Annotated in this window: 52 protein-coding genes and 1 riboswitch (2 of these 53 running past the window's edge); of the genes, 31 read left to right on the forward strand and 21 right to left on the reverse strand. The window is 54.2% G+C overall.

What is annotated here, in order from left to right:
• A protein-coding gene (gene bacA, locus AC0LWE_RS08865) for an undecaprenyl-diphosphate phosphatase (protein ID WP_202693978.1) crosses the window boundary here: on the forward strand, window positions 1-324 show its end. Its footprint begins 498 nt before the window's first position; only the last 324 of its 822 coding nucleotides appear in the window; its start codon lies beyond the left edge, outside the window; its stop codon occupies window positions 322-324.
• 10 nt (window positions 325-334) lie between these two features.
• Here the strand turns inward: bacA and AC0LWE_RS08870 are convergent, their stop codons facing one another.
• A complete protein-coding gene (locus AC0LWE_RS08870) occupies window positions 335-1,576 on the reverse strand; it encodes a multifunctional CCA addition/repair protein (protein WP_202666382.1) in 1,242 nt (413 codons plus the stop codon).
• A gap of 61 nt (window positions 1,577-1,637) precedes the next feature.
• A complete protein-coding gene (locus tag AC0LWE_RS08875) occupies window positions 1,638-2,258 on the reverse strand; it encodes a TIGR04211 family SH3 domain-containing protein (protein ID WP_059178022.1) in 621 nt (206 codons plus the stop codon).
• Between the two features lie 229 nt (window positions 2,259-2,487).
• On the opposite strand from AC0LWE_RS08875, the gene AC0LWE_RS08880 reads away from it, so the two are divergent.
• The 3 genes from AC0LWE_RS08880 to hldE all read left to right on the forward strand — a co-directional run bounded on the left by AC0LWE_RS08880 (window position 2,488) and on the right by hldE (window position 8,258).
• Window positions 2,488-3,789 (forward strand): CYTH domain-containing protein, encoded by a 1,302-nt coding sequence (locus AC0LWE_RS08880; RefSeq protein WP_219347364.1) that lies wholly within the window; start codon window positions 2,488-2,490, stop codon window positions 3,787-3,789.
• A gap of 21 nt (window positions 3,790-3,810) precedes the next feature.
• Window positions 3,811-6,651 (forward strand): bifunctional [glutamate--ammonia ligase]-adenylyl-L-tyrosine phosphorylase/[glutamate--ammonia-ligase] adenylyltransferase, encoded by a 2,841-nt coding sequence (gene glnE, locus AC0LWE_RS08885; RefSeq protein ID WP_202667746.1) that lies wholly within the window; start codon window positions 3,811-3,813, stop codon window positions 6,649-6,651.
• Between the two features lie 176 nt (window positions 6,652-6,827).
• Window positions 6,828-8,258: a bifunctional D-glycero-beta-D-manno-heptose-7-phosphate kinase/D-glycero-beta-D-manno-heptose 1-phosphate adenylyltransferase HldE gene (gene hldE, locus AC0LWE_RS08890; protein WP_219347365.1), complete on the forward strand. Its 1,431-nt coding sequence runs from the start codon at window positions 6,828-6,830 to the stop codon at window positions 8,256-8,258.
• A 122-nt stretch (window positions 8,259-8,380) separates the two neighbouring features.
• Here the strand turns inward: hldE and ubiK are convergent, their stop codons facing one another.
• Window positions 8,381-8,677 (reverse strand): ubiquinone biosynthesis accessory factor UbiK, encoded by a 297-nt coding sequence (gene ubiK, locus AC0LWE_RS08895; RefSeq protein WP_059177479.1) that lies wholly within the window; start codon window positions 8,675-8,677, stop codon window positions 8,381-8,383.
• Window positions 8,678-8,856: 179 nt separating this feature from the next.
• Window positions 8,857-9,007: riboswitch (FMN riboswitch) on the forward strand.
• 105 nt (window positions 9,008-9,112) lie between these two features.
• On the opposite strand from ubiK, the gene ribB reads away from it, so the two are divergent.
• Window positions 9,113-9,766 carry a 3,4-dihydroxy-2-butanone-4-phosphate synthase gene (ribB, locus tag AC0LWE_RS08900; RefSeq protein WP_059177480.1) on the forward strand — a complete coding sequence of 218 codons (654 nt, stop codon included), beginning with the start codon at window positions 9,113-9,115 and terminating at the stop codon, window positions 9,764-9,766.
• 30 nt (window positions 9,767-9,796) lie between these two features.
• Here ribB and zupT read toward each other — a convergent pair whose 3' ends face one another.
• Entirely contained in the window at window positions 9,797-10,570 is a 774-nt protein-coding gene (gene zupT, locus AC0LWE_RS08905; protein ID WP_131486337.1) for a zinc transporter ZupT, read from the reverse strand.
• Between the two features lie 196 nt (window positions 10,571-10,766).
• Here zupT and ygiD point away from each other — a divergent pair, with 196 nt between their 5' ends.
• The gene (gene ygiD, locus AC0LWE_RS08910; RefSeq protein WP_202666379.1) at window positions 10,767-11,555 is read left to right on the forward strand and encodes a 4,5-DOPA-extradiol-dioxygenase; all 789 of its coding nucleotides are present in this window, start codon (window positions 10,767-10,769) and stop codon (window positions 11,553-11,555) included.
• A 35-nt stretch (window positions 11,556-11,590) separates the two neighbouring features.
• Here the strand turns inward: ygiD and AC0LWE_RS08915 are convergent, their stop codons facing one another.
• From AC0LWE_RS08915 to tolC, 3 genes are all read right to left on the reverse strand, one after another.
• The gene (locus tag AC0LWE_RS08915) at window positions 11,591-12,751 is read right to left on the reverse strand and encodes a glutathionylspermidine synthase family protein (RefSeq protein ID WP_202667744.1); all 1,161 of its coding nucleotides are present in this window, start codon (window positions 12,749-12,751) and stop codon (window positions 11,591-11,593) included.
• 2 nt (window positions 12,752-12,753) lie between these two features.
• Window positions 12,754-13,419 (reverse strand): DUF1190 family protein, encoded by a 666-nt coding sequence (locus AC0LWE_RS08920; RefSeq protein WP_174342883.1) that lies wholly within the window; start codon window positions 13,417-13,419, stop codon window positions 12,754-12,756.
• 176 nt (window positions 13,420-13,595) lie between these two features.
• A complete protein-coding gene (gene tolC, locus AC0LWE_RS08925) occupies window positions 13,596-15,080 on the reverse strand; it encodes an outer membrane channel protein TolC (protein ID WP_131486335.1) in 1,485 nt (494 codons plus the stop codon).
• A 202-nt stretch (window positions 15,081-15,282) separates the two neighbouring features.
• Between tolC and nudF the strand changes: the two genes are divergently transcribed.
• The 5 genes from nudF to parE are packed head-to-tail and all read left to right on the forward strand — an operon-like array spanning window position 15,283 to window position 19,690.
• Complete coding sequence (gene nudF, locus AC0LWE_RS08930; protein ID WP_219347366.1) at window positions 15,283-15,915, forward strand: ADP-ribose diphosphatase; 633 nt, start codon at window positions 15,283-15,285, stop codon at window positions 15,913-15,915.
• Entirely contained in the window at window positions 15,912-16,334 is a 423-nt protein-coding gene (locus tag AC0LWE_RS08935) for a DUF1249 family protein (RefSeq protein ID WP_131486333.1), read from the forward strand. Before nudF ends, AC0LWE_RS08935 begins: the two co-directional genes overlap by 4 nt.
• A gap of 27 nt (window positions 16,335-16,361) precedes the next feature.
• Complete coding sequence (gene cpdA, locus AC0LWE_RS08940) at window positions 16,362-17,189, forward strand: 3',5'-cyclic-AMP phosphodiesterase (RefSeq protein ID WP_219347367.1); 828 nt, start codon at window positions 16,362-16,364, stop codon at window positions 17,187-17,189.
• On the forward strand, window positions 17,189-17,770 hold the full coding sequence (gene yqiA / locus AC0LWE_RS08945; RefSeq protein WP_059177488.1) for an esterase YqiA: 582 nt from the start codon (window positions 17,189-17,191) through the stop codon (window positions 17,768-17,770). Before cpdA ends, yqiA begins: the two co-directional genes overlap by 1 nt.
• 27 nt (window positions 17,771-17,797) lie before the next feature.
• The gene (parE, locus tag AC0LWE_RS08950) at window positions 17,798-19,690 is read left to right on the forward strand and encodes a DNA topoisomerase IV subunit B (RefSeq protein WP_059177489.1); all 1,893 of its coding nucleotides are present in this window, start codon (window positions 17,798-17,800) and stop codon (window positions 19,688-19,690) included.
• A 76-nt stretch (window positions 19,691-19,766) separates the two neighbouring features.
• Here parE and AC0LWE_RS08955 read toward each other — a convergent pair whose 3' ends face one another.
• Window positions 19,767-21,908, reverse strand: coding sequence for a TonB-dependent siderophore receptor (locus AC0LWE_RS08955; protein WP_219347368.1), 2,142 nt, complete (start codon window positions 21,906-21,908; stop codon window positions 19,767-19,769).
• A 376-nt stretch (window positions 21,909-22,284) separates the two neighbouring features.
• On the opposite strand from AC0LWE_RS08955, the gene AC0LWE_RS08960 reads away from it, so the two are divergent.
• Genes AC0LWE_RS08960 through AC0LWE_RS08980 form a run of 5 tightly spaced genes read left to right on the forward strand, consistent with a single transcriptional unit; the run spans window position 22,285 to window position 26,967 of the window.
• Window positions 22,285-23,094 carry an ABC transporter ATP-binding protein gene (locus tag AC0LWE_RS08960; RefSeq protein ID WP_219347369.1) on the forward strand — a complete coding sequence of 270 codons (810 nt, stop codon included), beginning with the start codon at window positions 22,285-22,287 and terminating at the stop codon, window positions 23,092-23,094.
• Window positions 23,091-24,074 (forward strand): FecCD family ABC transporter permease, encoded by a 984-nt coding sequence (locus AC0LWE_RS08965; protein WP_219347370.1) that lies wholly within the window; start codon window positions 23,091-23,093, stop codon window positions 24,072-24,074. Before AC0LWE_RS08960 ends, AC0LWE_RS08965 begins: the two co-directional genes overlap by 4 nt.
• Window positions 24,071-25,123 carry a FecCD family ABC transporter permease gene (locus AC0LWE_RS08970; protein ID WP_219347371.1) on the forward strand — a complete coding sequence of 351 codons (1,053 nt, stop codon included), beginning with the start codon at window positions 24,071-24,073 and terminating at the stop codon, window positions 25,121-25,123. The genes AC0LWE_RS08965 and AC0LWE_RS08970 overlap by 4 nt, the downstream gene beginning before the upstream one ends.
• Before the next feature lie 12 nt (window positions 25,124-25,135).
• On the forward strand, window positions 25,136-26,083 hold the full coding sequence (locus AC0LWE_RS08975; protein ID WP_219347372.1) for an iron-siderophore ABC transporter substrate-binding protein: 948 nt from the start codon (window positions 25,136-25,138) through the stop codon (window positions 26,081-26,083).
• A complete protein-coding gene (locus tag AC0LWE_RS08980) occupies window positions 26,080-26,967 on the forward strand; it encodes a MurR/RpiR family transcriptional regulator (RefSeq protein ID WP_174342891.1) in 888 nt (295 codons plus the stop codon). The genes AC0LWE_RS08975 and AC0LWE_RS08980 overlap by 4 nt, the downstream gene beginning before the upstream one ends.
• Here the strand turns inward: AC0LWE_RS08980 and AC0LWE_RS08985 are convergent, their stop codons facing one another.
• On the reverse strand, window positions 26,968-27,807 hold the full coding sequence (locus AC0LWE_RS08985) for an AraC family transcriptional regulator (RefSeq protein WP_219347373.1): 840 nt from the start codon (window positions 27,805-27,807) through the stop codon (window positions 26,968-26,970).
• A gap of 166 nt (window positions 27,808-27,973) precedes the next feature.
• Here AC0LWE_RS08985 and AC0LWE_RS08990 point away from each other — a divergent pair, with 166 nt between their 5' ends.
• The 3 genes from AC0LWE_RS08990 to AC0LWE_RS09000 are packed head-to-tail and all read left to right on the forward strand — an operon-like array spanning window position 27,974 to window position 32,308.
• The gene (locus AC0LWE_RS08990) at window positions 27,974-29,791 is read left to right on the forward strand and encodes a DUF2264 domain-containing protein (RefSeq protein ID WP_219347374.1); all 1,818 of its coding nucleotides are present in this window, start codon (window positions 27,974-27,976) and stop codon (window positions 29,789-29,791) included.
• A gap of 33 nt (window positions 29,792-29,824) precedes the next feature.
• A complete protein-coding gene (locus tag AC0LWE_RS08995; RefSeq protein ID WP_059177497.1) occupies window positions 29,825-31,093 on the forward strand; it encodes an oligosaccharide MFS transporter in 1,269 nt (422 codons plus the stop codon).
• Window positions 31,094-31,120: 27 nt separating this feature from the next.
• Window positions 31,121-32,308, forward strand: coding sequence for a glycoside hydrolase family 88 protein (locus AC0LWE_RS09000; RefSeq protein WP_202667737.1), 1,188 nt, complete (start codon window positions 31,121-31,123; stop codon window positions 32,306-32,308).
• Window positions 32,309-32,397: 89 nt separating this feature from the next.
• Here AC0LWE_RS09000 and AC0LWE_RS09005 read toward each other — a convergent pair whose 3' ends face one another.
• The 4 genes from AC0LWE_RS09005 to qseB all read right to left on the reverse strand — a co-directional run bounded on the left by AC0LWE_RS09005 (window position 32,398) and on the right by qseB (window position 35,437).
• On the reverse strand, window positions 32,398-32,712 hold the full coding sequence (locus AC0LWE_RS09005) for a putative quinol monooxygenase (RefSeq protein WP_059177499.1): 315 nt from the start codon (window positions 32,710-32,712) through the stop codon (window positions 32,398-32,400).
• Between the two features lie 29 nt (window positions 32,713-32,741).
• Complete coding sequence (locus tag AC0LWE_RS09010) at window positions 32,742-33,323, reverse strand: NAD(P)H-dependent oxidoreductase (protein ID WP_059177500.1); 582 nt, start codon at window positions 33,321-33,323, stop codon at window positions 32,742-32,744.
• A 111-nt stretch (window positions 33,324-33,434) separates the two neighbouring features.
• A complete protein-coding gene (gene qseC / locus AC0LWE_RS09015) occupies window positions 33,435-34,781 on the reverse strand; it encodes a quorum sensing histidine kinase QseC (RefSeq protein ID WP_219347375.1) in 1,347 nt (448 codons plus the stop codon).
• On the reverse strand, window positions 34,778-35,437 hold the full coding sequence (gene qseB, locus AC0LWE_RS09020; RefSeq protein ID WP_131486321.1) for a quorum sensing response regulator transcription factor QseB: 660 nt from the start codon (window positions 35,435-35,437) through the stop codon (window positions 34,778-34,780). Before qseB ends, qseC begins: the two co-directional genes overlap by 4 nt.
• Before the next feature lie 149 nt (window positions 35,438-35,586).
• On the opposite strand from qseB, the gene AC0LWE_RS09025 reads away from it, so the two are divergent.
• From AC0LWE_RS09025 to AC0LWE_RS09045, 5 genes are all read left to right on the forward strand, one after another.
• Window positions 35,587-35,994 (forward strand): YgiW/YdeI family stress tolerance OB fold protein, encoded by a 408-nt coding sequence (locus tag AC0LWE_RS09025; RefSeq protein ID WP_059177503.1) that lies wholly within the window; start codon window positions 35,587-35,589, stop codon window positions 35,992-35,994.
• A 119-nt stretch (window positions 35,995-36,113) separates the two neighbouring features.
• Window positions 36,114-38,372: a DNA topoisomerase IV subunit A gene (parC, locus tag AC0LWE_RS09030; protein WP_059177504.1), complete on the forward strand. Its 2,259-nt coding sequence runs from the start codon at window positions 36,114-36,116 to the stop codon at window positions 38,370-38,372.
• A 124-nt stretch (window positions 38,373-38,496) separates the two neighbouring features.
• The gene (gene plsC, locus AC0LWE_RS09035) at window positions 38,497-39,234 is read left to right on the forward strand and encodes a 1-acylglycerol-3-phosphate O-acyltransferase (protein WP_059177505.1); all 738 of its coding nucleotides are present in this window, start codon (window positions 38,497-38,499) and stop codon (window positions 39,232-39,234) included.
• A 182-nt stretch (window positions 39,235-39,416) separates the two neighbouring features.
• Window positions 39,417-40,829, forward strand: a complete 1,413-nt coding sequence (gene ftsP / locus AC0LWE_RS09040) for a cell division protein FtsP (protein WP_059177506.1) — start codon at window positions 39,417-39,419, stop codon at window positions 40,827-40,829.
• A gap of 118 nt (window positions 40,830-40,947) precedes the next feature.
• Window positions 40,948-43,122, forward strand: a complete 2,175-nt coding sequence (locus AC0LWE_RS09045) for a YgiQ family radical SAM protein (RefSeq protein ID WP_059177507.1) — start codon at window positions 40,948-40,950, stop codon at window positions 43,120-43,122.
• Between the two features lie 199 nt (window positions 43,123-43,321).
• Here the strand turns inward: AC0LWE_RS09045 and dkgA are convergent, their stop codons facing one another.
• Together dkgA and yqhD are read right to left on the reverse strand one after the other, a co-directional pair.
• A complete protein-coding gene (gene dkgA, locus AC0LWE_RS09050; RefSeq protein ID WP_131486318.1) occupies window positions 43,322-44,149 on the reverse strand; it encodes a 2,5-didehydrogluconate reductase DkgA in 828 nt (275 codons plus the stop codon).
• Between the two features lie 103 nt (window positions 44,150-44,252).
• A complete protein-coding gene (yqhD, locus tag AC0LWE_RS09055) occupies window positions 44,253-45,416 on the reverse strand; it encodes an alcohol dehydrogenase (RefSeq protein ID WP_202666371.1) in 1,164 nt (387 codons plus the stop codon).
• Between the two features lie 195 nt (window positions 45,417-45,611).
• On the opposite strand from yqhD, the gene AC0LWE_RS09060 reads away from it, so the two are divergent.
• Complete coding sequence (locus tag AC0LWE_RS09060) at window positions 45,612-46,511, forward strand: AraC family transcriptional regulator (protein ID WP_059177510.1); 900 nt, start codon at window positions 45,612-45,614, stop codon at window positions 46,509-46,511.
• A gap of 31 nt (window positions 46,512-46,542) precedes the next feature.
• Here the strand turns inward: AC0LWE_RS09060 and yghB are convergent, their stop codons facing one another.
• Window positions 46,543-47,202, reverse strand: coding sequence for a DedA family general envelope maintenance protein YghB (gene yghB / locus AC0LWE_RS09065; RefSeq protein WP_059177511.1), 660 nt, complete (start codon window positions 47,200-47,202; stop codon window positions 46,543-46,545).
• Window positions 47,203-47,344: 142 nt separating this feature from the next.
• Window positions 47,345-48,532 carry a cystathionine beta-lyase gene (metC, locus tag AC0LWE_RS09070; RefSeq protein ID WP_059177512.1) on the reverse strand — a complete coding sequence of 396 codons (1,188 nt, stop codon included), beginning with the start codon at window positions 48,530-48,532 and terminating at the stop codon, window positions 47,345-47,347.
• Window positions 48,533-48,782: 250 nt separating this feature from the next.
• Here metC and exbB point away from each other — a divergent pair, with 250 nt between their 5' ends.
• Together exbB and exbD are read left to right on the forward strand one after the other, a co-directional pair.
• Window positions 48,783-49,514: a tol-pal system-associated acyl-CoA thioesterase gene (gene exbB / locus AC0LWE_RS09075; protein ID WP_131486314.1), complete on the forward strand. Its 732-nt coding sequence runs from the start codon at window positions 48,783-48,785 to the stop codon at window positions 49,512-49,514.
• A gap of 6 nt (window positions 49,515-49,520) precedes the next feature.
• Window positions 49,521-49,946: a TonB system transport protein ExbD gene (gene exbD, locus AC0LWE_RS09080; protein ID WP_059177514.1), complete on the forward strand. Its 426-nt coding sequence runs from the start codon at window positions 49,521-49,523 to the stop codon at window positions 49,944-49,946.
• Window positions 49,947-49,989: 43 nt separating this feature from the next.
• Here the strand turns inward: exbD and AC0LWE_RS09085 are convergent, their stop codons facing one another.
• From AC0LWE_RS09085 to AC0LWE_RS09095, 3 genes are all read right to left on the reverse strand, one after another.
• Window positions 49,990-50,886 (reverse strand): SDR family oxidoreductase, encoded by an 897-nt coding sequence (locus AC0LWE_RS09085; RefSeq protein ID WP_219347376.1) that lies wholly within the window; start codon window positions 50,884-50,886, stop codon window positions 49,990-49,992.
• Window positions 50,887-51,027: 141 nt separating this feature from the next.
• Window positions 51,028-51,480 (reverse strand): cytoplasmic protein, encoded by a 453-nt coding sequence (locus tag AC0LWE_RS09090; protein WP_219347377.1) that lies wholly within the window; start codon window positions 51,478-51,480, stop codon window positions 51,028-51,030.
• Window positions 51,473-51,877 carry a hypothetical protein gene (locus AC0LWE_RS09095; protein ID WP_059177517.1) on the reverse strand — a complete coding sequence of 135 codons (405 nt, stop codon included), beginning with the start codon at window positions 51,875-51,877 and terminating at the stop codon, window positions 51,473-51,475. Before AC0LWE_RS09095 ends, AC0LWE_RS09090 begins: the two co-directional genes overlap by 8 nt.
• Window positions 51,878-51,978: 101 nt before the next feature.
• On the opposite strand from AC0LWE_RS09095, the gene AC0LWE_RS09100 reads away from it, so the two are divergent.
• Both AC0LWE_RS09100 and AC0LWE_RS09105 read left to right on the forward strand, forming a co-directional pair.
• Window positions 51,979-52,482 carry an ESA_00282 family adhesion-associated protein gene (locus AC0LWE_RS09100; RefSeq protein ID WP_059177518.1) on the forward strand — a complete coding sequence of 168 codons (504 nt, stop codon included), beginning with the start codon at window positions 51,979-51,981 and terminating at the stop codon, window positions 52,480-52,482.
• 81 nt (window positions 52,483-52,563) lie between these two features.
• Window positions 52,564-53,061, forward strand: coding sequence for a TIGR00645 family protein (locus tag AC0LWE_RS09105; RefSeq protein WP_474265285.1), 498 nt, complete (start codon window positions 52,564-52,566; stop codon window positions 53,059-53,061).
• A gap of 47 nt (window positions 53,062-53,108) precedes the next feature.
• Here AC0LWE_RS09105 and AC0LWE_RS09110 read toward each other — a convergent pair whose 3' ends face one another.
• On the reverse strand, window positions 53,109-54,149 hold the full coding sequence (locus AC0LWE_RS09110; RefSeq protein WP_219347378.1) for an aldo/keto reductase: 1,041 nt from the start codon (window positions 54,147-54,149) through the stop codon (window positions 53,109-53,111).
• A gap of 82 nt (window positions 54,150-54,231) precedes the next feature.
• On the opposite strand from AC0LWE_RS09110, the gene yghX reads away from it, so the two are divergent.
• A complete protein-coding gene (gene yghX / locus AC0LWE_RS09115) occupies window positions 54,232-55,119 on the forward strand; it encodes a YghX family hydrolase (RefSeq protein WP_202667734.1) in 888 nt (295 codons plus the stop codon).
• A gap of 1,007 nt (window positions 55,120-56,126) precedes the next feature.
• Window positions 56,127-57,426, forward strand: partial view of a methyl-accepting chemotaxis protein gene (locus tag AC0LWE_RS09120; protein ID WP_219347379.1) — the 5' portion only. It continues 338 nt past the right edge of the window; only the first 1,300 of its 1,638 coding nucleotides appear in the window; its start codon is at window positions 56,127-56,129; the stop codon falls past the right edge of the window.

Raw genomic sequence — 57,426 nt, forward strand, 5'->3', positions numbered from 1 at the left:
GCGCTGTGGCCGGGCTTTTCGCGTTCAGGTGCAACCATTTCCGGCGGTATGCTGATGGGCGTGAGCCGCTATGCGGCCTCGGAATTCTCATTCCTGCTGGCGGTGCCAATGATGATAGGTGCCACCGCGCTGGATCTCTATAAGAGCTATCACTTCCTGACGGCGGCGGATTTCCCTATGTTTGCCGTAGGTTTTGTGACCGCGTTCCTCGTGGCGCTGGTGGCGATCAAAACCTTCCTGCAGCTCATCAAACGTATCTCTTTCATTCCGTTTGCTATCTACCGCTTTATCGTCGCGGCAGCCGTGTACGTGGTCTTCTTCTGACCCACTGCCCTCAGTCTTTCGGCTGAGGGCAACGCTTTTCCTTCCAGTCTGCGACGGCCTGAACGCGTCTTTTCGTTAACTCTTCCCGAATCTCTGGCCCTTTAAACCCGGCTTCAACCACGTCTTTCGTCGGCACGGCTTTGGCGATTTCCCACGCTTCACGCAGTAAACGCCCTTGTGAATAATCGCAGGCTTCAAAGCCGGTGCGTCCGCGCACGTCGGCTTCACTGGTCAGTGCAATTTGCTCCACGCGCTGCGGCTTGCGCCAGGCGTCGATGTTGTCGAACAGCTTCACGATAGTGGCGGGTTTCAGAATCGGGAAGGTATGAATTAAGTCGTGGAACTCAGCGACCAGCTTAGCCAGATCGCGAATGTCATTTGGCACACGCAGGCGCTGGCAAATCCCTTCAACCAGTTTTACACCCGCTGGACCGTGTCCGTGGTGGCGCGGCCAGAACGCTTTTGGCGTTAAGCCTTTCCCTAAATCGTGACACAGCGTCGCAAAGCGCACGTCCACATCGGGGCTAAGCATCGCAGCCATGCTCAGCGTCATCAGCGTATGAATGCCGGTGTCAATTTCCGGATGCCATTTCGCTGGAGCCGGTACGCCAAACAGCGCGTCAATTTCCGGGAACAGCACTTTCAACGCGCCACAGTCGCGAAGCACCTGGAAAAAGACCTGCGGATTACGCGTCGTCAGGGCATTTTCCGTCTCTTTCCACACGCGTTCAGGCGTGAGGTGTTCCAGCTCGCCCGCCGCAGTCATCGCGGTCATCAGCGCCAGGGTTTCATCGGCAATGCGGAAGCTAAGATGGGCGTAACGTGCAGCAAATCGCGCGACGCGCAGAACGCGTAGCGGATCTTCAGAAAAAGCCGGGGAGACGTGACGCAGAAGGCGGTTTTGCAGATCGCGTTTACCGTCGAACACATCGATGATATGACCGTCATCATCTTGCGCCAGCGCGTTGATCGTGAGATCGCGGCGCAGCAGATCTTGCTCAAGCGTGACGTCCGGCGCGGCGTAGCATGTGAAACCGGTATAACCCAAACCGGCTTTGCGTTCCGTGCGCGCCAGGGCGTATTCTTCGCGCGTTTTTGGGTGAAGAAACACAGGGAAATCACGGCCTACCTGCTGATAGCCCGCGTTAAGCATCTCTTCTGGTGTGGCACCAACCACAACCCAGTCTTTATCTTTGACCGGCAGACCCAACAACGCATCACGTACCGCACCACCGACCAGATAAATCTTCACGCCTCAAACTCCCGTATTCATTTTTCACACGATGATACGTAAGTCTGGCAGAGAAGACGAATTAGTTCATCCAGCGGTCTTTGCGTTTACGGCTTGGGATCAGATGCGGCAGAACCAGACCCAGCACCAGACCGACGCCCAGCACGCCGCCGCCATACATAAACCACTGCATGATGATGGTGCGTTGTTTGTCATCGAGCTGCAGATTGGCTGCACTCACCTTTTTCTGGGCGACGATCAGCTCGTTTTTCAACTTCTGGTTCTCGTCTTTCAGGCCGTTGATCACGCTGTCGCTTTGCGCCACTTTCTGCTGCATTTCAGCGGTGCGCTGGTTCCAGGTGGTGTCGATATTGTTCAGCTTGTCGGTCAGGGTTTTCACCTGATTTTCCAGGTCCGGCACGCGGGTGCGCAGGCTGGGCACGTTGCTCAGTTCTTTCAGTGGGATCCAGGAGGTGCGGCCGGTGCTATCGCGGACCTGACCGTAGCTGGTGTCTTGATTTGTCTGTAACAAAACCACTTCCTCGCCGGCATTTACCGTACCCACGAGGCGATAATTGTCTCCAGGACCGCTACGGACCCAGGTATTCAGTTCGTCAGAAACGTAACGTTTCTCTTCTGCATGGACCGCAGTCGCGGCGCTCAATGTCAGTAAAGTGAGTCCAATCAGGCGAAATTTAAGCATCATCAGTCGTTATTTTCGTAAAAAGTGGAACGATAGTAGAGGCAACAGTGTCTCCACGCAAAGCATTCATCAGCAATCGGAATCATCTGTGTCGCCCCTGCAAACTTTTACGCCCGTCAAATTGCTCATTGCGTGGCAATTTGGCGCAAAATACTATGTACTGACACATATATGGCGAGGAAGTTCGCCTTCATTGATGCGGCTGTGACGCAACCCAAAGTAGAAATCTATGGCTCAAGAAATTGAATTAAAATTTATCGTCGAAAATGACAGCGTTGATGCGCTGCGCACTCACCTTCATCAGCTCTCCGGCGAACATCACGACCCGGTACAGCTGCTCAACATCTATTACGAAACGCCCGACAACTGGCTACGCAGCCATGATATGGGGCTGCGTATTCGCGGTGCGAACGGCCATTACGAGATGACGATGAAAATCGCCGGACGCGTAGTCGGCGGCCTGCATCAGCGTCCTGAATACAATATCGACATTGCAAAGCCAGAACTTGAACTGGATCGCTTCCCGGCAGAAGTCTGGCCGAACGGCGAGCTGCCAGAGAGCCTGGCGGCGCAGGCAGCACCGCTGTTTAGCACCGATTTCTTACGCGAAAAGTGGCTGGTCAATGAAGGCAAAAGCCGTATTGAAATCGCCCTCGATTTAGGCGAAGTGAAAGCCGGTGAGTTCCAGGAGCCGATTTGCGAACTGGAACTTGAGCTACTGGAAGGCGATGCGGATGATGTGCTGAAGCTGGCGCGTAAGCTGGTGGGCCAGTCAGGTCTGCGTCAGGGTAGCCTGAGTAAAGCCGCGCGCGGTTATCATCTTGCCGCCGGAAATGCACCGCGCGAGCTCAAGCCAACGACTATTCTGCGCGTTCCTGCAAAAGTCAGCGTCGAGCAAGGCCTTGAAGCCGCGTTGGAACTGGCGCTGAGCCAGTGGCAGTACCATGAAGAGCTGTGGGTTCGTGGCGTGAAAGAGGCAAAAGCCAACGTGCTGTCCGCCATGGGGCTGGTGCGCAGCACGCTGACGCTTTTCGGCGGCGTGGTTCCGCGTAAAGCGAGCGCTCACTTACGCGATTTCCTGACGCAGACGGAAGCCCTCATGGCGACCGATATCTCCGCGCAAACGGCGGTCTACAGCCCGCAAACCGCTGCGGCAAAACTGGCGTTAACCGAATTTCTGGTAACACGCGGCTGGCAGCCATTCCTCGATGATAAAGCGCAGAAAAAAATCGCGGATTCATTCAAACGCTTCGCGGATACGCATATGTCCCGCAGTGCTGCGGAGCTGAAAACGATTTTTGACCGTCCGCTTGGCGATCAATACCGCGATCAGCTGATTCGTCTGACGCGCGATATCGACAGCATTCTGCTGCTGGCAGGCTCCTACGACGGCGTGAAAGCGCAGGCGTGGCTGGAGAACTGGCAGGGGCTGCGACACGCCATCGAAACGCGTCAACGTATTGAAATTGAACATTTCCGTAATGAGGCTATTTCGCAAGAGCCGTTCTGGCTGCACAGCGGAAAACGTTAACTCAGGCAAGGAACCCCCAGCATGCCGCTTTCTTCACTGTTACAGCAGCACTGGCAGACGGTTTGTGACCGTCTGCCAGAATCGTTACCCGCGTCCTCCCTAAGCGAGCAGGCGCAGCAAGTGCTTACCTTTAGCGATTTTGTTCAGGAGAGTATTACCGCCAATCCTGAATGGCTGGCTGAACTTGAGACGGCGCCGCCGCAGGCGGATGAGTGGCAGCATTATGCCCAGTGGCTAAATGAGGCGTTAGCCGATGTGGCCGATGAACCGACGCTGATGCGCGTGCTGCGCCAGTTCCGTCGTCGGGTGATGGTTCGCATCGCCTGGGCACAATCGCTGGAACTGATAAGTGAAGAAAGCACATTGCAGCAGTTGAGCTGTCTGGCGGAGACGCTGATCGTGACGGCGCGCGACTGGCTGTACGACGCCTGCTGTAAAGAATGGGGCACGCCGTGCAGTGAAGAGGGCACGCCGCAGCCGCTGATGATTTTAGGCATGGGCAAGCTGGGCGGTGGCGAGCTGAATTTTTCGTCGGATATCGATTTGATTTTTGCCTGGCCGGAAAAGGGCGCAACGCGCGGTGGTCGCCGCGAGCTGGATAACGCCCAGTTCTTTACGCGTCTGGGGCAGCGCTTAATCAAAGCGCTGGACCAGCCCACTCAGGACGGTTTTGTCTATCGCGTGGATATGCGTTTACGTCCGTTTGGTGACAGCGGTCCGCTGGTGTTGAGCTTTGCGGCGCTGGAAGATTATTACCAGGAGCAGGGCCGCGACTGGGAACGCTATGCGATGGTCAAAGCGCGCATCATGGGCGATAACGGCGATGTGTACGCCAGCGAGCTGCGCGCCATGCTGCGCCCGTTCGTGTTCCGTCGTTACATCGACTTCAGCGTGATTCAGTCGCTGCGCAACATGAAAGGGATGATTGCGCGAGAAGTACGTCGTCGGGGTTTGAAGGACAATATCAAACTCGGTGCGGGCGGCATTCGCGAAATCGAATTTATCGTTCAGGTGTTCCAGCTGATTCGCGGTGGACGCGAGCCGTCGCTTCAATCGCGCTCGTTGCTACCGACGTTAGAGGCCATTGATCAGCTGCATCTGCTGCCGGAAGGCAACGCGCAAACCCTGCGCGACGCGTATCTTTATTTACGCCGCCTGGAAAACCTGCTGCAAAGCATTAACGATGAGCAAACCCAAACGCTGCCGGGCGACGACCTGAATCGTGCACGTCTGGCCTGGGGGATGCGCGTCGATGACTGGCAGGCGCTGACCGAAAAACTGGATGCGCATATGGCCGGTGTGCGGCGCATTTTTAACGATTTGATTGGTGATGACGAGAGCGACACGCAGGATGATACGTTGTCCGAGCATTGGCGCGAGCTGTGGCAGGATGCGCTGCAGGAAGACGACACCACGCCGGTGCTGGCGCATCTCAGTGACGATGACCGCCATCGCGTGGTCGCGCTGATCGCCGATTTCCGTATGGAGATGAACAAGCGCGCCATTGGACCGCGTGGACGCCAGGTGCTTGATCACCTGATGCCGCATTTATTGAGCGACGTCTGCTCGCGCGCCGATGCGCCTGTCCCGCTGTCTCGCGTGACGCCGCTCCTCACGGGGATCATCACGCGGACAACCTATCTTGAGCTGCTCAGCGAGTTCCCCGGGGCGCTCAAACATCTGATTTCCCTCTGTGCGGCATCGCCGATGGTGGCGAGCAAGCTGGCGCGTTATCCGCTGCTGCTTGATGAGTTGCTCGATCCCAATACGCTGTACCAGCCGACCGCGATGGATGCCTATCGCGATGAGCTACGCCAATATCTGCTGCGCGTTCCGGAAGACGATGAAGAGCAGCAGCTCGAAGCGTTGCGCCAGTTCAAGCAGGCGCAAATGCTGCGCGTGGCGGCCGCGGATATCGCTGGCACGCTGCCGGTAATGAAAGTCAGCGATCATTTAACCTGGCTTGCCGAGGCGATGATCGACGCAGTGGTGCAGCAGGCCTGGGGGCAGATGGTGGCGCGTTACGGTCAGCCAACGCACTTGTCGGATCGCGAGGGGCGTGGTTTTGCCGTGGTGGGCTATGGCAAATTGGGCGGCTGGGAGCTGGGTTACAGCTCCGATCTGGATTTGATCTTCCTTCACGATTGCCCGGTTGACGTTATGACCGATGGCGAGCGCGAAATCGACGGGCGTCAGTTCTATTTGCGTCTTGCCCAGCGCGTGATGCATCTGTTCAGCACTCGTACGTCGTCCGGGATTTTGTACGAAGTCGACGCGCGTCTGCGCCCGTCCGGTGCGGCGGGCATGCTGGTTACCTCTACCGAATCTTTTGCGGAATATCAGCAACACGAGGCATGGACCTGGGAGCATCAGGCGCTGGTGCGCGCCCGCGTGGTATACGGCGATCCGCAGCTTAAAACGCAGTTTGACGCCATTCGCCGCGATGTACTGATCGCGACGCGTGAAGGCGAAACGCTGCAAACTGAAGTGCGTGAAATGCGCGAGAAAATGCGTGCGCATCTCGGCAATAAACATCGCGATCGCTTTGATATCAAAGCCGATGAAGGGGGAATTACGGATATTGAGTTTATTACGCAATATCTGGTGCTCCGCCATGCGCACGCCAAACCGAAGCTGACACGCTGGTCTGATAATGTGCGCATTCTGGAGCTGCTGGCGCAAAACGACATTATGGATGAGCAGGAAGCGCAGGCGCTCACCCACGCGTACACCACGCTTCGTGACGAGCTGCATCATCTGGCGTTACAGGAACAACCGGGCCATGTGGCGCTGGACTGTTTTACCGCTGAACGCGCTCAGGTGTCTGCAAGCTGGCAGAAGTGGCTGGTGGACCGTGCTTAACGTTTCCCCGTCATCCTTCGAGCGACAGATGCGTTGGCATTCCTCGCTTATCCCAGTCACATACTGGAGTAAGTTCCTGGGGATTCGCGGCGTTGCCGCCTGCCTGTCGCTCGAATGATTTAGAGGATAATTGTGATATTATCGCGCGCAAATTGTGAATCTTTCTGGAGTCAGGAATGAAAGTAACACTGCCAGAGTTCGAACGTGCTGGAGTTATGGTAGTCGGTGATGTGATGCTGGACCGCTACTGGTACGGGCCGACCAGCCGCATTTCCCCTGAGGCACCGGTCCCGGTTGTCAAAGTGGACACCATTGAGGAGCGTCCTGGCGGCGCGGCAAACGTGGCGATGAATATTGCCTCTCTGGGCGCGCATTCGCGTCTGGTTGGCTTGACGGGCATTGACGACGCGGCGCGTGCGCTTAGCAAAACGCTGGCCGACGTTAACGTGAAGTGTGATTTCGTTTCTGTGCCAACGCATCCGACAATCACTAAGCTGCGCGTGCTTTCGCGTAACCAGCAGCTGATCCGCCTCGACTTTGAAGAAGGTTTTGAAGGCGTCGATCCCGAGCCGATGCACGAGCGCATTGCGCAGGCATTGGGCAGCATTGGCGCGCTGGTACTGTCTGACTACGCCAAGGGCGCGTTGGCCAGCGTGCAGCAGATGATCCAGCTGGCGCGAAAAGCGGGCGTTCCGGTTTTAATCGACCCAAAAGGCACGGAATTTGAGCGCTATCGCGGTGCGACGCTCCTTACGCCAAACTTGTCCGAATTTGAAGCGGTTGCCGGCAAGTGCAAAAACGAAGAAGAGATCGTTGAGCGCGGGATGAAAATCATCGCTGATTTCGACTTCTCCGCGCTGTTGGTCACCCGTTCCGAACAAGGCATGACGCTGTTACAGCCGGGTAAACCGCCGCTGCATATGCCAACGCAGGCACAGGAAGTTTATGATGTGACCGGCGCGGGCGATACGGTGATTGGCGTCCTGGCGGCAACGCTGGCGGCGGGCAACTCTCTGGAAGAGGCGTGCTATTTCGCTAACGCGGCCGCCGGTGTGGTCGTGGGTAAACTCGGTACATCAACCGTTTCTCCGATTGAGCTGGAAAACGCGGTGCGCGGTCGGGCTGATACCGGCTTTGGCGTGATGAGTGAAGACGAGCTGAAAGTGGCCGTCGCAGCGGCGCGTAAGCGCGGCGAGAAAGTCGTCATGACCAACGGCGTATTCGACATTCTGCACGCAGGCCATGTTTCCTACCTGGCGAACGCGCGCAAGCTTGGCGATCGTCTGATTGTCGCGGTGAATAGCGATGCATCCACAAAACGTCTCAAAGGTGAAACGCGTCCGGTGAATCCGATGGAGCAGCGCATGATCGTCCTCGGCGCGCTGGAAGCCGTAGACTGGGTGGTCTCATTTGAAGAAGACACCCCGCAGCGCCTGATTGCCGGTATTCTGCCCGATCTGCTGGTGAAGGGCGGAGATTATAAGCCGGAGCAAATCGCGGGCAGCGAAGAGGTGTGGGCAAACGGCGGCGAAGTGATGGTGCTGAATTTTGAAGACGGGTGTTCAACCACTAACATCATTAAGAAGATCCAGAAAGACAGCCAGTAAGTCGGGCATGCATTCAGGATATTAAAAACGGGCCGCGCGGCCCGTTCGTTTTTTTCTCCCTCTCCCTGTGGAAGAGCGCGGGGTGAGGGCATCAGGCCTTACATCCCCATGACGTGCGCAGATTATTCCGCTTCGTCTACCGGTGGGATCGCCGGAGCCGGTTTCACTTCAGCTGTCGTACCGCGATTTTCAAGCTCGGTCAGACGCTGTTCCAGCAGCGCGATTTTTTCGCGGGTGCGTAACAGGACTTGAGTCTGCACATCAAACTCTTCGCGGCTCACCAGATCAAGACGCGTCAGCTGTGACTGCAACACCTGGCGAATTTTCTTTTCGACGTCATCACCAAACTCACGAATGCCTTTTGGCATGGACTCATGAACCTGACGGGCAATTTGTTCAATTTTTTTCGGGTCAATCATTGTCGTTTCCCTTGATCAGAAGGCGTTAGCGACCATTGTAGCGTGTAATTTCTTCTCAGATACACAAAATCATTCAGGTCGTAGATAACTCAGCGCAGGCTGCTGAAGGAATTATATAAACCAGAATTGTTTGAAGCTTATGCATTGCCCGGGTTAATCAATAGCGTTATAGTTATCTCGCTTATTCTCAGGGCGGGGCGAAATTCCCCACCGGCGGTAAATCAGCCTTGCGCTGAAAGCCCGCGAGCGCTTTAGGTGAAAACGTAAAGGTCAGCAGATCCGGTGTAATTCCGGAGCCGACGGTTAGAGTCCGGATGGGAGAGAGTAACGATCAAGTCGGGCATGGCCCGCTCACGTTATCTTTTTGCCGCTTATACGGCGCTCCTAAGACTGCCCTGATTCTGGTAACCATAAAGTTAATGAGGTTTTTTTACCATGAATCAGACGCTACTTTCCTCTTTTGGCACTTCTATTGAACGTGTTGAACACGCACTTGATGCACTGCGCGAAGGCCGCGGTGTGATGGTGCTCGACGATGAACATCGTGAAAACGAAGGTGACATGATCTTCGCCGCAGAAAATATGACCGTTGAGCAGATGGCGTTGACCATCCGTCACGGCAGCGGCATTGTGTGCCTGTGTATCAACGAAGAACGCCGCAAACAACTCGACCTGCCAATGATGGTTGAGAACAACACCAGCGCTTTCGGCACCGGTTTTACCGTGACGATTGAAGCTGCACACGGCGTGACAACCGGTGTTTCTGCTGCTGACCGTCTGACGACCGTTCGCGCCGCTATTGCGGATGGCGCGAAACCGTCTGACCTGCATCGCCCGGGCCACGTGTTCCCGCTGCGCGCGCAGGCGGGTGGCGTGTTAACGCGCGGTGGTCACACTGAAGCGACTATCGATCTGGTGACGCTGGCCGGCTTTAAGCCCGCAGGCGTTTTGTGTGAACTGACCAATGATGACGGTACGATGGCGCGCGCGCCGGAGTGTGTCACTTTTGCTCGTCTGCACAATATGCCGGTGGTGACGATCGAAGATCTGGTGGAGTATCGCCAGGCGCACGAGCGTAAAGCCAGCTAAAGAAAAACGCCGGGTTTGCCCGGCGTTTTTTTATCCGAATCCTGCCGTTTGCAACAGCACCAGACTTAATCCCATCACCGACATTCCGCACAGCACGCCGTAGCTCGGGTTGTTGTTAGGATCGATCTCTTTTGCCAGCGGCATCAGTTCATCCACCGATAATGCGACCATAATTCCTGCCACAGCTGCCATAATCGCAGCCATCACTACCGGCGAGATCATGCTGCCCAGAATCAGCCAGGCCAGCACGCCGCCTAAAATTTCTGCCAGACCTGAAATTCCAGCCCACAGAATCGCCGTACGTTTTGAGCCTGTCGCGGCATAAACCGGCCCCGCAACCGCCAGTCCTTCAGGAATATTGTGTAAAGCAACGGCCAGCGCGATACCAAAGCCCAGTTCAAGGTTATTACTGGCCGTCACGTAAGTCGCAACCCCTTCCGGGAAGTTATGCAGGCTGATGCCCAGCGTCAGTAAAATGGCGGTACGTTTGATATTACCGCGAGCGGGCTTAGCGTTTTTCTGCATCAAATCTTGTGGATGCGCGTGCGGGAGCATTTTGTCGAGAGCAAAATAACCCAGCAGCCCCACGACAAACATGCCGTAACCCATGACGGGCGACATACCGTCGGTCCGAAGCGCCGCAGGCAACATTTCCATTAGGGAAATCAACAGCATAATCCCCGCCGCGAAACCCAGAGAAAACGCCAGCACGCGGTTAGACGGTTTCTGACCGATTACGCCAAGAATCGCACCAATAAAGGTCGCGCCCCCCGCAAGTAGGGTCAGAATCAGCGGTACTGACATTCACGTCTCCTTATGAAAATGCGTCTTACCCATGCTAATAATGAATCCGCAGCAAAGCGAGAGGGCATTCTCTGCTTTACAGACTCCTTACATTCAAAATTTCTGAAGATCATCATCATGCTTATCTGAGTTCATCTTCGGACGATAGCGCGTAATGTAGCGTTATTAAATCGACACCTTATGTAAGGATATCACCATGACTTCTTCTCGTATGCCAGCACTGTTTTTGGGCCACGGTAGCCCGATGAACGTCCTGGAGGATAACGTTTATACGCGTGCCTGGCGTGAACTGGGTGAGACGTTGCCGCGTCCAAAAGCGATCGTGGTGGTGTCTGCACACTGGTTTACGCGAGGTACTGGCGTGACGGCAATGGAAGCGCCTAAAACCATTCATGATTTTGGCGGTTTCCCTCAGGCGCTGTATGACACGCATTATCCCGCGCCAGGATCGCCTGAGCTTGCACAGCAGCTGGTGGATCTTCTGGCTCCCGTTCCGGTCACGTTGGATAAAGAAGCCTGGGGCTTTGACCATGGTTCGTGGGGCGTGCTGATCAAAATGTATCCGGATGCTGATATCCCGATGGTGCAGTTGAGTATCGACAGCACCAAACCGGCAGCGTGGCATTTAGAGATGGGGCGCAAACTGGCGAAGCTGCGCGATGAAGGCATCATGCTGGTCGCCAGTGGTAACGTGGTTCATAACCTGCGCACGGCGCGCTGGCACGGTGAAAATACCCCGTATCCGTGGGCCACATCGTTCAATGATTTTGTCAAAGCGAATTTGACCTGGCAGGGCCCGGTGGAAGAGCATCCGCTGGTGAATTACCTGGATCATGAAGGCGGTTCACTGTCTAACCCGACGGCGGAACACTTTTTACCGCTGCTGTATGTTCTGGGTGCGTGGGATGGTCAGGAGCCAGTGAGCATACCGGTGGACGGCATTGAGATGGGCAGTCTCAGCATGTTGTCAGTGCAGGTGGGGTAATGATCTCTCTCCCGCAGGGGAGAGAGAATCAGATATTACTCGACAAAAATGTGCGGATAGAAGCGCGACAGATCCTGTGTGATCAGCGCGCGATCTTCACGAATGCCAATCCCGGCTGGCTGATCGTTGATGAGCCAGCTTCCAATCAGGACGTAGCTGTCACCAAATTTCGGCAGCGGGTAAAATTCCTGAACGATCATGCCTTCTTCGCCATACGGCCCTTCGGCAGCTTCCAGGGTTTTGCCGTTTTCGATAATCGAAACGTTGGCCCCTTCGCGTGAGAAGATCGGCTTGATGACGTATTTGTCCATCGGTGGATGATCGTCTTCAGCGAAGTACGCTTGCAGCAGATTGGGGTGATTGGGGAACATCTCCCACAGCATCGGCAGCAGCGCTTTATTGGAGATAATGCTTTTCCAGGCAGGTTCCAGCCAGCGTACGCCTGCGTCCTCCAGTTTGGTGGAAAACACTTCGCGCAGCATGAATTCCCACGGATAGAGTTTGAACAGGTTGCTAATCACCTGATCTTGCGTATCCGTGAACTGTCCGCGCTCGCCTAAACCGATATCTTCGATGTACAAAAATTCAGTGGCGACTTCCGCTTCTGCCGCGCAATCCTGCAAATACTGCACTGTTCCACGATCTTCAACCGTGTCACGACAGCACGCAAGATGCAGCAGATTGAACCCGTGCTGCTCGCGCAGCTCGGCGAAGCGTTCGATCAGCTTTTCCTGCAAACTGTTGAACTGATCGCTGCCTTCCGGCAAGTTGCCCGCGGCGACCTGATCTTCGAGCCAGATGTACTGAAAGAACGCCGCTTCATACAATGAGGTCGGGGTATCTGCGTTATTTTCCAGCATTTTAGGATCGCCCACGCCATCCCACGCCAGGTCGAGGCGGGAATAGAGAGAAGGCTGATTGGTCTGCCAGGCATGACGCACAAAGCCCCAGGTATGCTTAGGGATGCGGAATTTGGTCATCAGCTCATCGCTGGCAATCACTTTTTCCACAACCTTGAGGCACATCTGATGCAGTTCGGCGGTGACGTCTTCGAGTTTCTCAACCTGAGCGAGCGTCAATTTGTAGTAAGCATCCTCACACCAGTACGGTTCGCCGTACATGGTGTGGAAATTAAAGCCGTATTCGGTCGCTTTTTCGCGCCAGTCCGGGCGCTCAACAATACTGACTCGTTCCATTATCAGCCGCCCATTGAGCGCGTGGAAGAACCCGTCGCGCTACGCTGCATGGTGGACTGTTTTGCAACCGAGTCGCCAAACCCGCCACGCGTCACGGTGCTGGTGGTTGCCGGTTTTGGTGCCATGGCAGTTTTTGGAACGGTCGCAGTGCGGCCTGGCTGTGCAGCACCGTAGCCTTTGCCGCTGGCGTCGGTGTATTTACCGTAAGCCGGGCTATTTGGATTTTTAGAGCTGAACAGAGGCTGCTGCTGGAAGCCCGCGCCGCCGCCCATCATACGGCCCATCATGTAGCCCGCCATCAGTGGCATCCAGAAGCTGCCGCTGGATTGTGCTTGCGCCTGGTTTTCTGGCGCCATGCCTGCCTGGGCAGGCGCTTGCTGACACTGACCTTCACCGAATTCGGCGATACAGTCTTCACGCGTCGCATATTTTGGCGCAGTGCGTTCGGCTTCTTTCAGCGCATTGTTGTACGCAGTGGTACATTCTGCGCTTTTACCGGTGGCGCTTGAGCAGTCATCGGCATTCTGATACATCGATACCGTTTCGTCGGATTGCTCACATCCCGCCAGCAAAAATACGGCGGTGATCGCCAGAGCGACCGGAGTGAGATGGCGTGCGTTCCAGTTTTTGCGGAACGAGGCGTGATTAATCGTTTTTGTCCGTTTCATTTTTGTCTTCCAGGACCCAGTGGTATTACATAGGAAATAAGGCTTAGGATAGAGGATGAGTGGTTGAAAATGAAGCGCAGAGGGAGCGTCAGGGGGATCTTTACGTTGGCTTACGTTTATATGTCGACTGGAGCAGAGCTAACCCGGCCTATGGAGCCATAGACCGGGTTTTAACATCAGTTACGGAACGGGTTACCGGCTGAGTTTTTGGTGGTCGTGCGAGCCGCTGCGGGCTGTGCAACAGGGGCGGCACCGTTGGCGTTATAGCCATCAGCGCTGGCATCCTGCTGTGGGTTTTCCGGCGCGACGTTTTCAGGCGTTGTCGGAATTGGCTTGCCCAGCGTACTGTTCAGCATCTGCAGATCCTGCTCGTTCAGCGTACCCAGAGCTGATTTAATATTCAGCTGGTTAATCAGGTAGTTGTAACGTGCGTTGGAGAGCTGTTGTTTGGCGTTAAACAGCGTGGTGGTCGCATCCAGCACGTCAACAATGGTACGCGTACCGACCGAATAACCGGCTTCTGATGCGTCCAATGAACTCTGCGCCGACACAACAGCCTGTTTGTAGGCGTTGATGCTGCTGATAGAGGCATTCACGTTGTTGAACGAAGAGCGCACGGTCTGCACCACGTTGCGGTGTGCGCTTTCCAGCTGTTCGCTTGCGCCAACAAAGTTGTACTGAGCTTGTTTAACCTGAGAGTTAACCATACCGCCCTGATACAGCGGCATGGAGAAGCTCAGGCCCACTTTATTTTGGCCCACATTGCTGTCGTCAAACTGCGAAGCATTGGCACCGCCGGTTTTAGAACCGCTATAAGAGGTGTCCGTGACGGCACTGGACGCCGTAAGACTCAGGGTTGGCAGGTGACCATCCTGTGCCTGACGGATTTGCTCGCGTGCCAGATCCTGGCTCAGACGTGCCTGTAACAGCGCCAGGTTGCGGTTTTCTGCTTCTTTCAGCAGGGCGTTAACGGCCTGCGGTTTATCCGTTTTGAAGTTGTCGACGTTCAACGAAGCCAGTTCAGGATAGTAATTGCCCGTCACCTGACGCAGAGATTCCAGCGCGTTATCAAGGTTATTACGCGCGGTCACTTCGTTCGCCAGTACGGTGTCGTATTGGGAGCGGGCGTTCTGCACGTCAGTGATTGCGACCAGGCCTACGTTAAAACGCTGCGTGGTTTGATCCAACTGACGATAAACTGCTTGTTTCTGCGCTTCGGTGTAGGAGAGCGAATCGATCGCGCTCAACACGTTGAAGTACGCCGTTGCGGTGTTCAGAATCAGTGATTGCTGATCCGTCTGGTAGGTGACGTCCTGAATGCCCGCGCTTTTCTCTTGAAGACTCAGCGCACGCCACTTGGACATATCAAACAAGGTTTGCGTTAATTGCAGAGATGCGCCGGTGGTGTTGGAGTTAACACCGTTGCTGTCACGGAATCCATTGCCGTAGGTATAATCTGCACCTAAGCCCAACTGCGGCAGCAACGGGCTGCGTGCTTCGTTAATTTTTTCGAACGCAGCATCACGATCGGCAGCCGACTTACGCAGCTCAGGGTTGCCCAGACGTGCTTGCTGATAAACCTGTAACAGGTTTTCTGCCTGGCTCATCGCGCTGAAGCCCGTCAGGCTCAGGCCGATAAGGATGGGGAGCAATTTCTTCATTTGCATTCCTTGTTGTGAAGCAGTATTAGCGCTGATCTCGTTAAAAATATTTGCCGATTCTAACAGAATCATCCACACCAAAAGGTTGGCGTTACGTGCCATCCGGCTGTAATTTGCATCAATCTATCATATAGCCTTTGAAACGGCAGCCAAACAGCCTTGAAATTCATAATTTCATCATGATTATGACCAGGAAACCGTTATGCAAAAACCAGATGAATTGCCAGTGACGTTCACCAAAAACGATGTAGAAATTATTGCACGGGAAAAGTTATATAGCGGATTTTTTTCACTGGAACTTTACCGTTTTAGGCATCGCTTGTTTAACGGTGAAATGAGCGGAGAAGTTCGACGTGAAATTTTTGAGCGCGGGCATGCCGCAGTCTTGCTACCCTTTGACCCAGTGCGCGATGAAGTGGTATTGATTGAACAGATACGGATTGCGGCGATGGATACCAGCGAAACCCCGTGGCTGCTGGAAATGGTCGCAGGCATGATCGAAGAAGGTGAAACGCCGGAGGATGTCGCCCGCCGTGAGGCAGAGGAAGAAGCCGGGCTGAAAGTGGGCCGGACGAAACCCGTTCTGAGCTATCTGGCAAGCCCTGGCGGAGCCACCGAGCGCTCTTCTATTCTGGTGGGGGAAGTGGACGCCACGATCGCGGAAGGTATTCACGGTCTGGCAGATGAAAACGAAGATATTCGTGTTCATGTGGTGAGTCGGGAACAGGCTTACCAGTGGGTAAAAGAGGGGAAAATCGACAACGCGGCCTCTGTCATCGCTTTGCAATGGCTCCAGCTGCATTATCAAGACTTACGAAACGAGTGGAAAAAATGAAGCGTTATACACCTGACTTCCCAGAAATGATGCGTTTGTGCGAAACCAATTTCGCGCAATTACGCCGCCTGTTGCCGCGTGATGACGCGCCCGGCGAAATGGTAAGCTATCAGGTGAGCAACGCGCAGTATCGATTAACGATTATTGAATCGACTCGTTACACGACCCTGGTAGAAATCAAGCAAACGGCTCCTGCGATCAGCTACTGGAGCCTGCCGTCGATGTCGGTACGGCTTTATCATGATGCGATGGTGGCCGAAGTGTGTTCAAGTCAGCAGATCTTCCGCTTTAAAGCGCGGTATGATTATCCTAATAAAAAGTTGCATCAACGCGACGAAAAGCATCAAATTAACCAGTTTTTAGCCGACTGGCTAAGATATTGTTTTGCACATGGAGCAATGGCGATTCCGGTTTGTTAGCGTCATAAACCTACCTAAGGACACCATTTGGAAAGCCTGTTAAACCTGACTGTTGCTGGTGGGGCGCCAGTCAGGATATTACAAATCACTGATACCCACCTGTTTGCCGAAAAGCATGAAACGCTGTTAGGTGTAAACACCTGGGAGAGTTATCAGGCGGTACTGGATGCCATTCACGCCGAGAATCGCCACTGCGATTTGATAGCGGCTACGGGCGATTTGGCACAAGATCAAAGCGCTGCGGCCTATCAGCATTTTGCGACAGGGATCGCGAGCTTTAGCGTGCCCTGCGTCTGGTTACCCGGCAATCATGATTTTCAGCCAGCGATGTACAGTACGCTGCACGATGCGGGCATTTCACCCGCCAAGCGCGTGTTTGTGGGTGAACACTGGCAAATTTTGCTGTTGGATACGCAGGTGTTCGGTGTCCCGCACGGTGAGTTGAGTGATTTTCAGCTGGAGTGGCTGGAGAATAAACTCGCTGCCGCTCCTGAGCGTCATACCCTGCTGTTACTGCATCATCACCCTTTGCCTGCGGGATGCAGCTGGCTCGATCAACATAGCCTGCGCAATTCAGCGGCGCTGGATCGCGTATTGTCCAAATATCCCCATGTCAACAATCTGTTGTGTGGTCATATTCATCAGGAACAGGATCTCGACTGGAACGGCCGCCGTTTGCTGGCGACGCCGTCGACGTGTGTCCAGTTCAAACCGCACTGCGCCAACTTTACGTTAGACACGATAGCGCCAGGCTGGCGCTGGCTGGAACTGCATGCCGATGGCTCGCTGACGACGGAAGTTTGCCGTCTGCAAAGTGCGACGTTCCGCCCTGATACCGCGTCAGAAGGATACTGATGTCTACGCTCCTTTATTTACACGGGTTCAACAGCTCCCCGCGTTCCGCGAAGGCGACGCAATTTGGTCAGTGGCTCGGTGCGCATCATCCGCACATTGAGATCATCGTTCCGCAACTCCCGCCGTATCCGGCTGATGCCGCAGAGATGTTGGAGTCCATCGTGATGGAACATGGCGGTGAATCGTTCGGCGTCGTGGGCTCTTCGCTGGGCGGTTATTACGCCACCTGGCTCTCGCAATGCTTTATGCTCCCTGCGGTAGTTGTTAACCCGGCAGTACGGCCCTTTGAGCTGCTGAGGGACTTTCTCGGGCAAAACGAGAACCCCTACACCGGACAACAATATGTGCTAGAGTCACGCCATATTTACGACCTCAAAGTTATGCAGATAGACCCGCTGGACGCGCCCGATCTTATCTGGCTGCTGCAACAGACGGGTGATGAAGTGCTGGATTATCGCCAGGCAGTGGCGTATTACGCCTCTTGCCGCCAGACTGTAGAAGAGGGCGGAAACCATGCTTTCACGGGCTTTGAGAATCATTTCACCCAGATTGTCGATTTTCTTGGACTGCACAGCCACTGACAATCACTGCGAATTGCTAGTTAAATCATGACGCAAACCTATAACGCTGATGCCATTGAGGTACTCACCGGGCTTGAGCCGGTTCGCCGCCGCCCGGGGATGTATACCGATACGACGCGCCCAAACCACCTGGGCCAGGAAGTGATTGATAACAGTGTGGACGAAGCGCTGGCGGGTCATGCCAAACGCATCGACGTCATTCTGCACGCCGATCAGTCGCTCGAAGTGATTGACGACGGACGCGGCATGCCGGTCGACATCCACCCGGAAGAAGGGGTTCCAGCCGTTGAGCTGATCCTCTGCCGTCTGCATGCGGGCGGTAAATTCTCCAATAAAAACTACCAGTTCTCCGGCGGCCTTCACGGCGTGGGGATCTCTGTGGTTAATGCCTTGTCAAAGCGCGTGGAGGTCACCGTACGCCGTGATGGTCAGGTGTATAACATTGCGTTTGAAAACGGCGATAAAGTGCAGGAATTACAGGTCATCGGGACGTGCGGCAAACGCAATACCGGTACCAGCGTGCATTTCTGGCCGGACGAAAGCTTCTTCGACAGCCCGCGTTTTTCTGTCACGCGCATGACGCACATCCTGAAAGCGAAAGCGGTACTGTGCCCTGGCGTTGAAATCACCTTCAAAGATGAAGTCAACAACAGCGAGCAGCGCTGGTGCTATCAGGACGGTCTGAATGACTATCTGGGCGAGGCGGTCAATGGCCTGCCGACGCTGCCGGAAAAACCGTTCCTCGGTAATTTCTCGGGTGACACCGAAGCGGTTGACTGGGCGCTTCTGTGGCTGCCAGAAGGCGGCGAGCTGCTGACTGAAAGTTACGTTAACCTGATCCCAACGATGCAGGGCGGGACGCACGTCAACGGTCTGCGTCAGGGCCTGCTGGACGCGATGCGCGAATTCTGCGAATACCGCAATATTCTGCCGCGCGGCGTGAAGCTGTCAGCAGAAGATATCTGGGATCGCTGTGCGTACGTGCTTTCTGTGAAAATGCAGGATCCGCAGTTTGCCGGACAGACCAAAGAGCGTCTGTCCTCGCGCCAGTGCGCCGCGTTTGTCTCGGGTGTGGTAAAAGACGCATTTAGCCTGTGGCTGAATCAGAACATACAGACAGCTGAAATGCTGGCTGAAATGGCGATCTCCAGCGCGCAACGCCGTATGCGTGCCGCGAAAAAAGTGGTGCGTAAAAAGCTCACCAGTGGTCCGGCGCTGCCGGGTAAACTGGCGGATTGCACCGCGCAGGATCTGAATCGCACCGAGCTGTTCCTCGTCGAAGGGGACTCGGCAGGCGGTTCCGCCAAGCAGGCGCGCGATCGTGAATTCCAGGCGATCATGCCGCTGAAAGGTAAGATCCTGAACACCTGGGAAGTTTCTTCCGATGAAGTCCTCGCGTCGCAGGAAGTGCACGACATTTCGGTGGCGATCGGTATCGATCCGGACAGTGACGATCTGAGCCAGCTGCGTTACGGCAAGATCTGCATTCTCGCGGATGCGGACTCAGACGGTCTGCACATTGCTACGCTGCTGTGCGCGCTGTTCGTGAAACACTTCCGTGCGCTGGTGAAAAACGGCCACGTCCACGTTGCGTTGCCGCCGCTCTACCGTATCGATCTCGGTAAAGAGGTGTATTACGCGCTGACGGAAGAAGAAAAAGCAGGCGTGCTGGAGCAGCTCAAGCGCAAGAAGGGCAAGCCAAACGTCCAGCGCTTTAAAGGGTTGGGTGAGATGAACCCCTTGCAGTTGCGTGAAACCACGCTCGATCCCAATACCCGTCGTCTGGTGCAGCTGGTTATCAGCGATGAAGACGAGCAGCAAACCAATGCCATGATGGATATGCTGCTGGCCAAGAAGCGTTCTGAAGACCGACGCAACTGGCTACAGGAAAAAGGCGACCTGGCGGATATCGAAGGCTGATGCCCTAACCCTCTCCCACACGGAGAGGGGATCGATCGTAGGCCCGGTAAGCGTAGCGCCACCGGGCTTTTTTACATCAAAAATCCATCTTCACCGTAAACTGCACTTCGCGCGGATCGCCAATCTGGTTACCCAGATTATTGGTGCCAATCGATGACGTGTAGTAGGTCTTATCAAACAGATTTTTCACGTTCACCTGCAGCGTCACCGGATACTGCAACTTCATTTTATACGCGGCAAACGCATCTGCGACGACGTAACCCGGCAGGTAATAGTCCGCGCCATTGGTTGCGGAACGACGGCTCACGCCATGCCCGCCGCCGCCCAGCGTCAGCGTATTTCCACCGATTACATTATGAATGTCGTACGTCAGGAACAGGGAACCCGTATGCCGCGGAACGTTTGGCAGCGGCTTGCCTGCATAATCGGGATCTTCCAGCACTTTCGCGTCCGTATACCCGTAGCTGGCGATAACATTGGTGTTCTCGGTCAACGCCCCCGCCACGTCCACTTCCACACCCTGGGAGCGCACGCGCCCGGCGGTTTTGGCGACCGTTTCATCCCCCACACTTTCGGTATAAAGCACATTGCGTTTATGGATATCAAACAGCGCGATGTTGGCAGTAATGCCATCGAAAAGGTCAAACTTAGCACCCACTTCGTAAGCATTTGACGTTTCAGGCGGCAGGTTGCCGATGTAGCTGGCGATGGAAGACTGCGGCATAAACGTCTGGGAATAGTTCGCGAACAACGAGATCGAAGGCGTTAACTTGTAAACCAGACCTGCTTTCGGCGTCCACTGGTCGTCGCGGCTGTCGGTATTGACGTTAAACGGCCGGCCTTTGCCTGCATATTGCGTGTAGGACTGATAGCGAAGCCCGGTGACCGCAATCCATTTATCCGTCAGATAAAGCGCATCCTGAACGTAAGCAGAATAGCTCTCCTGCTTAATCCTCTGGTCGCTGTCGGACGCTGAAACGGAAGTGCATTTACTGAGATCGCCATAAGTGGGGTTATAGATATTGAAGCCTTTAACGTTCTTACAGCGGATCATATCCGTGCGCAGCAGATCGTAATTTTCATACGATACGCCGGTCAGGATCTCGTTATAAAACCCCGCAATGTCGACGTTACCCTGGAGATCCGCGCGGGTACTGTGCATGCGCTGGGTCGATCCTTGCGTCGCATCGACGCGTCGGGTCAGATTCCCGGTGGATGCGTCATACGCCATCACGCGAGCCTGGTTATCCGTGTATTTATCCTGGCTAAAGCTGTAATCAAATTTCGCAGTCCACTCGCTGTTAAGGCGATATTCAGCGTTCAACTGCGCCAGATCGGACTCACCATCGGTAATGTTAAACGGCTCGTCGAAACGTGTTTTCCGATCCACGTTAACAGGCTTTTTGGTATCGAGATCGAAAATAGTCCCGCGATCGAATGGCGTTTTGTAGTCGCGATGGGAGTAGAGCACCGAGACCGTCGCGTCATCACCAAACCAGGTCAGCGACGGCGCAATATAGGTGCTGCGCTCTTTGCCAAAATTACGCCAGTAATCTTCATTCTGGTATTCCCCCGTCAGACGATAGGCCAGACGCGTTCCGTCAATCGGGCCCGTCACATCAAACTGTCCGGTGCCACCGCCAAAGCTGGTGGAAGTTGCGGAGATCGATCCGCCAAAGGTTTTTTCCGGGCGTTTAGTGACGACATTGATCAACCCGCCAGGATCGAGAATGCCGTAAAGCGTCGATGCCGGGCCTTTTAGCACTTCGACACGCTCGGTCGAGGCGTTAAAACTACGGGGTAGCACGGTGCGTAAACCGTTGGTCATCACGGAACCATCGCGGTTAGCGCCAAAGCCACGACGTACAAATGCATCCTGCGTGCCGCCAAGCGTGTTGGTTTGCACCACGTTGCTTACATTATACAGCGCTTCGTCAAGGGTGGTGGCGTGCTGATCTTGCAGCACTTTGTCGCTTACGGTATTCACCACCTGCGGAATATCCAGCATCGGCATGGTGGTGAGTGTGGCGGTAGATGTGTTCAGCGGCTGATAGCCGTTGGTCGCTTCCGTTTTAGCGTTGGGATCGGCAATGACGGTTAACGTCTCGCCGTCTTTCGTTGTTTTATTTTCTGCCGCCTGTGCCAGAGGCACAATAAACAGCAGTGAAAAGAGCGCGCGCCCTTTTACCCCAGAGAAGGAAGGTGTGAACTTAACCATTTAATATTTATCCCGAAATACCAGCGAATGCTCGCGGGTGAAGCTGTGTTTCATTGCCCGTAAAGCGCTACCCGTTTGCCTGAGCGGTATCGGGTATGTAATTGAGAATCATTCAATCATGGCGAGATGTAGTAGTAAATGGAAAAAATAGAAAAACAACTACACAGGATTGATACCGAAATATCATCGCAATAAATAAGTTTAAGTGTCTGTAAATTAACTTTTAAAATCATTATCGCTTTAACGAATTACCGTACATTACCCCTTTTATTTTTAAGGTGTTTATCCTCTTGACTACTACATGGCGCAACGGCAAACTCACAAAAGAGAATGAGTTTTATTTTTATTTGTCTGTTATTTGATTAAGTTGGCACACGTGGCTCAAAACGCGACAGAGCAGGGGTTGGTTCTCGATAATCTCTCTGCTGGTTATCAGAAAAAAATCATCGTTGATGACATTTCTCTCACGATTCCCCCTGAAAAAATGACCGTTCTGGTTGGGGCGAACGGATGCGGTAAATCGACCCTGCTCAGTACGATTGCGCGTTTGCTGCAACCCATGGGCGGCACGGTATTGCTCGACGGCAAGAGTATCCATGAACAGCCCACTAAAAGGGTCTCGCGCAGGCTGGGCATTTTGCCGCAGTCACCGCTCTTACCCGAAGGGCTAACGGTATTTGAGCTGGTGTCGCGTGGGCGTTTTCCCTGGCAAAATTTTATGCGCCAGTGGACCGACGCCGACGAACAGGCCGTTGAAGAGGCGCTGCGTTTAACCGGCACCCAGGATTATGCGCATCTGCCTGTTGAAAGCCTCTCTGGCGGCCAGCGTCAGCGCTGCTGGATTGCTATGGCCCTGGCGCAACAAACGCCGTACATCCTTCTCGATGAGCCAACCACCTACCTCGATTTGCGCTATCAGGTCGAGATTCTGGAACTGCTCCATGACTTAACCCGCCATCACGGGCGCACCGTCATCGTGGTGTTGCACGACCTGAACTTTGCGGTGAACTACGGCGATACGCTGGTCTTTTTACGCGAAGGGAAAGTGCAGCGCGTGCTGCATGAAGATGATGTGTGTACGCCAGAGCTTATCAAAGCGGTCTTCGATGTAGACGTGCAAATGTCGATCAATCCTGCGACGGGTAAACCCTTCTTTATGCCGTTTCGCCGCGCAGGAAAAGCATGATGCGCACCCGTCTTGCATCTGTTGTTTTCATCGCGTTACTGCTGGCAGGGGCTATTTTACATCTTGGTATCGGCGCGCGTTTTATTCCTCCGCAGAGCGTAGCGCAGGCCTTTCTTGCGTTCGACCCGCGCAATTTCGATCACAACGTGATTATCAACCTGCGCCTGTTGCGCCTGCTCGCGGCTCTGATGACCGGCGCCGCGCTGGGTGTGGCGGGCGTGTTATTGCAAGCGGTGATCCGCAACCCTCTTGGCGAGCCACATATTTTGGGGCTGAATGCCGGGGCGGCGCTGACGGTGGTGCTGAGCAGTGCGCTTGGGCTGACATTTCCCTTTGGGCGTCCGCTGATTGCGGCGGCGGGCGCGGGGGCATTATTTTTGCTGGTCTTAACGCTGTCGTCCGCTGGTCGAACCGGATTAACCCCCATGAAAGTGACGCTTTGCGGCGTCGCGATTTCGGCATTTGCCTCGTCAATCACCGCTGCAGTCTTAATTCTGGATGAGCAAACGTTGCTTTCGATGCGCACCTGGCTTGCGGGTGATGTGGCTGGCGTAAGCTGGGCGACAATTCAGACTGCCGCCTGGGTTGCCGCGGCGGGATTGACGCTGGCGATTGCGCTTGCCCCTTCTGTGAACATGCTGGCGCTCGGCGATCGCATGGCGCAGGGCCTGGGCGTTTCGCTGCTGCGCACGCGTCTCCTCTGCCTGCTGGCGATTGCATTGCTGTGTGGTGCAGCGGTGTCGATTACCGGGCCGATAGGGTTTATTGGCCTGGTGGTGCCGCAAATTATCCGTCGTCTGGTGTCGACTGATTTGCGCGTCATGGTGCCGCTGTCGGCCTGCTGTGGCGCGCTGGTGTTACTGCTGGCAGATATCGCCGCCCGTGCGCTATTTGCTCCCCACGAACTGGCGACCGGCGTGGTCACCGCCCTGGTGGGTGCGCCAGTCTTTATCCTCATGGCGACGAGAATGTTCAAATGAAGCCAGCGATTCTTCGCGCAGGCCTAAGGCCTCTTCGTCTGGGTGGGTTTTCTGCCGTCGTTCGTCCTAAAGCACTCCTATTGCTGGGGGCGCTCGTCCTGCTTTGTCTGGGGATGATGCTGTTTGGACTTACCCACGGCTCGCTGTCTATTCCCGCGTCGGCAATAGGACGTGCGCTGTTTTACCCCGATGCGCTCAGTGCCGACGCGCGTTATATCGTCCAGGATATTCGTCTGCCGCGCCTGCTGATGGCATTGCTGTGCGGAGCCATGCTGGGTGTCGCGGGGGCGGCGATGCAGTCGGTAACCCGTAACGGCCTCGCCGATCCCGGGCTGATTGGCGTGAAAGAGGGCTGTAGCGTCGCGGTGTTACTGCTGATTTTCCAGTTCCCGGCGCTGGGCGTTATCTTGCGTCCGGCGATAGGCATGGCAGGCGGGCTGCTGACAGCGCTTTTGGTCGTGCTGCTCGCCCGCGATATCTCGCGCCCGCGCTTTATTTTGATTGGCATTGGCGTGTCGTGGGCATTTGCCGCTGGAATGGGCGTTTTCATGACCACCGCTGACGTTCGCGACGTGCAGACCGCGCTGCTGTGGCTGGCCGGAAGCCTGCATGCGGCCAACTGGACGCTGGTCAGCGTTGCCGCCGGCTGGGCACTTCCGGCATTCGCGTTACTGCTGTTCACCGCGCGGGCGACCGACGTTTCGCTTCTGGGTCATCAGGCCGCCACCGGGCTTGGCGTGCGCCCCGCCAGACTGGCGTTGCTGCAAGTCATCGCGCCCGTTTTATTAACGGCCGCCTGCGTCTCTTGCGTGGGGAGTATTGGCTTTGTGGGGTTAATCGCTCCGCACATGACACGATTTTTACTGCGCGGCGGCCAGACGTCGCTGCTTGCGGGCAGTGCGGTGTCAGGCGCGCTGCTGGTTTTACTGGCGGATAATGTTGGGCGGCTGGCTTTTCTGCCGCTGCAATTGCCCGCAGGAATTATTGTCTCGCTGATCGGCGGGCCATTTTTCCTGATGCTGCTCTGGCAGCGTCGGGACAGGTTTTAAACGGGGAGCGTTATGCGTTTATTCTTATCCTTATTGCTGCTGGTGGGGTTTTCCGTCAGCGCAGCTGAAGACAAGCAGACATTTACGGATGATTTGGGGCGTTCGGTGCAGGTGCCCGTCCATCCAAAACGGATTGTGTCGTTACACGATCTCGACATCACGATCCCGCTAATCGAACTCGGAGTGCCGCCCATCGCCAGCCATGGACGCACGCGTCCTGACGGTAGCCATTTTATTCGGTCCAGCGGCATCTTAACGGGCGTCGATTTTGATAATTCCGACATCAAATTTATCGGCACAGCGGATATCGATATAGAAGCCATTGCCGCCGCAAAACCTGATCTGATTATCACCGAGCCGACGCGGAACACGCCGGTTGAGCAGCTGGCGCGGATTGCCCCGACGGTGAGCATCGATCATCTCGACGGCGGCGCACCGGAAATCTACCGCAAGCTGGCGCAACTGACCGGCACGCAGGCGCGGCTGAGCATTCTGGAACGTCGCTATCAGGAACAACTTAACGCACTGAAAGCGACGATAGACACCCAGAAGATCTCTGTTTCGGTCATTCAGGCCAACCAGGGCAAAATCACCGCCATGCACAGCTATCATTCGCTGGGGCGCGTGCTGCGTGATGCCGGATTCACCTTCCCGCCGCTTATCGACAGCATCCCGGACGGTGGCCGTATTGACGTGAGCGCCGAGCGTTTGCCGGAGCTGGACGCCGATTTTGTCTTTGCGACCTGGCGCGGCGACACCGGTGGCAAACCGCAGGACGAGCTGACGGCCATGGAAGCCGTGATGCCTGGCTGGTGTCAGTTCCTTACCGCCTGTCGTACCGGGCATTACATCCTGATTTCCCGTGAAGAGGCGATCTCTAACTCCTTCGCTTCGCTGGGCCTGATGGTGGCGCAAGTGCAGTCACAAATCGCGGGTCGCCCGCTTCCGGAGGCGAAGTGATCCGCAAAGATAAATCGCGTGTGGATCTCTATGGCGATCGCTTTCGCGCCCGCGCGCACCAGCTGACGCCTCGCCTGCATCAGGTCGCCACGTACATCAACGAGAACCGTGAAGCGGTGATGGAACAAACGGCGATGGAAATTGCGGCGCTGCTGAAAACCTCCGATGCCACCGTGGTGCGGGCGATCCAGGCGCTCGGCTTTGCGGGTCTGCGGGATCTGAAAAGTACGCTTGAGCACTGGTTTGGACCGGCAATCAGCGCCAGTGAAAAGATCTCAACCACGGTCAATATCCTGACCAGCGACGTTAATTCCAGCATCGATTTTGTGCTGGAAGGGCATCAACATACCTGTGAGGTGTTGTCAGAACCGAACAATCGTTACGCCATGGCGCAGGCGGTGGCGCTGCTGAGCGAGGCGCGGCAGGTGGCCATTTTTGGCATTGGCGCATCGGGCGTTCTGGCGGAGTACACCGCCCGCATGTTTAGCCGAATGGGGTTGCCTGCGACGGCGCTCAACCGTACGGGAATCGGGCTGGCTGAACAACTTATTGAGCTCCAGCGTGGCGATGTGCTGGTGATGATGGCGCAGAAATCCGCCCACAGGGAAGGGCAAACCACCCTGCGCGAGGCGAAACGGCTGGGTATTCCCGCCATCTTGCTCACTAACGCCCTGGACTCGCGCTTCAGCAAAGAGGCAAACGTCGTGATCCACGTTCCGCGCGGTGGCGAGAAAGGCAAAATTCCCCTGCACGGCACGGTACTGCTGTGTCTGGAGATGATCATCCTCTCGGTCGCCTCTACCACGCCGCAGCGCAGCATTAAATCGATAAAGCGCATCAATGAATTACACCGCGGATTGAAGCCAGGTAAAAAGAGCGGTTGATCAGGCGCCAGGGTGATTCTTCCGGTAGTGCAAGGGCGTCTCACCGATGCCCTTTTTGAATGCGCTAATAAAATACGTCACGTCCGAAAATCCCACGCGCGTGGCGATATCCCGCACGCTCTCATGGCTGTGAAGCAGGCATTCACAGGCTTTTCGCAGTCGCAGCGTATTGAGATAATCATGAATTTTCTCGCCCGTTTCGGCATGAAATTTTCGTGATACGTAACTGCGGGATTTCCCCAGCTCGCTTGCCAGTGCGTCGAGGCTGAATTTTTGCTGGTAGTTTTCATCAAGCCAGAACATCACCTGGCTGGCGATGCCGTGGCTGCTGCCGGGTGCGCCGTCATTATCATCCGGCAGCATCGCAAACAGACTGATGATCAGGCTGGCGACACTTTCGCTGGTTAACGGCGGATGATAGCGGTTAAAAAGATGATGAATATGGGAATGACAATCTGCCATATCCGCCACCCACGCTTCACCGCCGCGTCGGGACAGTTTTTGCAGCCGCTGCTGTGTTTGCGGGAAATCGCGCAACACTTTCAGAACCGCATGGTGATCGAGATGAATAATCGTGCGGCGATAGATTGCCTCGGCTCGCTCATCGACCATGACTTTGTGCAGGGTAAACGGCGGGAAGAAAAACAGCCGTCCAGGGCGCATGGTGTAATGACGATTATCGACAATTGCCACGCCAAACCCTTCTTCCACATAGAGAATTTCCAGGCATTGGTGCCAGTGGTGGTACCGCACGGTATTGGCAAAGAGCCGACTGAACGACACGATGGTGTCGTTTAAGGTAATCAGCTCCAGATGGTCGGATGTTGGCATCTCACGCATAGTGCAATAGAACTCAACTTTTGCCCTTCTGTTTGTATTTATAAACCACCTTTTTAAATTTTATCAACTGCGGGTTTATTCATCGCTCACCACTGTGACGTGGCTAACATTTCTGCGGTGTAGGGATTCACTATTCTTTGCCGCAGAAGATAACGAGGGTAAGCGTATGTGGGCGGCAAACAAAGAAACATCAAATCCGTTGTCTACCCGTCAGGACGTGGCGGCGGAATTGAATACGATGCTGGGTGCGGTGGATAAGCTGTTTCCGGCGGGGAGTTCACGCTTTTCGCTGGGGGACACCTGCGCGCACTACGCCACCGATGTGGCGCAAATGGAGGGGCTCTCCCGCGTAATGTGGGGGCTGTTTCCACTGATGGCGGCGGGTGACACCACACCGTTTAGCGATAAATACATCGCGGCCATTAAGCAGGGTACCGATCCGCAAAGCGCAGGCTACTGGGGCGAAACCGCACCTTACGATCAGCGCCTGGTCGAGATGGCGGTGTACGGCCTCGGGTTGTCGCTGTTGCAGGACAAATTCACTGAGCTGTTCACCGAGCGCGAGGTGATGAACCTGCATGCGTGGCTCAATCAGATTACCGATGCGCAAATGCCGGACAGTAACTGGAACTACTTTGCCATTATGGTTCAGCTTGGTTTTAAACGCGCCGGGTTGCCGTATGATCAGCAGGCGATCGATCGCCGCTTCGCCATGATGGACGCCTATTATCTCGGCGACGGCTGGTATTCCGATGGTCCTGGGCGGCCAAAAGATTACTACATCTCGATGGCATTTCACTTTTATGGCCTGATCTACGCCACCCTGAGCGGTGACGAGGAGAGGGCGACGGTGCTGCGCGAGCGTTCGCGTCAGTTCGCAGAAGATTTCATTTACATGTCTGCCGCCGATGGTGCATCAATCCCCTTTGGTCGCAGCCTGACCTATCGTTTTGCAATGGTGGCGTTCTGGAGCGCCGTCGCTTTTTCCGGCCTTGAGGTGTTCACGCCGGGCATCGTGAAAGGCATCATTCTACGCCATCTTCGCTGGTGGCAACGGCAGCCGATCCGCGATCGGGACGGCATCCTGACGCTCGGTTTTGCCTATCCCAACCTGGCGATGTGTGAGGATTACAACTCGCCAGGCTCGCCATACTGGGCGCTGAAAACGTATCTGATCCTGGCGCTGCCGGAGGAACATCCGTTCTGGCAAGCGCAAGAACAACCGTTACCTGTGTTGGCCGAGAAACGCGTTATTGCACACGCCCAGCAAATCCTGATGCATGGCGAGGATTCACAGCACGTCACGATGCTCACCGCCGGGCAGCTTGAGCTGAACAACTACGTGAATACCGACGCGAAATACACCAAATTCGCCTACTCCAGCCGCTTCGGCTTTACGATTGAGCGCGGGCGCTACGGCCTTAAACACGCGGCCTGCGACTCGATGCTGCTGTTATCCGATGGCGACAACTACTACCGTGGGCGACGGGAATGCGCGGAAGTGCGCGTCGACAAAAACGCTATTTTCTCGCGCTGGTCGCCGTGGCAAGACGTCCACATCGACACCTGGCTGGTGCCGTTTGGCGAGTGGCATGTCCGCCTGCATCGGGTGAATAGCGCCCGTACTTTACAGGCAGTGGAAGGCGGCTTTGCGGTGATGAAAACGCAACAGCAGCTGACCGCGCGAGGATGTTATCTCTCGGCAGATAACGGCAGCAGCGTGATTGCCGATCTGTCGCCTGTTATCAGGCGTCAAGCTGACGCCGTCGTTACGCCGCCAAACAGCAGCATTATGTTTGCTGAATGCGCCGCTATTCCGGTACTCACCACAACCATCCCGCAAGGGGAAAGCTGGCTGTGCTGCGCGGTTATGGCGAGTGGTGTTGCAGACAAAATAGCGGAAATTCCGCAGCTTCAAATCAACACCGATCGGGTCGTTATTCGTGATCCTGATAATAAACGACAGCTCTCATTCTTTTTATAACACTCTGGCACCCTATATTTCGGCGAGGATAGTATGGAAAATACATCAACGAATAACAGAACCGAATATTACAAAATCAGTACCTTTATCTTTCTCTATTTCTTTACGTGGTCGGCAAGTATTGGTTTGCTGGCGATCTGGCTTGGACAAAAGGCCAACCTCAGCGGTTCGGTTATCGGGACCGTATTTGCGGTTAACGGTATTTTCTCCGTTATTTTAAAACCGATCTACGGTTATATTCTCGATAAGATCGGGATGAGCAAATACCTGCTCTATTTTGTGGTGGCGATGTCGGCCCTGATGGCACCGTTCTTTATTTATGTCTATCAGCCGCTGTTAATGTCCAACACCATGCTGGGCATTATTATCGGTGCGCTCTATTTAAGCTTTGCCTGGTACGCGGGCGTGGCGGCGTGTGAATCTTATTCCGATCGCTTCAGTCGTCTGAACGGCATGGAGTTTGGTCAGATTCGTATGTGGGGTTCGCTTGGCTGGGCGGTAGCGTCGTCATTCTCCGGCCTGCTGTTTAACCTCTCGCCAGCGTATAATTTTATTATGGGCAGCGTGGCCTCCGTCATCATGCTCATCGTCCTGTTGAACCTGAAAGTGAACACTAACTCCGCACATGCCGGTGACGTGCTGACCAAAGAGAAAATCGCCCCTTCGGATGTATACGCGCTGCTGCGTAACCGCAAGTTTTGGGCCTTCTGCCTGTATGTTGCCGGCGTGGCATGGATGATGTTTATCGCCGAGCAGCAGTTCTCGCGCTACTTCGTCACTTTCTTTGACGATGTGCATCAGGGCAATGCGGTATTCGGCTACCTCGGCACGGTTCAGTCGGGTATGGAATTCGTCATGTATATGGTGATTCCGCTGTTCGTGAACTTTATCGGTGCCAAGCGCGGATTACTGATTGTAGGGATGATTGTCGGTGCGCGTCTGATTATTTCCGGCGTGTGCGATTCGCACTTATTAATTTCCGTACTCAAGCCTTTATACGGTCTGGAAATCTGTTTACTGCTGGTGTCGGTATTTAAATATATCGCCGAGCATTTCGATAAACGAGTCAACGCCACCATGTATTTATTGGGCTATCAGGCGATGCTGTATGTCGGTAACGTGGTGATCTCTTCACCTGCGGGATATATGTATGACCGCATCGGATTTGAACAGACTTATATCATCATGGGCGCAACGGCGCTGACCTTTACGCTGATCTCTGCCTTTACGTTATCCGCCTGCCAAAGCAAATGGCGCGGCACATCTGCAATCTCTGTAGCAGAACAGAATCCATCTCGATAATTTTGCCGTCAAAGAAGGAACCGAAATATGCTAAGTCATATCACAGAGGAACGTCTGGCCGATATTCCTGCGCCCGTTAATGCACATGCATTTAGGGATGAATTAAGCTCGGCACGCCAGCACGTTCTCGAACTGATTAGCCGTCATTTAACGGAGTTCGGTGAACAATTCCCGGCGGAAACCTGTAAAGACGGATTTTATCCGCTAACCGAAAACGTCGAATGGACAACCAGCTTCTGGACCGGGCAGCTGTGGCTGGCGTGGGAGATGAGCGGTGACGAACAATTCCGCGCGATGGCCAGGAAGCATACCCGCTCTTTTGGCCTGCGCATCGCCGGGCGTCACGACACGAATACCCACGATTTGGGCTTCCTCTATACGCTCTCGTGCGTGGCGGACTGGCGTCTGACTGGCAACCGCGAGGCGCGCGGCTTTTCGCTGCTGGCGGCAGAAGCGTTGCTTGAGCGTTACCACGAAAAGGCCAGGATCATTCAGGCGTGGGGCGATCTGTCCGATCCCGAGCAGGCCGGGCGAATGATCATTGACTGCAATATGAATTTGCCCTTGCTGTATTGGGCGACCGAGCAGACGGGCGATCCGCGCTTTTCCGACGCCGCCAAAGCCCACGTTATGCAGGCGGCGACGTATCTGATCCGCGAAGATGCTTCAACGTTCCACACCTATTATATGGATGTGAAAACCGGCGCGCCGCGTTACGGCAACACGCAGCAGGGCTACGCCGACGACTCCTGCTGGTCGCGCGGCCAGGCGTGGGGGATTTACGGTTTTCTGCTGAGCTACATTTATACCGGCGACGACACGATGATTGCCCTGTCTAAACGACTGGCGAACTATTTCCTCAATCGACTTCCGCAAGACGGTGTTTGTCACTGGGATTTAGCGCTGGTTGGCACTGATGCGCTGCGTGATTCGTCTTCGGCGGCGATTGCGGTGTGCGGCCTGCTGGAGCTGGTCAAACACCTGCCTGCGACCGATCCGGATCGCGAACGTTATCTGGAATGGGCGAAGGGCATTATGTCCTCGCTGACAAAGCATTATCTGATGGGGAAAGACGAGAAGGGGAACGGGCTTCTCAAACACTCGGTTTATCATCTGGCGAGCGATAAAGGCGTGGATGAGTGTGCAAGCTGGGGGGATTATTTCTACGTCGAGGCGCTAGTGCGGTTCACGCAAAGCTGGAAATTGTACTGGTAATAACCCTCACTCAACCCCTCTTCCCATAGGGGAGAGGGGATGGCTCGGTGCTATTTTTCCCCTGCCCTTAGGGGAGGGGGAAGGGGAATTTAAACCCCTTGCTCCAGAATACGGATATGCGTTTCCAGAACGTTACCTTTCACCGCTTCGCCCCACGCTTTCATGTGTGGGGTTTGCAGATGTGCTTCCAGATGGGCCACGGTTTCCCACTGCTCAACCATTATGATGGAGTCAGGTGCGGTGGTCTGGAAGCTCACGCCCGCGGCGGTGTCCACCATCGGCGCATAGCCGTGGCAGCCTTCTTCTTTCAATACAGCCGGGATAATCTTCACGAACTCATCCAGCACGGCCTGGCGGTGATGTTGGCCTGGACGCGTACGGATTTCAGCAATAACAGTTAACATGATCATTTCTCCTGATGACAGGCTACCAGTTAAGCAAAAATCTCGGCGAGATGCTTGCGATATTCGGCGATATAGCGCGGCACGTCGGGCATTTTAATCACGTCATTCACGATAAACGTCGGCAGCGGCTCAAGCGCCAGGAACTGATTGGCCTTATGGAAGGGCAAATAAGCACCATCAACGCCCACGCCATGGAAGAACTGATCTTCGTCGGTGAAGGCATCCAGCGGGGCATTCCAGGTCAGAGACAGCATGTATTTTTTGCCGTGCAGCAGACCGCCGGAACCGTATTTTTTAGCGCCATCGGAACGGGAGCGCCCGTCGCTGGCGTACAGCGAACCGTGGCCTTCGGTAAACACATCATCCATATACTTTTTCACGGTCCACGGCGCGCCCATCCACCAGCCCGGCATCTGCCAGACGATGACATCGGCCCACAGGAAATTCTGCACTTCGGCTTGAATGTCGTAATCGCCGTCGGTACGCACGACTTTAACATCGTGTCCGGCGTCGCGCAGGAAACCGTCCGCGACCTCGGTCAGGGTGTCATTCAGTTGGCCGTTAGAGTGGGCGAATTTTTTCGCGCCATTGATAATCAGGATATTGCTCATTCGTTTCCTCAGTCTTGTGACTTGTGAGATTGGTCACGATTTTACCCGCAACAACGATGCGGTGAAATGAGCAAAATGTGTAAAGTCTTTTGCTTCTGGCGCAATAATGCGTCACCAACTCACCGTCACCTCAAAGCCGCCTTCCCGTGCATTGGTCAGCGAAACACGCATACCGTGCAGCGCGGCAATACGCTTCACAATGGACAGCCCCAGGCCGCTGCCGGTTTCATCCTGGCCAGGCGGGCGATAAAAACGCTCGCCAATTCGCGCGAGCGCGTCGGGGGAAATGCCGGGGCCATTGTCGCGGACGGTAAAATTCTGCGCATTCAACGTGACGTCCACGGCGCTGCCACGCGGGCTGTAGCGCACGGCATTGTCCAGCAGATTGCGAATCAGCAGGCTCAGCAGCAAGGGTTGGCCGGAGCGGGTCACCTGAGCGTGAATATTCAGGCGGATTTCAATCCCCGCACGCTGGGCGTGATGGTAAATATCCATTACGGCGGATTGCAGCAGATCGGCCAGGGGGATCGCGTCGACATCATCGAGATTTTCCAGCGAATCCAGGCGTGACAGCGTAAGCAGTTGATCCACCAGACGCGATGCGCGATCGATGCCCGTGTGCAGCTGGGCGAGCGCTTTTTCCTGCGCGGTGGGATCGTCGAGCGAAAGCTGCGCCACTTCGGTTTGTATCTTTAGCGCCGTCAGTGGGCTGCGGAGTTCGTGCGCGGCATCCGATGTAAAACGCCGCTCGCGAGTCATCATCTCTTGCGTGCGGTCAAACAGGTGATTCAGCGCATCGAGCAGGGGACGCACTTCCGTCGGCACGCCCTCGGTGGCGAGTTTTTCTGTGGCATCCGGCGCGCGCTGGCGTAACGACTGTGCCAGGCGCTTCAGAGGACGTAGCTCGCGGCTTAATAAAACGATGAGCAGTAACAGCATCAGCGGCAGCGCGACCAGCCATGGCGTGAGCTGCGAAGTGACAATATCCAGCGCCATCTCCTCGCGATATTCCCACTCCTGGCCGACCACAATGCGGTATTTGCCATTGGGTGCCGTTAGCCAAAGAAAACGCCACGCGTCTTTGTCACCGTTGAGTTGGCCGTTTTCAAAGCCATCACGGCGATAGTCGTACGGAATATCCTGACCATTTTCACCATCGTGCAGCAGCATTTTGCCGTCGGAAGAATAAATTGCGAAGGCCAGCGCGTCGTCGTCAAGATGTCCGTGCCTGGCTTTTTTGGGCACGTCGCGCATGCGGGCAGGCGCGTTGAGTTCGTCGATATCCATCGTCAGCAGACGTTTAGCGAACAGCATCTGCTGGGTATCGAACAGCTTATCGAGCTTGTGCGTGGTCTGCTGCCATGCCACCACGCTGGCGACCAGCCAGGCTCCCAGTGAAAGCGCTAAAAAAAGCAGCGTCAGGCGTAATTTCAGACTTAAACGTGGCGTCAGTTTCATACGTCACCCAGGGTGTAACCGATCCCGTGGACGGTGCGGATAAAATGGCTGCCAAGTTTGCGGCGCAGATGATGCACGTGAACTTCAACAGCGTTGCTGGAAACGTCATCATCCCAGGTATACAGCTTCTCTTCGATGTTTTTACGCGGCAACACGCGGCCTACGTTGCGCATCAGCAATTCCAGCAGGGCGAACTCTTTCGGCTTGAGAGGGAGCGTTTCACCGTCAAGTTTGGCCACCAGACTCACGGGATCCAGCGTTACGTTGCCGTGACGTAATTCACTGCGGGTCTGGCCGTGGCTGCGTCGCACCAGCGCCTCAAGTCGCGCGGCGACTTCCACTAACGCAAAAGGTTTGCACAGATAGTCATCGGCCCCCAGGCGCAGCCCCTCCACGCGCTGATAGAGCGCGTCGCGCGCGGTGAGGATCAGTATCGGCTCGCTGCGCCCTTTTTCGCGCCATTCGCGCAGAATATCGAGGCCGTCCATACCCGGCAGTGTGAGATCCAGCACGACCGCATCGTAAGGCGCGGAATAGAGCGCGGTTTTACCGGTACCGCCGTCAGTGAACCAGTCAACGCTAAAGCCCATTTTTGTTAGTCCGGCCTTTAGGCCGTCGCCAATGAGCTTGTCATCTTCTACCAGTAAAATGCGCATTATTTCCTCCATGATGTTGTCGTGAATGAGCAATTAACCTCCAGTAAGCCTCTGCTGTACAGTAAAAAAAATTAAATTTCCGCCTTAAGAAGTTGTTAAGGTTTACGCTGTTTAATGGAGTTCTAAACAACATAAAGGGAGAGATAACGATGAAAAAATTAGCAGCGATGACCGCTATCATGATGATGACCACCGCCCCCGTGTTTGCCGCGCAAGGCGGATTCAACGGCCCGTCGGCGACGCCGGCCCAGACCCAGACGCAAACTCAGCAGGGCGGGTTCGTGGACAACGACGCCAATCTCACCACGGCGGCGAAGGTGAAAGATCAGAAGGACGACAGCTGGGTCAAACTGCGCGGGAACATCACCGAGCGCCTGTCTGACGACCGCTACCTGTTCCGCGATACTACCGGCACGGTGAATGTCGAAATCGACCATAAACGCTGGAACGGCCAGACCATCAGCCCGCAGGATAAAGTCGAAATTCAGGGTAAAGTCGATAAAGAGTGGAATGAGTTTGAAATCGACGTCAAACAGGTCATCAAGCTGAACAAATAATGTCAAAAAGGGCCGTTTCTGCGGCCCTTTTTCTTTGTGACTCAACTCGTCAGATAGGGTAGTATCTGCGGCAATATTGCCTGAAACCCACAGGTTTCTGAGTTGAGGAATGACATTTAATGAGCGATATGGCAGAGCGCCTCGCGCTACATGAATTCACTGAAAACGCCTATCTGAACTATTCCATGTACGTCATCATGGACAGGGCACTGCCGTTTATCGGCGATGGCCTGAAGCCGGTTCAGCGTCGCATCGTTTTCGCGATGTCAGAACTGGGCCTGAGCGCCAGCGCGAAATTCAAAAAATCCGCCCGTACCGTGGGTGACGTTCTTGGTAAATACCATCCGCACGGCGACAGCGCCTGTTATGAAGCGATGGTGTTAATGGCGCAGCCATTCTCCTACCGTTATCCGCTGGTCGATGGCCAGGGAAACTGGGGTGCGCCGGACGATCCAAAATCCTTCGCCGCGATGCGTTATACCGAATCGCGCTTATCAAAATATGCAGAAGTGCTGCTCGGTGAACTGGGCCAGGGCACGGTTGACTGGGTGCCAAACTTTGACGGCACGATGCAGGAGCCGAAAATGCTGCCTGCGCGTCTGCCCAATATTTTGCTGAACGGCACCACCGGTATTGCCGTGGGGATGGCGACGGATATTCCGCCGCACAACCTGCGCGAAGTGGCGAAAGCGGCGATTACGCTGATCGAAAAACCGAACACCTCCCTCGACGAAGTGCTGGATATCGTGCAGGGCCCGGATTATCCGACCGAAGCCGAAATCATCACCTCGCGGGCGGAAATTCGCAAAATTTACCAGAACGGTCGCGGCTCCGTGCGCATGCGTGCGGTGTGGACCAAAGAAGACGGCGCGGTAGTGATCACTGCGCTGCCGCATCAGGTGTCGGGCGCCAAAGTGCTGGAGCAAATTGCTGCGCAGATGCGCAACAAAAAGCTGCCGATGGTGGACGATCTGCGTGATGAATCCGACCACGAAAACCCGACGCGTCTGGTGATTGTGCCGCGCTCAAACCGCGTGGACATGGAGCAGGTGATGAACCACCTGTTCGTCACCACCGATCTGGAAAAAAGCTACCGCATCAACCTGAACATGATTGGTCTGGATGGTCGTCCGTCGGTGAAAAACCTGCTGGAGATCCTGACCGAATGGCTGGCGTTCCGTCGCGATACCGTACGCCGCCGCCTGAACTATCGTCTGGAGAAAGTCCTTAAGCGCCTGCATATTCTTGAAGGTTTGCTGGTGGCGTTCCTCAATATTGACGAAGTGATCGAAATCATTCGTTCTGAGGATGAGCCGAAGCCCGCGCTGATGTCGCGTTTTGGCATCAGCGAAACCCAGGCCGAAGCGATCCTTGAGCTGAAACTGCGCCATCTCGCCAAGCTGGAAGAGATGAAAATCCGCGGCGAGCAGAACGAACTGGAAAAAGAGCGCGATCAGCTGCAGGCGATTCTGGCGTCCGAGCGCAAGATGAGCAATCTGCTGAAGAAAGAGCTGCAGGCCGATTCCGACGCATATGGCGATGACCGCCGTTCGCCGCTGCACGAACGCGAAGAAGCGAAGGCGATGAACGAGCACGATATGCTCCCGTCAGAGCCGGTGACGATTGTTCTCTCGCAAAGCGGCTGGGTTCGTAGCGCCAAAGGCCATGATATTGATGCGCCAGGCCTGAGCTACAAAGCGGGCGACAGCTTTAAATCTGCCGTCAAAGGCAAGAGCAATCAGCCTGTGGTGTTTATCGACTCCACGGGGCGCAGCTATGCTATCGATCCGATTACGCTGCCTTCTGCGCGTGGGCAAGGCGAGCCGATTACCGGCAAGCTGACGCTGCCGCCAGGCGCAACGGTTGACCATATGCTGATGGAAGGCGAAGAACAGAAACTGCTGATGGCGTCTGATGCGGGGTACGGTTTTATCTGTACCTTTAACGACCTCGTGGCGCGTAACCGTGCCGGTAAAGCGCTGATCAGCCTGCCGGATAACGCACATGTGATGCCACCGCTGGTGATTGAGAACGACAGCGACATGCTGCTGGCGATCACCGCCGCTGGCCGCATGCTGATGTTCCCGGTCAGCGATCTGCCGCAGTTGTCGAAAGGCAAGGGCAACAAGATCATCAGCATCCCGTCAGCAGAAGCGGCAAAAGGCGAAGATGGCCTGGCGCATCTCTTCATTCTGCCGCCGCAGAGCACGCTGACCGTGCATGTTGGCAAGCGCAAAATTAAACTGCGTCCGGAAGAGCTGCAAAAAGTGGTCGGTGAACGTGGACGCCGTGGTTCGCTGATGCGTGGTTTGCAACGCATTGATCGCGTGGAAATTGACTCCCCGACCCGTGCAAAATCGGGCGACAGCGAAGAGTAAACGAGCTTCACCCCCTTCTGCTCAGAAGGGGGTTCTCGCTAAAATTTCCGATATAAAAAAACAAAATTCTTACCCGGCGACAGTTGAAGTATAATTGTCAGCTATTAGGGCTTCTGAGGTCGCTATGCTATTAATTGTTCGCTTAATTCTTACTGTTATCTACTGCATTCTGGTCTGCGTGTTCGGGTGCATTTACTGCCTCTTCAGCCCACGTAATCCAAAGCACGTTTCGACGTTTGGCCGCCTGTTCAGTCATCTTGCGCCGCTGTTTGGCCTGAAGGTCGAAAAGCGCCTGCCAGAAGGCGCAGAACACTTCGGTAACGCCATCTATATCGGAAACCATCAAAATAACTACGATATGGTGACTGCCGCCGGCATTGTGCTGCCACCCACGGTGACAGTCGGTAAGAAAAGCCTCCTGTGGGTCCCGTTTTTCGGCCTGCTGTACTGGCTCACTGGCAATTTGCTGATTGACCGTAACAACCGGGCTAAAGCGCACAGCACCATCGCAGAAGTGGTGAGCCATTTTAAGAAACGCAAAATCTCTATCTGGATGTTTCCCGAAGGGACGCGCAGCCGTGGTCGCGGACTGCTGCCATTCAAAACCGGTGCGTTTCATGCTGCCATTGCGGCAGGCGTACCGATTATTCCTGTGTGCGTTTCCAATACTTCTAATAAAATTAATCTCAACCGTTGGAATAACGGACTCGTGATTGTCGAAATGCTGCCGCCCGTGGATACCAGCAAATATGGCAAAGATCAGGTTCGCGAACTGGCCGCCCATTGCCGTGAGCTGATGGCGCAAAAAATCGCCGAGCTCGACAAAGAAGTCGCAGAGAGAGAAGCCGCCGGTAAAATCTAAACCGGAGCTACAGGGAAATGGGTTCCCAGGTTTTTTCACACAAAATCATTCAAGTTGTATCAAGGCGGCAAGCCTGAGAGGCCCCAGGAGCTTACTCACGTAAGTGACTGTGGCGAGCAGGCGAAGCCAACGCAGAGGCAGCTTGAAGGATAAAGTGTGTAGTCGTTTCATATGGAGCAAATATGTCACTCAGTCGGCGTCAGTTTATTCAGGCTTCCGGAATCGCCCTTTGTGCCGGCGCGGTTCCGCTGACAGCCAACGCCGCCGGGCAGCAACAGCCGCTGCCCATTCCGCCGTTGCTCGAATCTCGTCGCGGTCAGCCCCTTTTTCTCACCATGCAGCGTTCGCACTGGTCCTTCACTCAGGGGACGCGCGCGGCGGTATGGGGTGTGAATGGCCGTTATCTTGGCCCGACCATTCGCGTCTGGAACGGCGATGACGTGAAGCTGATTTACAGCAACCGTCTGACCGAAAACGTCGCCATGACGATCAGCGGATTGCAGGTACCAGGCCCGCTGATTGGCGGCGCGGCGCGTATGATGACGCCGAGCGCCGACTGGGCGCCCGTTCTGCCAATCCGTCAGAGCGCTTCCACGCTGTGGTATCGCGCAAATACACCTAACCGCACCGCGCAACAGGTATATAACGGCCTGGCCGGGATGTGGTTAGTTGAAGATGACGTGAGCAAGTCTCTGCCGATTCCCAACCATTACGGCGTGGACGATTTCCCGATCATTATTCAGGACAAGCGCCTGGATAACTTTGGTACGCCGGAGTACAGCGAGCCAGGCAGCGGTGGGTTTGTCGGTGACATCCTGATGGTCAACGGTGCGCAAAGCCCGTACGTCGAGGTCTCTCGCGGCTGGGTTCGTCTGCGCTTGCTTAATGCTTCCAATTCACGTCGTTATTTACTGCAAATGAGCGATGGCCGCGCGCTGCATGTGATTTCTGGCGATCAGGGCTTTTTACCTGCTCCAGTGTCCGTCAAGCAGCTGGCGCTGGCGCCGGGTGAACGCCGTGAAATTCTCGTCGACATGACCAACGGCGATGAAGTGTCCATCACCTGCGGCGAGGCGGCGAGCATTGTGGATCGCATCCGTGGCTTCTTTGAGCCGTCGAGCATTCTGGTCTCGACGCTGGTGCTGACGCTGCGGCCAACGGGTCTTTTACCGCTGGTGACGGACAGTTTGCCGATGCGTTTATTGCCGCAAGAGATCGTGAGCGGTACGCCGGTCCGTAGTCGTGATATCAGTCTTGGCGACGATCCGGGCATCAACGGTGCGCTGTGGGACATCAATCGCATTGATATTACAGCTCAGCAAGGAACGTGGGAGCGCTGGACGGTGCGGGCGGAGATGCCCCAGGCCTTCCATATTGAAGGCGTAAGCTTCCTGATCCGCAACGTCAACGGGGCGATGCCGTTCCCGGAAGACAGGGGCTGGAAAGATACCGTTTGGGTCGACGGGCAGGTCGAACTGCTGGTCTATTACGGGCAGCCTTCCTGGCCTCACTTCCCGTTCTTGTTCCACAGCCAGACGCTGGAAATGGCGGATCGCGGTTCCGTGGGGCAGCTGCTGGTGAACCCAGCACCGTAATCTTCTTTTCGCTCTCTCCCTGTGGGAGAGGGCAGCAGCCCGCATAATACCCCTTCATTTCCCGCATTATTCCAGCGTATAATCCCCGCCCTTTGTTTATTTTTTCTTCGGAAGCATTATGAGCGCAATATCCTTGATCCAGCCGGATCGAGACCTCTTCTCCTGGCCCCAGTACTGGGCGGCCTGTTTTGGACCGGCGCCTTTCCTGCCGATGTCCCGCGAAGAGATGGACCAACTGGGCTGGGACAGCTGCGATATTATTCTGGTGACTGGCGACGCGTACGTCGATCACCCGAGCTTTGGCATGGCCATCTGTGGACGCATGCTGGAAGCGCAGGGCTTCCGTGTAGGGATCATCGCCCAGCCGGACTGGAACAGCAAAGAGGCTTTCATGAGCCTCGGCAAACCGAACCTGTTCTTCGGCGTCACCGCCGGCAATATGGATTCGATGATCAACCGCTATACTGCCGATCGGAAATTGCGCCACGACGATGCGTACACCGCCGATAACGTCGCGGGCAAACGCCCGGATCGCGCCACTTTGGTTTACACCCAGCGTTGTAAAGAAGCATGGAAAGACGTGCCGGTCATCCTGGGTGGAATCGAAGCAAGCCTGCGCCGTACCGCGCATTACGATTACTGGTCTGACACCGTGCGCCGTTCGGTGCTGGTGGATTCTAAAGCTGACATGCTGATCTTCGGCAACGGTGAACGCCCGCTGGTAGAAGTGGCGCATCGTCTGTCGCAAGGTGAGCCGGTTGGCAATATCCGCGACGTGCGCAATACCGCGATTATGGTGAAAGAAGCACTCCCTGGCTGGAGCGGCGTAGATTCCCGCATCATTGATATGCCGGGCAAAATCGACCCAATCCCCCATCCGTACGGTGATGATCTGCCTTGCGCGGATAACAAACCGGTTGAGCCGAAAAAGACCGAGGCCAAAGCCGTTGTCGTTCAGCCTCCGCGCCCTAAGCCATGGGAAAAAACCTATGTGCTGCTGCCGTCTTTCGAAAAAGTGAAAGGCGATAAAGTACTGTACGCTCACGCGTCGCGTATTTTGCACCACGAAACGAACCCTGGCTGCGCGCGCGCCTTGATGCAAAAGCATGGCGAGCGTTATATCTGGGTCAACCCGCCAGCAATTCCGCTCTCTACCGAAGAGATGGACAGCGTATTTGCTCTGCCGTACAAGCGCGTGCCGCATCCCGCGTATGGCGATAGCCGCATTCCGGCGTATGAGATGATCCGTTTCTCGATCAACATCATGCGCGGTTGTTTTGGTGGGTGTTCTTTCTGTTCAATCACCGAGCACGAAGGGCGCATTATCCAGAGCCGCTCTGAAGAGTCGATTGTTAACGAGATCGAAGCTATTCGCGACACGGTCCCGGGTTTTACCGGTGTGATTTCCGATTTAGGTGGCCCAACGGCAAACATGTATATGCTGCGCTGCAAGTCGCCGCGTGCGGAACAGACCTGCCGTCGCCTGTCATGTGTTTATCCGAGCATTTGCGAGCATATGGACACCAACCACGAGCCGACGATCAATCTGTATCGCCGCGCCCGCGATCTGAAGGGCATCAAGAAGATCCTGATCGCCTCCGGTGTGCGTTATGACATCGCGGTAGAAGATCCACGCTATATCAAGGAGCTGGCGACCCATCACGTCGGCGGCTATCTGAAGATTGCGCCAGAGCACACCGAAGAAGGCCCATTATCGAAGATGATGAAGCCGGGAATGGGCAGCTATGACCGCTTTAAAGAACTGTTCGACACCTATTCCAAACAGGCGGGCAAAGAGCAATATCTGATCCCTTACTTCATCTCTGCGCACCCGGGTACGCGTGACGAAGATATGGTGAACCTGGCGCTATGGCTGAAACAGCGCCGCTTCCGTTTGGATCAGGTGCAGAACTTCTATCCGTCGCCGCTCGCCAACTCCACGACCATGTATTACACCGGCAAGAACCCGCTGAGTAAGATTGGTTATAAGAGTGAAGATGTGGTGGTGCCGAAGGGCGATAAACAGCGCCGTCTGCATAAAGCGCTGCTGCGTTATCACGATCCGGCAAACTGGCCGTTAATCCGTCAGGCGCTGGAAGATATGGGCAAAAAGCATTTGATTGGTTCACGCCGCGATTGTCTGGTGCCTGCGCCAACGCTGGATGAAATGCGCGAAGCACGTCGTCAGAATCGTCACACGCGCCCGGCGCTCACCAAGCATACGCCGATTGTGCATCAGCGTTCGAATGGTGCGGCGGGTACGAAGAAAAGTGTGAAACGTAAAAACGGGTGAGTGCGGTGTGTTGCCCTCACCCTAACCCTCTCCCACTGGGAGAGGGAACCGTTCAAGTTTTCCCCTCACCTGTGGGCTTACCTTTCTCTCTCGCGTGTAGGGAGAGGGAACCGTCCATGTTTTTCCTTCGCCTATGGGCTCGCTTTTCTCCCTCTCCCTGTGGGAGAGGGCCGGGGTGAGGGCAACAGCGTACTAGAACTTAACCACCAAACTGATCCGGATCGGGGCCTAGCCGTTTACCCTGGTCCAGTTTTGCGATCTCGCCCAGCTCATCTTTATCCAGACGGAAATCCCATACGTCAAAGTTCTCGGCAATGCGCGACGGCGTGACCGATTTCGGGATCACCACCAGGCCGCTATCCAGATGCCAGCGAATGACAATCTGCGCCACGGTTTTGCCGTACTTCTCGGCCAGTTCACGAATGATTTTTTGATCGAAAACGCCTTCGCCACCCTGTGCCAGCGGGCTCCAGGATTCGGTCTGGATCTTGTGCGTGGCGTTCCATGCGTGAAGCTGGCGCTGCTGCATCAGCGGGTGAAGCTCGATCTGGTTGATTACCGGCGCAACGCCCGTTTCATCGATCAGCCGTTGCAGATGATGCACCTGGAAATTACATACCCCGATACTCTTCACCAGCCCTGCCTGCTGTAGCGCGATCATGCCTTTCCAGGCGTCAACGTAATGATCGATCGCGGGAACCGGCCAGTGCATCAGATACAGATCGACGAAATCCAGCTGGAGCTTATCCAGACTTTCCTGAAGGGCGTCATGCGGTCGTTTTTGGTCGTCATTCCACAGTTTGGTGGTGATGAATAACTCATCGCGCGGGACACCGGCGCTGGCAAGCGCTGTTCCTACGCCGTCTTCATTTTTGTATGCGGCGGCGGTATCGATGGACCGATAGCCGACTTCCAGTGCTTTGTGAATGGCGGACACGACCTCGTCGTTACCGGCTTTCCATACGCCTAGCCCTAACTGGGGCATTACGTTGCCGTCCTGAAGCTTGATTACGGTTTGGTTTGCCATTTTTCCTCCTCCATTTGCTCATTTCCGGGGGAGCCCCCGGAAATGTGGTGTGCATTAAGTCTGGACGAAAAGTCAAAAAACGAAAGGCAAGATGCTAAAACGCTTAGCGTGCCGCTTCGTAAATGCGACGGCTCACGTCCAGGGTAATGTCTTGATGTTCACCCAGTTGGGTCATGCCGTGCTCGGATAGTTTAGCCAGCAGAGCCGGGATAGAGCTGCCGTCGAGGCCGTAGCCGGAGAGGCGAGTTGGCACGCCCATTTGCTCGAAGAAATTGCGCGTCGCTTCGATTGCCGCATCGATGCGCTCGTCGTCAGAACCCTCGGTGATATTCCAGACGCGCTCGGCGTATTGCAGCAGTTTGGCGCGTTTGGTATCACGTTTTTCATTCCACAGCGCAGGCAGAACTACCGCCAGCGTTTGTGCGTGATCCAGGCCGTGCATCGCAGTCAGCTCATGTCCCAGCATATGCGTTGCCCAGTCCTGCGGCACGCCTGCACCGATCAGGCCGTTCAGCGCCTGCGTCGCTGCCCACATTACGTTGGCACGCACATCGTAGTTTTCTGGCTCTTGCAGCGCTTTTGGACCGTCTTCGATCAGCGTCAGCAGAATACCTTCGGCAAAACGATCCTGAATTTTGCCATTCACCGGATAAGTCACGTACTGCTCAACCGTGTGAACGAAGGCATCCACCACGCCGTTAGCAACCTGACGCGGCGGCAACGTGTAGGTGTAAACCGGATCCAGAATGGCAAACACCGGCTGAACGTGGTCGTTCATAAAGGCCTGTTTATCACCCGTGGTTTTACGGGAAATCACCGCACCTTTGTTGGATTCCGAGCCGGTTGCAGGCAGCGTCAGCACAGAACCCATCGGGATCGCGCTGGTGATCTTGCTTCCGCCGGTTTGCAGGATTTCCCACGGATCCACGCCATCGGCGTAATGCGCGGCTGCGGCGATAAATTTGGTGCCGTCGAGGACGGAACCGCCGCCCACAGCCAGCAGGAAGGTGATGTTCTCTTCACGGGCGATCTTGACTGCGTTCATCAGCGTTTCGTAAGACGGGTTTGGCTCGATGCCGCCGAACTCACGCACATCCACGCCTTCCAGGGCGCTGTAAACCTGATCCAGCACGCCGGTCTTTTTGACGCTACCGCCACCGTACGTGATCAGCACGCGAGCGCCTTCAGGAATTTGATCGCGCAGATCGGCGATAGCATTTTTGCCAAACAGAATGCGGGTGGGGGTATGCAGATTAAAGTTGTTCATTGCTCGTTCCCTTATGTGGGTGAAAAATCGTGGCGGCGCAGAGGGCTACCTGATGGTGATCATTGTGGCCATCGGACGCTATCCTCTCAATGCACATTTCTGCCGTTGTCTTGCCCATTTCTACAGATGGCTGGAGAAAATGCGAAAAAGTGCGCACACTGTCATCCATGGAAACCGTAGGGGGAGCAAGTACAGATGAACCGCGAAGAGATTTGCCAGCAATTGACTGAGAAAATTAACAATTTGAAAGATAAAGAAAATAATCTCAACGATGTGCTGCCAGATATTCGTCTGTTATACGGTACACAGCCCGGAACGCGTACGCCGGTGATGTATCAGCCTGGCATCGTTTTTCTCTTTTCGGGCCATAAAATTGGTTATATCAACGAACGTGTGTTCCGCTACGACACCAATGAATATTTGCTCCTGACAGTACCTTTACCCTTCGAATGTGAAACCTTCGCGACAGAAGCGGTTCCGCTGGCGGGTATCCGGGTCAATGTCGATATTCTTCAGCTCCAGGAGCTATTGATGGATATCGGTGAAGATGAGCTTTTCCAGCCTGCGATGGCGGCGAGCGGCATCAACTCCGCTACGCTCTCCGAGGAGATTTTATGCGCTATTGAGCGCTTACTGGATGTGATGGAAAGGCCGCTGGATGCGCGAATTCTCGGCAAGCAAATTGTACGCGAGATTCTTTATCATGTGCTGATGGGGCCGGGAGGCGGGGCGCTGCTGGCGCTGGTGAGCCGCCAGACGCATTTCAGCCTGATCAGTCGCGTACTGAAACGTATCGAAAGCCAGTACACCGAAAACCTGAGTGTGGATGAGCTAGCGTCAGAAGCGAATATGAGTATTTCGGCGTTCCATCATAATTTTAAATCGGTCACCAGCACGTCGCCACTGCAGTATCTGAAAAGCTATCGTCTGCACAAAGCCCGCATGCTGATGATTCATGACGGCATGAAGGCCAGCGCCGCGGCAATGCGCGTGGGTTATGAGAGCGCCTCGCAGTTTAGTCGTGAGTTCAAACGTTATTTCGGCGTGACGCCAGGGGAAGATGCGGCGCGTATCAGGATGATGCAGGGAGTGTGAGATTTGCCCTCTCGGCAGAGAGGGCATTCGATCAGGCGTTACAGTATTTCTTTTTAATGACCACCGCGATGGTGCCCACTAGTCCTGCCACTAACAGGAACATCGGCAGAATCATCAGGAACGTCATCACCTGATCTTCGTGACGCTTCACAAACGGGATCATACTGATGGCGTAACCCAGTGACGTCACCACGCCGACCCACAGCAGTGCGCTCAGCCAGTTGAAGAACTGGAAACGACGGTTCGACAGGCCAGAGATCCCCGCCATGGTAGGCAGCAATGTGCGAACAAAGGCCAGAAAACGCCCCGCTAACAGTGCCAGTAAACCATGACGATCGAACATACAGGTCGCCCGCTCATGATATTTAACGGGCAGTTGCGACAGCCAGCTTTTCACCACGCGGGTGTTACCAAGCCATCGACCCTGTAAATAACTCAACCAGCAGCCCAGGCTCGCAGCTGAAGTCAGAATGACAACGGTAGGGGCGAAGTCCATAACGCCTTTACCGATTAACGCACCTGCCAGTAACAGCAGGCTATCCCCTGGAAGGAACGATGCGGGAAGCAGACCGTTTTCCAGAAACAGCGTTGCGAACATGACAAAATAAACAACACCCACAACGTGTGGATCCGCCAGCGCAGCAAAATCGTGTTGCCAGAGCGCAGCGATAATATCTTGAATGACAGCCATGGACTTTCCTGTGGAACAACTTATATGCGGCTATTGTACTCCTCATTTTACCCGCTGGCGTTGATCGCTGACGCAACAAATGCAGACTTTTCTACTCTTGGCGTAGATAAAACGGTTCGGGAGTACAGTTTAAGCCTGCACATTACACGATACGCTCAAAACCTGCCGATAAATCCGCAATCAGATCGTCAACATTTTCTAAACCGATATGCAGTCGGATCAGCGTACCGGTAAAGTCCACTTCGCCGCCGGGACGTAATTCGGCAATCTGTTCTGGCTGGTTCGGCAGAATCAGCGATTCAAACCCGCCCCAGGAATAGGCCATGCTGAACAGCGTGAAGTTATCCAGATAGGTTGCCAGCTCGTCGTTGCTCAGACGTTTATTGAGCACAAATGAGAACAAGCCGCTGCTGCCCGTAAAGTCACGCTGCCAGAACGCATGGCCTTTACTGCCCGGCAGCGCCGGATGATTAACGCGAGCCACCTGGGGATGTTGCGCCAGCCACTCGGCCACTTTCAGACTGCTTTCATGATGCTGACGCAAGCGTACACCGAGCGTGCGCAATCCGCGGCTGGTCATATACGCGGTATCGGCATCCACCATTTGTCCCATCAGATAGGCATTTTCACGCAGTTGCTCCCAACAGCGGGCGTTGGACACCGCCGTGCCGATCATGCCATCAGAGTGGCCGATCAGGTATTTTGTGGCGGCCTGAATGGAGATGTCGATGTCGAAATCCAGCGCTTTGAACAACACACCTGCCGCCCAGGTGTTATCGATCATAATGATGGCGTCGGGTGCGACGCGACGCACGGCACGAACGATCGCCGGAACATCATGCACTTCCATGGTGATGGAGCCGGGCGATTCCAGGAACACAATTCGCGTATTCGGTTGGATAAGCTCCGCAATCCCTTCACCAATCAAAGGATCGAACCAGCCGGTCGTGACGCCCAGTTTAGTCAGGATTTTGGTACAGAAATCCTGGCTGGGTTCGTAGGCGGTGTTAGTCATCAGGATATGATCGCCCTGTTCGACAAACGCCAGAATAGTGTTTGCGACAGCCGCCGCACCGCAGGGGAACAACGCACAGCCTGCGCCGCCTTCCAGTTCGCACATCGCATCCTGCAGCGAAAAATGGGTCAGCGTGCCGCGGCGACCGTAAAACAGTTCGCCTTTCGCGCGGTTGCGGGTAGCGTGCTTTTTGGCCTCGACGGTTTCAAAAACCAGCGAGGAGGCGCGCTGGATAACGCTATTTACCGAACCCTGAGTATACTTTTTACTCCGTCCAGCCTGGACAAGCGTGGTATCAAGATGTTTCTCTGCCATGTTCGCTAAACCTGTTTTATACGTCTGGACGTCCAGACTACCATGAATGGAAAACTCTGCACCCGGATGCTTAGCGAATAAGCACAATATTTTCTAAAAAATAAGCATAAGAAATTTTTACTGTGTAAGCGCAAGGAAAATGAGCGGAAATTACGGCAGTATGTAAATACTAATGAGAACCACTATCAATTCGATGTGGTTTTGATATTATTATGCTCAGAAAATGTGATTTGCGTCCTGGAGATACAGAGTGGGTAATAATTTGATGCAGACGGATCTCTCCGTTTGGGGCATGTACCAACATGCTGACATCGTGGTTAAGATTGTGATGATCGGCCTGATTCTGGCGTCCGTGATCACCTGGGCTATTTTCTTCAGCAAAAGCGTTGAGCTGATCTCCCAAAAGCGTCGCCTGAAGCGCGAACAACAGCAGTTGGCTGAGGCACGCTCTCTGGATCAGGCAAATGACATGACGTCGGCGTTCCATGCGAAAAGCCTGACCTCTATTTTAGTGAACGAAGCGCAGAACGAGCTGGAACTTTCCGCAGGCAGTGAAGATAACGAAGGCATTAAAGAGCGTACCGGCTTCCGTCTGGAGCGTCGCGTTGCTGCCGTAGGTCGTCACATGGGTCGCGGTAACGGTTATCTGGCGACTATCGGTGCGATTTCCCCGTTCGTTGGTCTGTTTGGTACGGTTTGGGGCATCATGAACAGCTTCATCGGTATCGCCCAGACCCAAACCACCAACCTGGCCGTTGTGGCGCCAGGCATCGCAGAAGCATTGTTGGCAACGGCTATCGGTCTGATTGCAGCAATTCCTGCGGTTGTCATCTATAACGTCTTTGCCCGTATGATTGGCAGCTTCAAAGCGACGTTGGGCGATGTTGCCGCGCAGGTTCTGCTCCTGCAAAGCCGCGATCTTGACCTCAGCGCCAGCAACGTTAAGCCGGTTCATTCTGCTTCGAAACTGCGTTTAGGTTAATCAATTATGGCAATGCGTCTTAATGAAAATCTGGACGATAATGGCGAAATGCATGAAATCAACGTGACGCCGTTTATCGACGTAATGTTGGTTCTGCTGATTATCTTCATGGTCGCCGCGCCTTTGGCGACGGTCGATGTGAAGGTCAATCTGCCTGCGTCCTCGAGCCAGCCGCAGCCGCGTCCGGAAAAACCGATTTATCTCTCAGTGAAAGCGGATAAATCGATGTTCCTGGGCAACGATCCGGTGACTGATGACTCTGTCATTCCCGCGCTCGATGCCATGACGCAAGGAAAGAAAGACACCACGGTCTTCTTCCGGGCTGACAAAACCGTCGACTACGAAACCATGATGAAAGTGATGGACACGCTGCACCAGGCGGGTTATCTCAAAATAGGTTTAGTTGGCGAAGAGACGGTCAAAGCGAAATAAAAAAAAGCTGGCGAAAGCCAGCTTTTTTGTGTCCAGAACCTGATTATCCCAGGTGTTCCCCACCGCATACGCCATGCACTTCGGCCGTGACGTAGCTCGATTCCTGACTCGCCAGATAGACATACACCGCCGCCAGTTCCGCCGGTTGACCCGCGCGCTTCATTGGCGTCTGCTGACCAAACTGCGGAATTTTTTCCTGCGTCTGACCGCCAGATATTTGCAGCGCCGTCCAGATTGGGCCCGGTGCGACCACATTTACCCGTATGCCTTTCTCCGCAACCTGTTTTGCCAGCCCACGGCTGTAGTTGAGGATCGCGGCTTTGGTTGAAGCATAATCCAGCAGATGTGGACTGGGCTGATAAGCCTGAATCGACGACGTCGTCACAATGCTGGAACCGGCTGGCAGGAGTGGGATCGCCTCCTGAGTTATCCAGAAAAGCGCCAGCACGTTCACCGCGTACGTCTCTTTAAATTGTTCCGTGGTGAGGTCGGCAATGTTTTCAACAGCGGTCTGCTTACCCGCGACCAGCGCCAGCGTATCCAGCCCTCCCAGCGCATCATGTGCGGTATGCACCAATGACCGGGCAAAAGATTCATCGCTTAAATCGCCTGGAATCAGCACCGCTTTACGGCCGGCTTCTTCAATGAGCTGTTTGACCTGCTGAGCATCTTCTTCTTCAGCGGGCAGATAGTTAATCGCCACGTCAGCACCTTCACGTGCGTAAGCAATCGCTGCTGCGCGTCCGATACCGGAGTCACCCCCCGTGACCAGCGCTTTGCGCCCGCTCAGCCTGCCGCTGCCCTTGTACGTCTTCTCACCGCAGTCAGGGACGGGCGTCATCTTCGATTGCACGCCGGGAGCAGGTTGTTTCTGTTTAGGGAAGTCACCGGTGTAATACTGAGTGGTTGGATCCTGGAATTTTGTCTGGTGATTTGCCATAAGGAATCTCCTTGCTCGCGTTGTAAAACACTAAGCTTAGATGATTCATTCAGGCTTTAGGGATCATTCAGGATAATCCTTAATCCCATGCCGAACACGATCGGACGGGGCGAATAAAGGCGACACAAGGGGAGGGGGAGTCTAAGGCGTGTTCGAGGGAGTCTCTGTTTTAGAGGTCAGCGCGTCTTCATCCAGTGCAACCGTGGTGACATTTGATGTGTGGTAGCCGCCATCAGCCAGTTTACGCGAGAGGCGCAGGGTTGCGGTTTCACGGGCCAGTAAATACTGGTAATTTGCTTCCAGGCGCCCCATGATTTTATCTTTCAATTCGGGTTTCAGTTCCATCACTGCATTAATCATCGCGCCGTAGATTTCTTCTTTAACCTGCAAAGAATAAATTTCATGACGATTTTGCCATTTCAAACGGACGACGGCTGCCGGGATCGATACCACGTCTTGTGCAATGCGGGCCATCTCGTCATTTTTATGTTTTTTTAGGGCTTCGAGATTTTGCTTTAAGATAAACTCATCACTTTTATGGTTATCTAAAGTCAAATAAACGTTATTATCTTCAACTTCTTTCACGTTAATCATCCTCTAGTTTATAAAAAATAGGGTTGTTTTTCTCTCTGGTAATAAGATTAAGCCAAATTTCGTTGCCTGCTTCATTTATTTGTTCGGACTTTTCAGCCATTATTTGACTTAATGTCTGGGCATCTATTTCGCCTTCGGCCTGCAGGTCGTTAAGGAGATGCGCAAAAGCTTCGATCTTTATCACGCGAAACAGTCGATCTTTAATATGTCTGTCGTGCTCTTCCAGCAGCATATTACGTGATTTACCGGTACGGGTAACACCAATTAATATGTCGGCTTCGAAATCGGAAAGTTTTCTTTTTCCCTGAGTGAAATTAGCATTGCTTTCTCCTTCCCCCGATTTTGGAACCACAGAGGCGATGTGGAACCTGACCGGGACGAGATTCTCGGGCAGCATTTTTATTTCCTTTAATTTCAACCGGGTAGGATTAGATAGGGCGTGAGATTCGTTGACAATAACATGAGGCAAATTTAAAATCAAAAAAAATGGAGCCAACCATGAACAGCATTTTTTATTCTGTCATTACATTACTTTTGCTTACCGCTGGCGTTCTTTTATTGATGCGAGAGTTCAATAAGACGAAGGACTCACGGTCACTCGACGAGCAGCCTCAGCCCATTCCTATGACCAAGGAAGAGGGGGAAGATCATTTCTCGCTGCTGATGAATTCGATAACACCGGTGTGGTACTGGCGCGTCAATCACGAATATATCGATTTTCTTCATGCGACAATTAAGCGAATGAAGATGACGGAAATAAATGATACGCCGGGCCTTTTTGAAGCTCAGCGCCGTTGCAGTGACCTGAATTCAGCGGTGTATAAATATTACGACAATATCAAAAAACGCTGTCTTAACGGCGAAAAGGTCTCTTATTCTGACCTTGATGTGTTGAACCTGCGTCAGTGTTTTCGTGAGTTTAGCCTTGAAGCCTATCCGGATTTGGTGGTGATCGTCTGGCCGGAATATCAACGCCCACAGGTTAATCCCTCAGAGGTGTAAGGTCTTTGTTGGTAAGTTGTTGCAAACAGTTCACCTCGCTGCGATATAATGCGGCCTGGTTTCGCTTGCTGACAGGACTTTATGGAACGCTTTTTTGAAAACGCAATGTATGCTTCGCGCTGGTTGTTGGCACCCGTCTATTTTGGGTTATCGCTGGCACTCGTCGCGCTGAGCATTAAATTTTTCCAGGAAATTTTTCACGTTCTCCCCAATATTTTTTCAGTGACAGAGTCCGATCTGATTCTGGTGCTGCTGTCGTTAGTGGATATGACGCTGGTGGGCGGGCTGTTGGTTATGGTGATGTTCTCGGGTTATGAGAACTTTGTCTCACAGCTGGATATCGCCGAGCACAAAGAGAAGCTCAGTTGGTTGGGCAAAATGGACGCCTCGTCGCTGAAAAATAAAGTTGCGGCATCGATTGTGGCGATCTCTTCCATCCATCTGCTGCGCGTATTTATGGATGCGAAAAACATCCCGGACAATAAACTGATGTGGTACGTCATTATTCATCTGACGTTTGTGCTGTCGGCGTTTGTCATGGGCTATCTGGATAAAATTAACCGCAGCGGCAAGTACTGATCCCTTCGCCCTCTCCGCCAGGAGAGGGCATCTGGTAGCACAAAACACTATTTATCCGACGACGCCTGCCATAAATTCAATTGCCCATCTTCAACATGCTGATCAATTCTTTTCAGCTCGTCTTCGCTAAAGCGCAGATTGTTCAGTGCCTGCACGTTTTCCTCGAGTTGTTCCGGGCGACTGGCGCCAATCAATACGGACGTCACGCGCTCGTCTTTAAGCAGCCAGCTTAGCGCCATTTGCGCCATCGTCTGACCGCGCGCCTGCGCCATTTCATTGAGCAAGCGCAGGCTGTTGAGGTTTGCCTCGGTCAGCATATTCTCCGTTAAACCCCGCACTTTTTTGCCTTCTCGCTGCATGCGTGAGCCATCAGGAATGCCGTTCAGGTATTTTCCAGTTAACAAACCCTGCGCCAGCGGCGTAAACGCGATACACCCGGTTCCGTTGGCTTGCAGCGTATCCAGCAGGCCGCTCTTATCCACCCAGCGATTGAGCACGTTGTACGAAGGCTGATGGATCAGCAGCGGGATTTTCCATTCACGCAATAAATCCGTCATCTCCTGCGTTCGCTCGGGTGAATAGGATGAGATACCGACGTAAAGCGCTTTCCCGCTCTGCACGGCCTGCGCCAGCGCAGAGGCGGTCTCTTCCATCGGCGTATTTTCGTCAACCCGATGCGAATAGAAGATGTCGACATACTCCAGCCCCATGCGCATAAGGCTCTGGTCGAGGCTCGCCAGCAGATATTTACGCGAGCCGCCGGAACCATACGGGCCTGGCCACATGTCGTAACCGGCTTTGGTAGAGATGATTAACTCATCGCGATAAGCCGCGAAATCCTGGCGCAGCAGGCGACCAAAATTCTCTTCGGCGCTGCCCGGAGTCGGGCCGTAGTTGTTGGCCAGATCAAAATGGGTAATGCCTAAATCAAAGGCTTTGCGCAGCAGGGCGCGCTGGCTATCGAGAGGCTGTACGTGGCCGAAGCTGTGCCACAGGCCAAGTGATAGCGCGGGCAGACGTAAGCCACTTTTACCGCAGTATCGATACTGCATATTTTCGTAGCGGTTTGGGTAGGGGGTCCAGGTCATGATGTCTCCTTTCATAGCGATGAATTTTCGAAACAGCGTTTTCATTCTATCCTTATAAAATCACAATTCCTGGAGATATGCGATGACGCGTCTGACCGCCAAAGATTTTCCGCAAGAGTTGCTCGATTATTACGACTACTACGCGCACGGAAAAATTAACAAACGCGAGTTTCTGAATCTGGCTGCACGCTACGCTGTGGGGGGTGTCACGGCGCTGGCGTTGTTTAATATGCTCAAGCCGAATTACGCCCTTGCGGAACAGGTGAAATTTACCGACCCCGATATTCTCCCGGAATATATTCAGTATCCCTCTCCGAACGGGCACGGGGAGGTGCGTGGCTATCTGGTGAAACCGGCCAAAGCGACGGGAAAAGTGCCCGCGGTCGTCGTCGTGCATGAAAACCGGGGGCTGAATCCCTATATCGAAGACGTCGCCCGGCGGGTGGCTAAAGCGGGATACATTGCGCTGGCTCCGGATGGATTAAGCTCGGTCGGCGGCTATCCGGGCAACGATGAAGAAGGCAAAGTGCTGCAGCAAAAGGTCGATCCGACCAAACTGATGAACGATTTCTTTGCCGCCGTGGAGTTTATGCAAACGCATCCAGATGCGACCGGAAAAGTGGGGATCACCGGGTTTTGCTATGGCGGTGGCGTGTCGAATGCCGCTGCGGTGGCGTATCCCGAACTGGCGTGTGCGGTGCCGTTTTATGGTCGCCAGCCCGCGGCCGGCGATGTGCCCAAAATCAAAGCCCCTTTGCTGCTTCATTATGCCGAGTTAGATAAAAATATTAACGAGGGTTGGCCCGCTTATGAAGCGGCGCTAAAAGCAAATAATAATATTTACGAGGCTTATATTTATCCTGGCGTAAATCACGGTTTTCATAATGATTCCACGCCGCGTTACGATGAGCCCGCTGCAGAGCTCGCGTGGAAACGGACCTTGGGCTGGTTCGAGAAATATTTGAGTTAAGCGTCCGGTCAGGATAATAGGGGGCTTCGTCTTTATTGATAGCTCCATTACCACCCGTCGCATGACTGTTATTAAGTGCGCGGGTTTTGCGCTATTTCACGTTGAGCCGCATCGACAAAAGAGCGGCTCAGCGCGATCGTAATATCGGCTTTATCGCTCCGGGCCAAAATTCCCCCTTACCCAGCGCGCTTTCCCTCAAGGCTATATTTTCGTGCCCGTTTCAGCCCCGCGAGTGCTTCGATCATTGAGAGTAGTATGAATACCTTTTACCGTCGTATGGGGGAGCCATATGAACGGGTTTCAATGATATCAACCGTGGCATCCACCGCTACGGCATCAGTGACGCCGTTAGCCTTAGAGTGGCTCCTGTGATGATATTACGACAGACCACAATTTTATGCCGTGTGGCTATGAGAACACGGTGTGATAGAAGGGCTCGCAGGAAAGCTGATGAAGACATTACTACACGTTTTGAAAGCAATGTGCGTTTACGTCATTTTCGCATTGGATACTTTCGATGCTTTAAGTGAAATTGGTTCTATTTTAAATTAAAATTATCTAATTAAGATTTTTCCTAGGATGCCTTGGTGTAATTAAAATTTAAAATAGAGTGGGTGGATAATTAATCATTAAAATATCAAAACTTGATTAATTGTGTAAAGATATTTGCCTAGTAAATACTGGTGATTAATTAGCATGCAAATTGTGCGGGTAATGAACGGAAAATGTGTGCATTGATTGGTTCAAACTATGATGTGATTAACCCTTTAGAATGATCCGGTTAATTTACTGAAAGCTTGTTTTACCTTTTCTTATCCTCGAATATGTTAAAAAACGTATTTTGAATGAGATGTTCGCCCCTCCGGGATAAATTCGCATTACAACAGCCAGCATGTGAAATTTTTTTTTAATTACGTGTGAACATGTATATGTTCGCCATTTTCTGCCGATAACAAAAGTAAGACTCGCCTTTGGGCGAGTTTTCCCTAACGGCAAGGATAACTCTTATGCAGATGCTTCGTAATTTTACCATCCGTTTCGTCGTGTTGGCGATTCTGGGTGTTTTTTGTTTAATGTGGGCCGGGGTCGGATTTTATAGCTCCTGGTCACTTTCCAGGGTCTCAGAAGGTAATGACATCGATCGTCAAATTGTTAAAAAAATGACAATCCTTGGACAGGGCAACGATCAATATTTTCGCTTCGTCACACGCCTGAGTCGTGCGATGGAAGCTAAAGCAACTGGGGGCACTCCCGATTTAACGTCTGCGCAAACGGCGCTGGACAACATGAGCAAACGTCTTGAGGAGATGAAATCAGTCTCGCACGGCGCGATGAATGAAGCGGTCTATGGGGAAGTGATTAGCTCCTGGCAGGCATTGTTAGAGCAAGGCGTTGTGCCGCAGATGCAAAAGGCGCAGCAAGGCGATGATGCGGGTTACCGTAAACAGGCAAATGAGGTGACTCCGCCGCTCAGTCGCGCGTTTGGCGTAGCAGCAGAGAAATTCAACCAGGAGGCTGACAATACGCTCGAAGAAACGCGTGTTGTCGTAGACAATCTGACCAGTATGATTCGCACCGTGATTATTAGTGCCATGGTGCTGGGTTTGTTGATTCTGATCTTCACCGATCGCTATTTGGTCGCCATGTTGGTCAAGCCGCTGAGCCGCATCCGCGAACACTTCCGTCAGATTGCGCAGGGCGATCTCAGCCAGTCGGTAGAGCCATTTGGGCGCAACTGTGTGGGTCAGCTCGTCCCGCTGCTGACGGCTATGCAGGACAGTTTGCGCGACGCGGTCAGCTCAATTCGTACCGGTAGCGATAATATCTGGCGAGGCGCAACGGAAATCTCCAGCGGAAATAACAACCTTTCTTCACGTACCGAGGAGCAGGCCGCAGCACTGGAAGAGACGGCTGCGAGTATGGAACAACTCACGGCAACCGTGAAACTCAACGCTGATAACGCACGACAGGCAAGTGAGCTGGCTGATGTGGCATCGAGCACAGCCAGTCGCGGTGGTTCGTTGGTTCAGGAAGTGGTCACCACCATGTCCGGGATTTCGGCCAGTTCGAAGAAAATCGCGGAGATCACCTCTGTCATTAATGGCATTGCTTTCCAGACGAATATTCTGGCACTGAATGCGGCAGTTGAAGCTGCGCGTGCCGGGGAGCAGGGACGTGGGTTCGCCGTTGTCGCCGGTGAAGTGCGAAACCTCGCAAGCCGAAGCGCAGATGCGGCGAAGGAGATCGAAGGGCTGATTGCTGATTCGGTTTCACGCGTCGAGCGAGGGGCGAAAATTGTGGATGATA

The organism is Lelliottia sp. RD5 (genome assembly GCF_056032945.1).

Bases quoted from the DNA above. Each gene is read 5' to 3' on its own strand.
- exbD (WP_059177514.1), top strand. From the start codon at position 49,521: ATGGCAATGCGTCTTAATGAAAATCTGGACGATAATGGCGAAATGCAT.
- AC0LWE_RS08920 (WP_174342883.1), bottom strand. From the start codon at position 13,419: ATGAAACGGACAAAAACGATTAATCACGCCTCGTTCCGCAAAAACTGG.
- nudF (WP_219347366.1), top strand. From the start codon at position 15,283: ATGCAAAAACCAGATGAATTGCCAGTGACGTTCACCAAAAACGATGTA.
- metC (WP_059177512.1), bottom strand. From the start codon at position 48,532: ATGGCAGAGAAACATCTTGATACCACGCTTGTCCAGGCTGGACGGAGT.
- ftsP (WP_059177506.1), top strand. From the start codon at position 39,417: ATGTCACTCAGTCGGCGTCAGTTTATTCAGGCTTCCGGAATCGCCCTT.
- AC0LWE_RS08970 (WP_219347371.1), top strand. From the start codon at position 24,071: ATGAAGCCAGCGATTCTTCGCGCAGGCCTAAGGCCTCTTCGTCTGGGT.
- parC (WP_059177504.1), top strand. From the start codon at position 36,114: ATGAGCGATATGGCAGAGCGCCTCGCGCTACATGAATTCACTGAAAAC.
- AC0LWE_RS09005 (WP_059177499.1), bottom strand. From the start codon at position 32,712: ATGTTAACTGTTATTGCTGAAATCCGTACGCGTCCAGGCCAACATCAC.
- AC0LWE_RS09090 (WP_219347377.1), bottom strand. From the start codon at position 51,480: ATGATTAACGTGAAAGAAGTTGAAGATAATAACGTTTATTTGACTTTA.
- ygiD (WP_202666379.1), top strand. From the start codon at position 10,767: ATGACTTCTTCTCGTATGCCAGCACTGTTTTTGGGCCACGGTAGCCCG.
- AC0LWE_RS09010 (WP_059177500.1), bottom strand. From the start codon at position 33,323: ATGAGCAATATCCTGATTATCAATGGCGCGAAAAAATTCGCCCACTCT.
- AC0LWE_RS08915 (WP_202667744.1), bottom strand. From the start codon at position 12,751: ATGGAACGAGTCAGTATTGTTGAGCGCCCGGACTGGCGCGAAAAAGCG.
- yqhD (WP_202666371.1), bottom strand. From the start codon at position 45,416: ATGAACAACTTTAATCTGCATACCCCCACCCGCATTCTGTTTGGCAAA.
- tolC (WP_131486335.1), bottom strand. From the start codon at position 15,080: ATGAAGAAATTGCTCCCCATCCTTATCGGCCTGAGCCTGACGGGCTTC.
- AC0LWE_RS09060 (WP_059177510.1), top strand. From the start codon at position 45,612: ATGAACCGCGAAGAGATTTGCCAGCAATTGACTGAGAAAATTAACAAT.
- dkgA (WP_131486318.1), bottom strand. From the start codon at position 44,149: ATGGCAAACCAAACCGTAATCAAGCTTCAGGACGGCAACGTAATGCCC.
- AC0LWE_RS08935 (WP_131486333.1), top strand. From the start codon at position 15,912: ATGAAGCGTTATACACCTGACTTCCCAGAAATGATGCGTTTGTGCGAA.
- parE (WP_059177489.1), top strand. From the start codon at position 17,798: ATGACGCAAACCTATAACGCTGATGCCATTGAGGTACTCACCGGGCTT.
- AC0LWE_RS08975 (WP_219347372.1), top strand. From the start codon at position 25,136: ATGCGTTTATTCTTATCCTTATTGCTGCTGGTGGGGTTTTCCGTCAGC.
- AC0LWE_RS08990 (WP_219347374.1), top strand. From the start codon at position 27,974: ATGTGGGCGGCAAACAAAGAAACATCAAATCCGTTGTCTACCCGTCAG.
- yqiA (WP_059177488.1), top strand. From the start codon at position 17,189: ATGTCTACGCTCCTTTATTTACACGGGTTCAACAGCTCCCCGCGTTCC.
- qseB (WP_131486321.1), bottom strand. From the start codon at position 35,437: ATGCGCATTTTACTGGTAGAAGATGACAAGCTCATTGGCGACGGCCTA.
- AC0LWE_RS09000 (WP_202667737.1), top strand. From the start codon at position 31,121: ATGCTAAGTCATATCACAGAGGAACGTCTGGCCGATATTCCTGCGCCC.
- ubiK (WP_059177479.1), bottom strand. From the start codon at position 8,677: ATGATTGACCCGAAAAAAATTGAACAAATTGCCCGTCAGGTTCATGAG.
- yghB (WP_059177511.1), bottom strand. From the start codon at position 47,202: ATGGCTGTCATTCAAGATATTATCGCTGCGCTCTGGCAACACGATTTT.
- AC0LWE_RS08880 (WP_219347364.1), top strand. From the start codon at position 2,488: ATGGCTCAAGAAATTGAATTAAAATTTATCGTCGAAAATGACAGCGTT.
- zupT (WP_131486337.1), bottom strand. From the start codon at position 10,570: ATGTCAGTACCGCTGATTCTGACCCTACTTGCGGGGGGCGCGACCTTT.
- AC0LWE_RS08965 (WP_219347370.1), top strand. From the start codon at position 23,091: ATGATGCGCACCCGTCTTGCATCTGTTGTTTTCATCGCGTTACTGCTG.
- AC0LWE_RS09085 (WP_219347376.1), bottom strand. From the start codon at position 50,886: ATGGCAAATCACCAGACAAAATTCCAGGATCCAACCACTCAGTATTAC.
- AC0LWE_RS08875 (WP_059178022.1), bottom strand. From the start codon at position 2,258: ATGCTTAAATTTCGCCTGATTGGACTCACTTTACTGACATTGAGCGCC.
- glnE (WP_202667746.1), top strand. From the start codon at position 3,811: ATGCCGCTTTCTTCACTGTTACAGCAGCACTGGCAGACGGTTTGTGAC.
- AC0LWE_RS09025 (WP_059177503.1), top strand. From the start codon at position 35,587: ATGAAAAAATTAGCAGCGATGACCGCTATCATGATGATGACCACCGCC.
- hldE (WP_219347365.1), top strand. From the start codon at position 6,828: ATGAAAGTAACACTGCCAGAGTTCGAACGTGCTGGAGTTATGGTAGTC.
- AC0LWE_RS09095 (WP_059177517.1), bottom strand. From the start codon at position 51,877: ATGCTGCCCGAGAATCTCGTCCCGGTCAGGTTCCACATCGCCTCTGTG.
- plsC (WP_059177505.1), top strand. From the start codon at position 38,497: ATGCTATTAATTGTTCGCTTAATTCTTACTGTTATCTACTGCATTCTG.
- yghX (WP_202667734.1), top strand. From the start codon at position 54,232: ATGACGCGTCTGACCGCCAAAGATTTTCCGCAAGAGTTGCTCGATTAT.
- AC0LWE_RS09105 (WP_474265285.1), top strand. From the start codon at position 52,564: ATGGAACGCTTTTTTGAAAACGCAATGTATGCTTCGCGCTGGTTGTTG.
- qseC (WP_219347375.1), bottom strand. From the start codon at position 34,781: ATGAAACTGACGCCACGTTTAAGTCTGAAATTACGCCTGACGCTGCTT.
- ribB (WP_059177480.1), top strand. From the start codon at position 9,113: ATGAATCAGACGCTACTTTCCTCTTTTGGCACTTCTATTGAACGTGTT.
- AC0LWE_RS08995 (WP_059177497.1), top strand. From the start codon at position 29,825: ATGGAAAATACATCAACGAATAACAGAACCGAATATTACAAAATCAGT.
- AC0LWE_RS08985 (WP_219347373.1), bottom strand. From the start codon at position 27,807: ATGCGTGAGATGCCAACATCCGACCATCTGGAGCTGATTACCTTAAAC.
- AC0LWE_RS09100 (WP_059177518.1), top strand. From the start codon at position 51,979: ATGAACAGCATTTTTTATTCTGTCATTACATTACTTTTGCTTACCGCT.
- AC0LWE_RS09045 (WP_059177507.1), top strand. From the start codon at position 40,948: ATGAGCGCAATATCCTTGATCCAGCCGGATCGAGACCTCTTCTCCTGG.
- AC0LWE_RS09110 (WP_219347378.1), bottom strand. From the start codon at position 54,149: ATGACCTGGACCCCCTACCCAAACCGCTACGAAAATATGCAGTATCGA.
- AC0LWE_RS08955 (WP_219347368.1), bottom strand. From the start codon at position 21,908: ATGGTTAAGTTCACACCTTCCTTCTCTGGGGTAAAAGGGCGCGCGCTC.